Raw genomic sequence first — 57,671 nt, 5'->3', positions numbered from 1 at the left:
GCGGTAATGGTATGGGCACTGAGATTCAAAGTGAGTTTACTGCTCTTGAGATTGGTAAAGGCCGTATCGTTCGTGAAAGCTCAAAAGCAAAAGATGGCGCTAAGGTTGCTATCCTAAGCTTTGGTACCTTCTTAAAAAATGCACTTCAAGCAGCTGATGCAATGGATGCCACCGTTGCAGACATGCGCTTTGTGAAACCGCTAGATGAAGCTCTAATCAAACAACTTGCCGCTGACCACGATGTACTGGTGACTATCGAAGAGAATGCGATTGCCGGTGGTGCAGGTGCAGGTGTAATTGAGTTCTTGATGCAAGAGAAACTGCTAATGCCAGTACTGAACCTTGGCTTACCAGACAAGTTTATAGCTCAAGGTACGCAAGGCGAGCTGCATGAAGAGCTTGGCTTAGACGCGAAAGGTATTGAGAAGTCTATCTCTGACTATCTTGCTAAGTAGCCTTAATACGTAAGCTCGTAAGCTCGTAAGCTCGTAAGCTCCGCAAACAAAAAAAGGTTGGCCCTAGGGTCAACCTTTTTAGTATCCGTTAATTAGTTTGGTGTATCGCCAACTAAACCTTAATCCTTCAGTTAACTCACACTAACCAACCAGCGAAATGTGCCACGGCATACAACGAAATAGCCGCCATAATACCCGCTACAATATCGTCAATCATGATACCTAAGCCGCCGTGAATTCGTGCATCTAACCAACCAATCGGCCATGGTTTTACCATATCAAAAAAGCGGAAAAGCACAAAACCAGTCAGAAGCCATTTCCAGTCATCAGCAGGGATATTCAATAAAGGCACTAGGCCCATGGTGATCCAAAAGCCCGCAAACTCATCCCATACAATAGAGCCATGGTCGTGTACACCCATATCATCAGAGGTCACCTGGCAGATCTTGATACCAATAATGCAGCTTACCACTACGATGGCAACATAAGCTGGGAAAGGTAATTGAACCAACAATAAGTACAATGGAATAGACGCAAGCGTGCCCATTGTTCCGGGAATTATCGGCGATAAGCCACTGCCAAAACCCGTTGCCAATAAGTGCCAAGGATTTTTAAGAGAAATAAGAGAAAGTGGATTTGTCATCAATTAACCTTAAAGTGATCGTAACCAGTTAAGTTCCAGCTTAGTGGTTCACCATTATTGTGTAATTCAAAATATTCTACAGGTCTTATCTGGCCAATGCAGGTGACTTTTGTGCCAGTGTGTGACAAAGCACTTTCCAATGAACCTTTATTTTCTTCCGGCACGGTAAAGCAGAGTTCGTACTCTTCACCACTGGTGAGCGCATACTGCTGTGCAGAAGCGATATCAGAAGAGAATTGACGTAATTCAGCGGAGATAGGCAGCGTGCTCACATCAATGCTTGCACCGACCTGAGAACGCTTAAGGATGTGTTTTAAATCAGCAATAACACCATCAGAGATATCAATGGCAGACGAAGCAAGGTTCACCAGTGCCTGACCAGCCAAAACTCGTGGAGTGCTCAGGTAGTGTCTCTCTTCAAGCTCTCGCGCATAAGGCTTAGCTTTGTTCTGCTCTGGGTTAAGTAACACCTCTAGGCCAGCTTTACTGTCACCTAGGTTACCCGTCACGTAAATCCAGTCACCCACTTTCGCGCCATCTCTGCGTAGTGCTCGACCCTCAGGTACAAAGCCCTGCACAGTAAGTGTTAAACTCAGCGGCCCTTTGGTCGTATCACCACCGATTAGTTGAATACCAAAATAGTCTGCAAGTTTGAAAAAAGAATCACAAAATGGGGCAAGCCACGCTTCATCGACTTCAGGCATGGTTAAGGCAAATGAAACCCAAGCAGGTGTCGCGCCCATAGCAGCAAGATCACTGATGTTGGAAGCCAAGGCTTTGTGTGCCACCCAAGCTGGGTTTGCTTCCGCTAAGAAGTGAGTGCCTGCCACTAAGGTGTCCGTACTGATAGCAATCTGAACATTACTTGGTGCTTTGACCAAAGCACAGTCATCGCCCGCTGCCAGATGTACGTCTTTACGTTGTGGTTGTCGATTTACAAAATATTTTTCAATCAGGTTAAATTCGCCAGACATCACATGCCCTATTTTTAGTATTACAAAAATTTAGTTACAAAAAAGGCCAGCATAAAAGCTGACCTTTAGATTCAATATACGAACGTCTTATTTCTTACGAACGTGCGGTGCAGCTTTATCAAGCACACCGTTAACAAACTTATGGCTGTCTTCTGCTGCAAATACTTTTGCAAGCTCGATAGCTTCGTTGATAACCACTTTGTATGGTACATCTTCGCGACGAGTCATCTCGTACATAGCTAAACGTAGAAGCGCTAGTTCCATCAAATCCAGATCTTGCATAGGGCGAGATACGAATGGACGAAGCTTGCTATCAAGTTCCATGTGACTAAGAGCAACACCAGTTAGTAGGTCGCGGAAGTATGCAACGTCTGTTTCTGGCATAGCTAGAGCAGGTTCTGCGGCATGATGCTCTTCTTCATCATACTTACCACCAGATAAGAACTGTTCTTCAACGGTAGCAATATTTTCTTTAGTAATTTGCCAAGAATAAATTGCTTGTAGAGCAAATTGACGTGCGTTACGACGTGCGGCTGGTTTCACACTGGCCCCCATTAGGAATCGATTTCAGAAAGAACGTTGATCATCTCAAGTGCGCTAAGTGCTGCTTCTGCACCCTTATTACCAGCCTTGGTTCCTGCGCGTTCAATAGCTTGATCGATCGTATCAACAGTAAGAACACCAAACGCTACTGGAAGAGAGTATTCCAGAGACACTTGTGCCAAACCTTTATTACATTCACTACAAACATAGTCAAAGTGAGGTGTACCGCCACGAATTACTGTACCAAGAGATACAATCGCATCGAACTTGCCTGTTTTTGCAACGCGCTGCGCTACAAGTGGAAGTTCAACTGCACCAGGGCAACGAACAACAGTGATGTTGTCTTCGCTTACTTGTCCATGACGCTTTAAAGTATCGATTGCACCAGAAAGTAAACTTTCGTTAATAAAACTGTTGAAACGAGCAATAACGATAGCAATTTTTGCATTTGGCGCTGGGAAGCCACCCTCGATCACTTTCATAAGCCTTCCTTTAACTATTTTCATCAAGTGAGAATCGCCGGATTCTAGCACAAAACTGTGAGCAATATCTAATGGTAATTTAGAAGAACAGACACCGGCAATGTAAAGATGATAATGCAGCGCTGATCCCAAGCATATAGGAACAGCGAGGAGCCAAGTTTGTGTATTGAACACGTTTTGAGTCGAACTTGGCTACTTTGCCCTTTTGGCAAAACTTATCACCAAAAGAGCCACTGAAATCATCGGTATATTATGTCGCTACAAACGGAGAAACGTCTGCTCGTTGACACATGATTTATTCGCAAACGTACTCAACAACGTTAAGACCAAAACCGCCCAATGCGTGGTAACGCTTAGTGCTCGAAGAAAGCAGACGCATATCGTGCACGCCTAGGTCTTGAAGAATCTGAGAGCCTACACCAACACGACGCGAGGTACCCTGCTTCTTAGCCATGGTTGGCTGCTCGTTTTTATCTTGCGCTTCGAATGTCTTCACTTTGTGGATCAAAGAATCAGACGACTCTTCGTTGCCAAGAATAACCAGCACACCGCCTTCGTCGCCAATACGCTTCATCGCTTTATCTAGCGACCAGCTGCGCTCAGTGCCGCGGTCTGAGTGAAGCAGATCCGTAAACGTATCATGCAGGTGAACACGGACCAAAGGAGCACCTTCGGTTAAACTGCCTTTTTGCATTGCGTAGTGGATCTGGTTATCAATTGTATCGCGGTAAGTCACAAGCTCGAAATCACCAAACTCTGTTGGTAAATGACATTGTGCAACACGCTCAATCGTTGTTTCTGTGTTGTTACGGTATTCGATCAAGTCAGCAATAGTGCCTAGCTTGATGTCATGCTTTTCTGCGAACACTTCAAGATCAGGGCGACGAGCCATGGTGCCGTCGTCGTTTAGGATCTCAACGATAACCGAAGCTGGTTCACAGCCCGCTAATCGAGCTAAATCACACCCCGCTTCAGTGTGGCCAGCACGCGTTAATACGCCGCCTTCTTGAGCTGTCAGTGGGAAGATATGACCAGGTTGAACTAAGTCAGCCGCTTTTGCGTCTTTCGCTACTGCTGCTTGAACCGTCACTGCACGATCGGATGCTGAAATACCGGTTGTTACACCCTCTGCCGCTTCAATCGAAACCGTAAAGTTAGTGGTGTACTGTGCATTGTTGTCTTGAACCATAGGTGCTAAACCCATACGGTTTGAACGCTCTTTAGTCAGCGTTAGACAGATCAAACCGCGGCCGTACATTGCCATGAAGTTAATCGCTTCTGGCGTAACATGTTCTGCTGCCATGATCAGATCGCCTTCATTTTCGCGATCTTCATCATCCATCAGGATAACCATTTTTCCTAGGCGAATGTCTTCAATAATTTCTTGAGGAGTACTAATTGGCATTGTTCTATATCCTTTGAAATGGTTCTGCTTCCTAGAACCGACACTATTTAAACCTGATGATATTGCTTCGCTTTACAAAGTCTCGCTTAAATACTTTGTATCAACGGTTAGGCAAAACCATTCTGCTGTAAAAATTCCATTGTTAATCGAGATTCAGGCTCAGATTCTTGTTGCTGACCTTGCAGTAAACGCTCCATGTAACGCGCTAATACATCGACTTCTAGATTCACTTTACGACCGACATTGAATTGATCGATGGTGGTTTCTGAAGAAGTGTGAGGAACGATAGTCAGCTTGAATGCGTTCTTACGTAAATCGTTCACAGTCAGGCTGATACCATCGACCGTTACTGAGCCTTTTTGAGCCACGTATTTTGAAATTTCTGCTGGCATTTCTACCCAGAACTCAATCGCACGACCGACTTGGTTACGTTCAACAATCTCACCCACGCCATCAACGTGACCCGATACGATATGACCACCGAAACGCGTGGTCGGCAGCATTGCTTTCTCAAGATTTACCTTATCGCCCGCTTGGTAATCCACAAAACCCGTTTTTTTCAGGGTCTCAAGCGAAAGGTCTGCACTGTAGCTGTGGTCGTTAAATTCAACGACCGTCAAACACACACCATTGGTTGCAATACTGTCGCCTAACTGAACGTCAGCCATATCAAGCTTGCCAACGTTAACCGTTACGGTGATGTCTTCTCCGCGGGGAGTGATTGCACTCAATGTACCTACGGCTTCTACAATTCCTGTAAACATTTTAAAACTCTTTTTATTGTCAACGACACGTATGTAGTTGGAGTGACTATTTCGAGATTGGTTTAGCCGCTATTGGTTTCGCCACGATGCGAATATCCACACCAACCTGTCGAACATCTTTAATTTCTAGGTCAATCACATCAGACATTGAAGTGAGCCCTAATGCGCCCATCAAACCTCGTCCGTCACTGCCCATTAGTTTAGGTGCTAAATAGAGAATTAGCTCATCCACTAGCTGCGCTTCAATCAAGCTTTTTGCTAACGTGGCACCCGCTTCAACCCAAATATGGTCAATATGATTCGCAGGTAACTGACGCATCAAATCGTGTAAGTCCAGCTGACCTGCATCCGTTGTTCCGACTGTAATATCGGCAGAGGCTTCAGCGACTCTCAATACCGATGTTGGGGTCTGGTATAACTTGAGCTCAGGGCGCAGTTGATTTTGGCGATCAAGAATCACGCGAATCGGCTGACGTAGCTCGTCTTCAGCGTAATGAGCTTGAGCGCTGCTTGGTAATTCAGCCCAGCGAACATTCAACGAGGCGTTATCTTCAATCACCGTCTGGCTAGTTGATAACACCGCGCCTGATTTTGCTCGGTAGTTCTGAACATCACTGACGCGCTTCTGACGATGTTATCCACTGGCTTTGGCCATTTTCCAATGCCGTTTGCCCATCGAGGCTAGCGGCCATCTTTAACTGAACGAATGGCATGCCTGTCTGCATACGCTTGACAAATGCAGGGTTCAAGTTGAGAGCGTCTTGTTCTAACAAACCGATTTCCACCTCAATACCCGCATCACGCAGCATGTTGATACCACGACCGGCTACTTTTGGGTTTGGGTCCTGCATCGCACAAATCACTTTAGCTACTTGAGCCTTAATCAACCCTTCAGCACAAGGCGGCGTTCGACCGTAATGAGAACAAGGTTCTAGGGTGACATAAGCCGTCGCACCTTTTGCTTTGTCGCCCGCCATTCGCATGGCATGCACTTCGGCATGAGGTTCACCCGCTTTAGCGTGAAAACCTTCACCAACGATCTGGCCATCAGTTTGTACAATCACACAACCGACATTTGGGTTTGGCGCAGTGGTGTAAATACCGCGCTTCGCTAAATGGATAGCACGCGACATCATTTGAAAATCCAGGGGAGTAAAGTTTGACATGATTGAGGAGTTAATCCTCTAATTTAGCGATTTCTTCGCCAAACTCTCGGATATCTTCAAAGCTGCGGTAAACAGACGCAAAACGAATGTACGCCACTTTATCCAATTCTTTCAATTGGCCCATCACAAGATTACCAATCATCTCGCTTGGTACTTCACGCTCACCAGTTGCACGGAGTTGTGACTTAATCGTACTGATCGCAAGTTCAATCGCATCAGCACTCACTGGGCGTTTTTCTAGGGCACGCTGTACACCACCCACCATTTTATCTTCATTAAATGGTTCGCGGTTTCCATTCGACTTTATGACTTTAGGCATCACAAGTTCTGCCGACTCGAACGTAGTAAAACGTTCACTACATGCAAGGCATTGACGGCGGCGACGAACCTGATGGCCATCGGCTACCAGTCTTGAATCGATTACTTTAGTGTCGTTCTCTGAACAAAAAGGACAATGCATATCACCTCCAAATAATTGAATATCAGTGTAACGGAATTGCCAAACGTTAGGAAAGAAAAAGGGCCAATTAAGGCCCTTTTGTGTGGTGATTCATTGATTATTGCTACTCGATCGCCATTTCAAAAATGAGCTGAGGAGTAAAATTAACGACCAGCGTTAACCGCGAACTAAATAGTTCGCTTTACCTACCCATTTGTAGCTTGTCAGCTCTTCTAAGCCCATTGGGCCGCGAGCATGCAATTTCTGAGTAGACACTGCGACTTCAGCGCCCAAACCAAACTGTGCGCCATCAGTGAAACGTGTTGATGCATTCACATAAACCGCCGCAGAACCGACCGAGTTAATAAAGCGCTCTGAGCTCTCTAGGCTATTAGTCATGATTGCATCAGAGTGACTCGCGTTGTGTACACGCATGTGATCAATCGCTTCTGCCACATCCGCAACGATTTTCACGCCTAGCGTGTAGCTTAGCCATTCAGTGTCAAAGTCACCTTCAACCGCATCACGTTGGTCTTCAAAACCCGCTAGCAGCGATTTTGCACTAGCATCGGCAACCAAGGTTACCTTGCCCGCTAAACGCTGTTTCAGCTGAGCTAAGAAAGCTTCAGCAACGGCTTCATGCACCAACAATGTATCTAAAGAGTTGCATGCTGATGGACGTTGAACTTTAGAGTTTTCGACAACATCGACTGATTTTTCAAGGTCTGCACTTTCATCAACAAAGATGTGGCTGATACCGAAACCACCGATGATAACTGGAATAGTACTGTTCTCTTTACACATCTTGTGCAGGCCAGCGCCACCACGAGGAATGATCATATCCACGTAGTCGTCCAGTTTAAGCAATTGAGAAACTAGTTCACGATCAGGTTTCTCGATGTACTGAACAGAAGCTGCAGGAAGTTCCGCTTTCTCTAGTGCAGACTGGATAACTTTTACCAGCTCCATGTTCGAGAAGAAGGTCTCTTTACCACCACGCAAAATGCTTGCGTTGCCTGTTTTCAGACACAGTGCCGCAATATCTATCGTTACGTTCGGGCGTGCTTCGTAGATAACACCAACAACACCAAGCGGTACACGACGACGAGACAATGACATATCGTTTTCCAGTACCTTGCTGTCGATTTCGCTGCCCACAGGGTCGTTTAGGCTAATGACATTACGAACGTCGTTAGCGATGCCCGTTAAGCGTTCTTCATTCAGAAGTAGACGGTCAAGCAGTGCGTCCGTTAGACCCGCTTCGCGACCCAGTTCGATGTCTTTCGCATTCGCTTCTAAAATCGTTGCTGCGTTTGCTTCTAGCTCATCAGCGATGATCGCCAATGCTTTATTCTTTTGCGCCGTAGATGCGGTCGCTAGGTGGAAAGCAGCCTCTTTTGCTGCGATACCCATGTTAGTTAAATCCACGTTTAACTCTCCCTAAATTCTGTCTGTCTTTGGATGCAAAAAGGCGATTCGCCTTCTTATCACGAGCTATTCTTGGATTACAACAAGGTCGTCACGGTGAATGACTTCTGACCCGTAATCGTAACCAAGAATGTCGCCAATATCTTTACTGTGCTTGCCTGCTATTTTTGCTAGGTCTTGGCTTGAGTAGCTAGCGATACCACGCGCCACTACCTTGCCTTTACTGTCTGTGACTTGGGTGACTTCACCACGAGAAAACTCGCCTTGAACTCGAATGACCCCTTTTGCCAACAAGCTACTGCCTTTGGTGTTAACAGCGTTTACTGCGCCATCGTCTACCACGATGTCACCTGCAGAAGCAGGGCCCGCTAAAATCCAACGCTTACGGTTTTCAAGCGCTTCAGGCAAAGGCAAGAAACGTGTGCCTTGTGGATTGTCACTCAATGAGTCAAACACCACATTTTCAGCACTGCCCGCTGCAATAATAACTTCGATGCCTGCGCGACGAGCAATATCAGCCGCCTGCAGTTTTGTCGCCATGCCGCCAGTACCCAACGTAGTACCACTGCCGCCTGCGATCTTACGCAGTGTGTCATCAATCGTTTTCACTTCTTTGATGAGCTCAGCATTTGGATCTTTACGAGGGTCAGCCGTAAACAGGCCTTTTTGGTCGGTTAGCAGCAAAAGCTTATCAGCACCGCATAAAATACCAACCAGTGCCGACAAGTTATCGTTGTCGCCCACTTTAATTTCGTTGGTCGCAACTGCGTCATTTTCATTAACGACAGGAATAATGTCGTGTTCAACGAGTGCATTGATCGTGTCACGGGCATTCAGAAAACGCTCGCGATCATCAAGATCAGCACGAGTCAGCAGCATCTGGCCAATTTTAAGGCCATAGATAGCAAACAAAGACTCCCAAACTTGAATCAACTGACTTTGCCCAACTGCCGCAAGCAACTGTTTGCTCGCCATTGAGTTGGGAAGTGCGGGGTAACCAAGGTGTTCACGTCCTGCTGCAATTGCACCAGACGAAACCATAACCACAGAGTGGCCTTGTTTTTTTAATTCAGCACATTGACGAACCAGCTCAACCATATGAGCACGGTCTAATGCCAATGTTCCACCAGTTAAGACACTGGTACCCAGTTTAACAACGACAGTTTTACGCTGCGCTGTTGTCCCGCTTTGATGATTTGTTGTCATGAAGTCTTTTATGAATAAAACAAATAAGAGGTGATGTTTTAGCAATCAAAAAGGGAATTCACAAGCAGAAAAGGTGCGAAATCGCACCTTTTTGCTTTATATAGAAGAGTAACCTTTAAAATCAGACGAATTCGACAGACTCTTCGTCTAACTGAACGCTGATTTCAAATTTCTTTTGAAGTTCATCAACCAGTTTTTGGTGAAAGGCTTCCTGAGTTCGAGAGACCTCAGCCACCGCTTTTTTCGGTAATGGCAAAGGATCCCAGTTGCCATCGATATTGTATTTACCCGTGTTGTATTTCGCCGAAAATCCGTCTTCCGACTTATCCAACTCCAACCACCATCCCCAGAATTCACGCTCTTCTGGTGACTTTTTATCGTTCACACACACAGACAAGCAATCAAAAATGTAGTGGCCTTCTTCTGATTGCGGCTCCCTCAAGTAAGGCCCGATAGCCTTTAAAACATTCAACAAGCGGTAATGCGTAGGTTGTTGTGTCACTTCTGACATATTGAATCTCCATTTTCAATGTTAAGAATGACGTTACTCAGATTGTTATACGTAAAAACCACGCAATTAGGTTTTATAAATTATCTCTGAGTATCAGGTACTTAGTTTGTACACTTTTCATGCTTAACTAATTTTGGAGAAATGTCATCTAAATAATTCATCCTCAAGCCACTTTATCGCCAATTCGAGGGATTGCTCATAACCTTGTGTAATTGACTTAGCTTTGATTTTCTTCGCTTTTCCGTAATCACTGTAAATAGCAACCAGTTGATTATCCATTGGTGGTGAAACAGGGTCGCCTTCCAAAGCCATTGCCAAAATGGGAACACTGGTTTTACTGTTTGACAGTAAACCTTGTACCTTGAGTGACCACGCCATCAACTGCCCAGAAAGGCTATTGATATCGACCGCCCCTTTACCCAGGCGAGAAGCCAACACATCTAAATGCATCTTAGGCATTTGCTTAAGTTTGTCGGCATGAACAAAGATATCGTGAATTGGAGCACCTAGAGAGATACACGCTTTAAGCTTATGCTGCTCAAGGAAAGATAATCTTACCATCGCATTACCACCAAAACGGAAACCAAACAAGCCAACCTTATGATGATCGACCCAAGGGATATTAGGCAGTTCATTCAGTACGGCTTGGTGCAGGCAAGACGAGTCTTCCGTTAAAGGCCAGTGCGCACTGTGCCCTATCGATGGCATGTCGACTGTTAACATAGCAATGTTCTTTGGTGCTAAGTAATCCCTAAACAAGCGCCACATATCGGTCTGCAAACTGTCTAGGCCAGCACTGACAATCACAACCGGTTGTGGTTTGTCTGTTTTGGTTAGATGTAAGTTCGCTTTAATTTTCTTGTTTTTGTATGGCACTTCAATCTGTTTAACGATCAGCTTGGTGTGCTTAATTGCTTCGGAATAGGCTGCATTTGCTAACACTTGAGCCTGAGCTGCCAAGTTATCGTTTTTAAGATGTGGGTAGCCCGCGATACTGAAACACAACGAAGCTGAAAACAGCTCTTCAGCCATTTCTTCTCCGTTCTTTTCATTAGAACGGTTTTGGTGCTGCATACCCAACTTAGTCCATTCGTATGCCCAGTTACCACTTCGGTAACCCATGACCGTATCAAGCCACTCATCGGTTGTACGAGAGTTATCTGATGATGCGATACGAGCCAATACCGCTTCTTGCTCAATTGGGTTAACGCCTTGCCACACCCACTGAAGACGTCTTAGATTTCGGTACCATGATGAGTTTTGCTGTTCACGCTTCTCATCCAATAACGCTTCAGAGCTTGGCATGTATTGTGTCAACATTGAGGTCTCTTTCGCCTGCTTGTGCTTTACAAACAAGGTTTCCGAAAGGTTCGAGCTCGTTTCTTCTGATTCAGACATTGGGATACTTAATAAGAAATGGTTGTCACTAATAATATAAAAAAAATGACCCTATAAAGGGTCATTTCTCAAAAAACTAAGTTTACGCTTATTTTGACTTGCGATTTACTGGCTCAACGTAGCTTAGGCTAGTATCCCAAGGTTGCTCAATCCATGTGTCTTGAGCGATATCAACGATGTACTCGTCTAGCAAATCAGCACCAGATGGCTTTGCACATACAGCGATCAGTTTCGCTTTAGGGTACATCTCGCGAAGTTTGCGTGCAGTGTCACCACTATCAACAAGGTCTTCAACGATTAGGAAGCCTTCGCCGTCACCTTCAGGTGCTTTAACTACTGTCATATCACGTTGGTGATCGTGGTCGTAGCTAGAAATACAAATCGTATCTACGTGACGAATACCTAGCTCACGAGCCAAGATTGCACCAGGAACCAAACCACCACGGCTTACTGCCCAGATGCCTTTCCACTGCTCTGCTGGCATTTGCTTTTCGGCTAGTTGACGGCAGTAAGTCTGCATGTTGTCCCAAGTGATAACGAATTTGTTGCTCATAGTATAAAACCTAATAATTTTGTCATGTTATTAGAGGCTATCTCAAACATAGCCTCTTCAGCGATTAAGCAGAAATCTAGACGATTAAGCGAAAATGTATTTAAGAATAAAGATAACCGACATTACCCACACAGCAGGTGAAACGTCGCGACCTTTACCACTTAGCAGCTTAATTGCAGCGTAAGCGATGAAACCTAGTGAGATACCCTCAGCGATAGAGTACGTCAGCGGCATAAGCAGACATGTTACCACGACTGGTGCTGCTTCCGTAAGATCACGCCAATCAATGCCAACTAGGCCAGACATCATCAGAATTGCTACATAGAAAAGTGCACCTGATGTTGCGTAAGCCGGAATCATACCTGCAAGTGGCGAGAAGAAAAGAGCCAGTAGGAATAAGATACCAACAACAACCGCAGTTAGACCGGTACGACCGCCCTCAGCGACACCCGCAACACTCTCAACGTAAGAAGTTGTGTTTGATGTACCTAGCAATGCACCAATAGACGTTGCTGTAGAGTCAGCAAGCAGTGCTTTGTTTAGACGAGGAAGTTTGCCGTCTTCTTTGATTAGGTTTGCTTTTGTTGCAACACCCACCAAAGTACCTGCTGTATCGAATAAATCGACGAACAAGAATGCGAATACCACTGAAATCATACCGATTTCAAATACCGCAGAGAAATCAAGCTGCATGAATGTAGGTGCAAGGCTTGGTGGTGTAGACATGATGCCGCCGTATTGAACGTCACCAATAACAATACCAAGAGCTGTGATAGCTAGAATCGCAATCATTACTGCGCCTTTCACGCCACGGTGAACAAGAGCAATCGTTAAGAAGAAACCAAGTGCACCTAGAATAGGAGCAATCGCGGTAATGTCGCCCAGAGAGACTTTAGTTGCTGGGTTAGAAACCACGATGCCAGCATTGCTCAGTGCAATAAACGCTAGGAAAAGACCGATACCCGCAGAGATACCAACACGCAGAGACATAGGAATCGAGTTGATAATCCATTCACGGATCTTAAAGATACTTAAGAAAATGAAGATTACGCCTGATACGAAAACCGCTGCCAGAGCAACTTGCCACGTATAACCCATACCCATAACCACTGCGTAGGTAAAGAATGCGTTCAAACCCATACCTGGTGCTTGAGCGATTGGGTAGTTAGCAACAAAGCCCATGATGAAACAGCCGATAGCAGCCGCTAAACAGGTTGCTACAAATACAGCGCCATGGTCCATACCAGCATCAGCTAGAATCATTGGGTTTACAAAAATGATGTAAGCCATTGTTAGGAAGGTTGTTAGACCTGCGATGATTTCAGTGCGCACATTGGTGCCGTTTTCACTGAGTTTGAATAGCTTTTCGAACATTATCGAATCCTATAAGGGTAAAAAGTAAACGGTTGCGTAATCGATTGGCTGTGGATTATAAAGTTATCAAATAACAAATTCCAGATAGAATTAAGGCTCTAATCGATATTTATCAGAATTCCGTATGAAACAAAGCGATTAAAAGCGAAGTATTTCCCAAGAAATAACCATAATAAACAGACAATTAAGAGCAATAGTCACAATGAAAAATCTTGGTTACTTTTTCGACCATCGGTTATTTTGATAGAGAGTCTAGCCATTAAATTCTGAATTCAAACCCACAAGAGTTGTGTATTTTTCAACAGGATCAGTAATAAGGCGCAAATTGATATTTTGGCGTTTAAAAAAACAACCACACAGAAATGTAGGGAAAGTGACAAGATAAAGCGGTTTGGAAAAGTAGCAGGCAAAAAAAACGCCACTCAAAACTGAGTGGCGGTAGAATCTGTCAACCAAAAGGGCTGTAAAAGAATTCCAATATATAGGGGTGAACAAAACTGTTCGAGTTACATGCTTACGGTATTAGTAACCGAAGCTTGTAGGGTATGCAAAGTTGCTAGTGTAAACAGAGCTGTTAAGCCAGAACATTGCAGATGGTAAACCTTTCATAACTATCACCTTAATAAATCAATAAAAAACGAATTTGATTTCTCGGTTCCTTGGAGGCGATAAAACGGACTCATCCTTTGAGCATTTACTCTTCACTTCAGAAGTTGGTTATTAATATACCTCAAAGAAAAAAGATTACAAGTATTTTTTGCTATAGGTCACACTTTTTACCAATTATGGTTATTTTGCAAACTCAATTTCGTAATTAAATTACAAAAAAAGACTTAAACAAACGTTTGCTTGCACCATTTATAAGCATCAATACACTTATTCAAGATCAAATGAACAAGATGGCGTTCAAAATTTGAGGCATTTCAGGTTTAGAAGCGCTACTCGTCAAAACGCTCTAGTGGTATGCTGTTGCCATCAAAACAGACCCATATTTTAGATTTTTGTTCTAAGTTTTTACCTATAGAAATCCTAAATATATGGTTATCAAATAAAAAAGGAGTCATCCGTGTCTGAATTCCATTCTGAGATCAGTAAATTATCCCCTGCCCCTATTTGGCAGTTCTTCGATAAGATTTGCTCAATCCCACACCCTTCTAAGCATGAAGAAGAGCTTGCTCAATACATTATTGCTTGGGCAACAGAACAAGGCCTAGATGTACGTCGTGACCCAACGGGCAACGTATTCATCAAAAAGCCTGCAACGGCGGGTATGGAAAACAAAAAAGGTGTGGTGCTACAAGCTCACATCGATATGGTTCCACAAAAGAACGAAGACACAGTTCATGACTTCGCTAAAGATCCAATCCAACCATACATTGATGGTGAGTGGGTTACAGCTAAAGGTACAACGCTTGGCGCTGATAACGGCATGGGCATGGCTTCTTGCCTAGCGGTTCTTGCTTCAAACGAAATCCAGCATGGCCCTATCGAAGTTCTACTAACAGTAGATGAAGAAGCAGGCATGACTGGTGCTTTCGGTCTTGAAGCAGGTTGGTTAGAAGGCGATATCCTTCTTAACACCGATTCAGAGCAAGAAGGTGAAGTGTACATGGGTTGTGCTGGCGGTATCGACGGCGCAATGACATTTGAAATTGCACGTAACGCGATTCCAGCTGACTTCGTAACACGTAAGCTAACGCTAAAAGGCCTAAAAGGCGGTCACTCTGGTTGTGACATCCACACAGGTCGTGCAAACGCGAACAAACTGCTTGCTCGTTTCCTAGCGGGTCACGCAAAAGAGCTAGACCTACGCATCGTCGAATTCAAAGGCGGTAGCCTGCGTAACGCGATTCCTCGTGAAGGCTTCGTAACGGTTGCTGTTCCTGCAGCAAACCAAGAAAAACTGGCTTCACTATACAACTACTACACTGAGCTGCTTTCAACAGAGCTAGGTAAAGTAGAAGACAGCATCGTGACTTTCAATGAAGAAGCTTCTGTAGAAATGGGCGCATTTGCGTCAGCAGACCAAGCTCGCTTCATCGCAGCACTTAACGCGGCACCAAACGGTGTGATCCGCATGAGTGATGAGATCGAAGGCGTTGTTGAAACATCTCTAAACGTGGGGGTTATCACAACTGAAGAAAACTCAATCACAGTGCTTTGCCTGATCCGCTCTCTTATCGATTCTGGCCGTAGCCAAGTGGAAAGCATGCTGAACTCTGTTGCTGAGCTAGCAGGCGCGAACATCGAATTCTCTGGCGCTTACCCAGGTTGGAAGCCAGACGCAGATTCAGAAATCATGCACATCTTCCGCGACATGTACGAAGGTATCTACGGTCACAAGCCAAACATCATGGTTATCCATGCTGGTCTTGAGTGTGGTCTATTCAAAGAACCTTACCCGAACATGGACATGGTTTCTTTCGGCCCTACTATCAAGTTCCCTCACTCTCCAGACGAGAAAGTGAAGATTGATACGGTTGAACTATTCTGGAACCAAATGGTTGCGCTATTAGAAGCAATCCCAGAAAAAGCATAGTTCGAGCCATTATGTTTTCGATAGATAGGATTTCGCGGTAAACACTATCCATCGACACAAAATAAAACAGGTACTCAATGAGTACCTGTTTTTGTATCTAATTTTTGTCATCGACTATTTGTAACTAAAGAAGCAATTAAACGCGTGAAGCCGCGTAGCTTTCTAGCTCATCAATTGAAGTTTGTGCAACCACTTCGCCATCGATGAAGTACGTCACCACCTCGCCATCGCGAACACCGATTAGCGTCGCACGCTCACCAGACTGGTAAGTAATGTCCATTTGGATCGTGTTTTCATCAATCTGCTGCATTTGACCTTTCTCGATCACATCAGCACTTGTGATAGGACCAACAGGTGCTTCCGTTAGAGACGGATCAAGTTGGTGGTTGATATCAAGGTACGTATCAGTCTTAGTATCAAAGATGTGTGGAGCGCCTGTTAGTGGGTTGCTACCTGTCCAGAACTCTAGTGAGTTGAATACTAGGTAATCAGCCGCAACCGTTAGACCGTATGCAGGTGCAAGTAGCATGTTCAAACCACCACGAGCGTAACGGTTATCAACAGCTTTGATGTTGAACTTCATTAGGTAACCCGTTACTGCGTTGCTACCAACACAGCCAGATAAAGCAACAGATACCACTGCAAGTGCTACAACTTTTGAAATTGTTTTTTTCATTTTGATCTCGATATTTTAATTTGGCCGCCAAAAAATGGCGATGGATAATACCAACCAATCGAATGATAAATATCAGCGTTAAATCAATGTTTTGTCAGAGAATTTACAATTTGAAACACCCTTCAATAAGCCAAATAAAAAACTGAAACCAATTCAGAACCCCCTTAATAAAAAACTTTTGTCGTCACCGTAAAGCGATTGATTCGTACTAAAAATCAACGATTGCTACATTCCGTGTTAACGAATTATCACCATGTTGAGAACAACCTAAATGGCAAGACTAAAACCTAATCAACCATTCGAATTACTTGGTTATACTGTTCAGCCAGGACAGCGAATGGAGATTGAACTGCAAGCAGCTCAGCTTTACACGCACTCTCCACTTTCGATCCCGATTGAAATTATTCACGGTCGCCAAGCAGGCCCAACACTGATGGTAAATGCGGCTATCCACGGCGATGAGCTAAACGGTGTTGAGATTGCAAGACAACTGACAAATGCGATTGATCCAAAGAAACTGAAAGGGACATTAATTGTTGTTCCTATCGTTAACGTGTTTGGCTTTATCCATAAATCTCGTTACCTACCAGACCGTCGTGACCTAAACCGCTGCTTCCCTGGCAGTGAGAAAGGCTCGTTAACATCACGCATCGCTTACACCTTCTTTGAGAACGTGGCAAAGCACTGTGATTACATTCTGGATCTACACACGGGCGCGATTCACCGTACTAATCTGCCACAGATTCGTGCGAACCTATCAAACCCTGAAACACTGCGCATCGCAAAAGCGTTTGCAACACCCGTGATCATTGATTCTCCACTGCGTGACGGTTCACTGCGTAGCGAAGCAGAAAAACTTGGTATTCCTGTATTAACTTACGAAGGTGGTGAAGCGCTGCGTTTCGATCACTTAGCGATTCGTGCGGGTTACCTTGGCGTGCATCAAGTGATGAAAGAAATCGGCATGCTGCGCCCTAACCGTAAAAAGTTACCAGAGCCAGTATTGAGTAAATCCACCAGCTGGATCCGCGCTGAATCAGACGGTATTTTGCGTAACATGGTAAGACTTGGCGAACAAGTTGAAGCAGGACAAACCCTTGCTTACATCAGCTCTCCATTGGGTCACCAAGAAGGCCAAGTGATCACAACCAAAGGCGGTATCGTGATTGGTCAGCAAACTCTACCTTTGGTAAACGAAGGTGATGCTGTGTTCCACATCGCTTACTTCAAGCAAGACGATGAAGAAGTCGGACAATCAGTAGAAAGCTACATTGAAGAAGTGGCAGAAGACGATTGGCTAACTGCGTTAAACAACTGATTAAAGCTTAAGAGAACGACGTTAAAAGCGACAAGCTAAAAACGTCGGTCTTAGGCAAAATAGAAACGAACTCCACAAACGAAAAAGCCCCAATATAGGTGACTATATTGGGGCTTTTTTTATAAGTCCCTTATCTTAAAATTAAGGGATCTATAAATTAATCATGCACTGAATTACTCAGCGTCTTCTTGCTCTTCTGCACGAGCTTTAGCGCGCGCTTCACGTGCTTGCTCAGCTTTAAGCTCTTTAGTGTGACGTAGTTCGTCACGCTCTTTACGCTGTTCTGATTTACGCTCGTTACGTTCAGCTTGGTTTGCGATGAAAGATGCTAGCTCTTTCTCTGCCCACTCTTGTGCTAGAGCTTCAGTTTCGAAACCAGACTCACGCTTAGATACTGTAGTGCTGCGAGACGTTACTTGACGAGTAATCTCTGCACACCAACCGTTGCGTTTTTCTGTAAGGCGGATATCAAATTTTTTGTTCTTAGACATGTTCTATTTTTCCTAAGGGAGATCATTAAGGGATCGGTCAACTTTGATAACTCCATCTAAGTGAGCATCTTTTAACACCATCCCTTGGTAAGCGCGGTATTAGAGCACAAATCAATGAATATTGCTGCAAATATTTGCAGCGGATCACACTCCTATGCTGCAAATCGTTTGCGGCTCATTTCAATTCCTTGGTAAGCCTCTATTCACCACCAATTTCGGCACTGTTTTATCGACCACAATGAAATGAACTATGCTCAAACAGAGATAAATGAAAGAGATACCTGCTTACTCAGGTTTATAGACTCTAGTATCTCACCTACTCCGCCCATAATTAAAATAGCTAAGGAGTTGCTATGGATAGCTTCATCAAAAATTTACCTAAGGTTGAGCTGCACTTACATATAGAAGGCACATTAGAGCCAGAGTTGATGTTCCAACTCGCCAAACGTAATAACGTATCGATTCCCTTTGAGAACCCTGACCAAGTACGAGACGCCTATCAATTCCACAATCTTCAGTCCTTTCTCGACATCTATTACCAAGGCGCAAACGTGCTGATCCACGAACAGGATTTTTACGACCTCACTTGGGCTTATCTACTAAGGTGCCAACAAGACAATGTGGTTCACACTGAGATTTTCTTCGACCCGCAAACCCATACCGAGCGAGGAGTCGCTTTCGACACAATTATCACTGGCATTACTCAAGCACTCGACCAAGCTACACATGAGCTTAGGATAAGCAGTCAACTGATCATGTGCTTTTTACGTCATCTCGATGAAGACAGCGCTTTTGAAACACTCAAACAAGCCCTCCCCTATAAAGATAAGATCATTGCCGTTGGGCTAGATTCATCAGAACAGGGGAATCCGCCAGATAAGTTTAAGCATGTCTTTCAAGAAGCGCTCAACCAAGGGTTCCTAACTGTCGCACACGCAGGAGAAGAAGGCCCCGCACAAAATATTATCGATGCACTGAGCTTATTAGGCATTACCCGAATTGATCATGGTGTTCGCTGTGTTGAAGATGAAGAGCTGATGGAACAGTTAATCGCTAAACGCACACCACTGACGGTCTGCCCGTTGTCGAACACCAAGCTCAAGGTATTTGATACCATGCAAGAGCACAACATCGTCGAGTTGCTGAGAAAAGGACTCTGTGTCACCATCAATTCCGATGATCCCGCTTACTTCGGTGGCTACATGAATAATAACTTCCTAGCGGTTGCCAACGCTCATCCTGTCACTCATCAAGAATTAGCCCAGTTCAGTATTAATGCCATCGAAGCCAGTTTCATCTCCCCTCATGCCAAAGAAGACCTCATTACACAGGTACGCCAATACTTGGTAGCGAATACTCAATAAGTTCATAACAGTTTATTTCGATCAAAAAAGGGAAGCTCAACGCTTCCCTTTATTAATCAATAGGCTGAGATTAAATTAGCCCGGATAGCCATCTACTCGTGGTGTTAACAGCATCATGCCGAATTTCCAGATAAACAGACCAAACGCCAATGTCCATAAACCCGCGCTGATGTTAACCATCTCAAACAAGTAAGCAGGGAAGAAAATCACACCTAAGCTACGAACCAGCGCGGCAATAAATATCGCTGAGAAGGCTAGCGCCATGCTTGGTCCTTTGTAAATCGCACGACCAGTGTGTCCCATTGTCACGCGCGTAATCATCGCCAGAATCAAACCGCTCAAGCCACCAATCGCAAACAGGTGCAACATGTTATGACTAGCAAATGGGTTATCTAACAAACCACGTAACAACAAGCTTAAAGGGATACACAAGTAAGCCGCGTGCAGTGACCACACCAAAGGCTCAGATAACGTCGTCCAAGGCTTCCAACGGATAAAGCGAACTAACTGAGTCACGCCAGCAAACACCATTAGCTCATTACCTACCTGAGCAAAGGTGAGTGGGAAGAAGCTCAAAACAAACAGCCCAACCAAAGGCAAGTTTGCCAACCATTCCAACCAGACCAATGGCTGCGCTTTCTCAAAGTCGAAGCGACGAGCGCTAAAGAATGGAATCACTCGTCCGCCCATTACAGACAGCAATAACGTAAACCACCACAACATCGCTTGCCATACCGCTGATGAAGGAAATGGAGGCATACCTTTAATGGTCGCGTAGCTCGCAAAGTTCGCCACGATAGCCAATATAAACAGCGGTACGAAGAATAGGTTCTTCCAACCTTTCGACTTCACGACACGGAAACCGATCTCGTAAGCCGCGAAGATTAAGAACAGCGCTTCAATCGAAGAGATTAGCCATAACGGTGCGGGTGTCCAAAACAGAATGCGAGGTGCTAGCCATAAGCCAACAAGGGCCGCCAAGCGATAGTGCTTGGTGCCATTGACCCCCGTCCAAGTTTGCACGGCAGTGAGCACAAAACCGACAACAATCGCCATCGAAAAACCAAACAGCATCTCATGCACGTGCCACCACAATGCGGGAACATTTAAAACCTCAGGCTGACCGTTTTGGAACATGATGACCCAAGCTACAATCGCAATCACGGCATAGAGACTGCCTAAAAAGAAGAAAGGTCGAAAGCCTAAACGCAGGTAGGCTGGAATCGCGTCTTCTACACTTTTATCTGTGATATTTAACAAACTCGCTCCTAATTCTCAGATAAGCGGCCAAGGTATTACCTAAACCAAATTTTGTGTGCATCAAATCCGATGCCATATGCAGATCACATTGCATGAAACGCGCCAATTAGATAAAACCAGTAAAAACAGCGACTCACGAGATTCAATAGCCAATAAACAAGTCAAAAAAACACAACCAAAAGAGTCATAAAGACATATAGATGTATAAATAGAAACTTACTGACTTTTGGTATCTCGCCACATATAGTAAGACTAGACTTAAATGGAACAACTCAGACAAGGAATGCGATGTATATTTTTGGTTATGGCAGTTTAATCAACTCATCTTCACGCCAGCTTACCGGTCAGACAGGGCAAGCGATCCCTGCGATTGTTCATGGCTTAATTCGCCATTGGAGCAAGATCGATGACAGCTATGTGTTATCACCTTTGATCGTCAATCTCGGCGAGGGACAAGTGAATGGTGTGTTGCTTGAGGTGGATGATATTGCACTGGCTGAGTTTGATCGCCGTGAGCGTGGTTATCACCGAATCGAATTACAGGCCTCTCAGATAAAAAGCCAAGATGGGTTCAAACAGGATCAATCGATCTGGGTTTACATCAAAGACGAGATTGAAGCTCCTTGCGAAAACAGCCCTATCGTTCAAACCTATGTCGATACGGTATTGGCAGGATGTTTAGAGGTGTCTGAAAGCTTTGCGGCGCACTTCGTTAAACACACACAAGGTTGGCATCACCCATTAGAAAATGATCGCCACCAGCCTAAATATGGCAACCTTGCTGGGGTTTCCGATCACCATCACAGTGTGATTGATGGCTTGATACTAACTGTACGCAGCTAGTTGATTTAGGTTGGTGAACACATAGGCTCACCAACCTAAAGCGAGCTTAAACGACACGAATACCTGCTGGCATCGCACGTTCAGGGGTTAGCAATACACTTTCAGATTCATCTTCCGTTTCTGCACATAGCAACATGCACTCAGAAGTGTGGCCTCTCATCTTCGCCTTCGCTAGATTGCACAAAACAACAACTTGCTTACCCATCAACTCCTCTTCTGTGTAGTAAGGAACTAGGCTGGTCACCGTTTGTAGCGTCTTGTCACCAACATCCACTTGCACGATGTACAGCTTGTCGGCGTTTTCATGACGAACAACCTCAATGATCTTACCCACACGCATTTCTAACTTAGCAAAGTCACCATAAGAGACAGTATCCATTTCTCACTTCCTATATTGATTTGTTTTCACTCATTAAATCATTTACTAAAATTAAGTAAAATGTAAATGTTTACACTAGCATTAAGCCTAATAATTACAAGCGGTAAAGATCTCATTACTGGAAGTAAAATGAGAGTTTCGTTGCCTTACTATCATTGTCGGTGTTAAATAGATGCAGCAATGTATAGAGGTTAAAAATGGCAACAATTAAAGATGTAGCAAAGGAAGCTGGTGTTTCTGTTGCAACCGTATCTCGAGTGATCAACAAGTCTCCCAAGGCGAGTACAAGCTCGGTAGAGTCTGTAACTAAAGCGATGTCTAAACTCGGCTATCGCCCGAATGCCAATGCTCGAGCGCTGGTAAGCCAAAGCACGAACACTGTTGGTGTATTGGTCGGTGACATCTCCGATCCCTTTTTTGGCACGCTGGTTAAGGCTGTCGATAATGTCGCTCGTGAGAACGGAAAACATATCCTTGTCGGTAATGGCTCACACGATCGTGAAGAAGAGAGACAAGCGATTGAGTTGCTGATTAACAGCCGTTGCGACGCCCTGGTGATCCACTCGAAAGGCCTGACCGACGAAGAACTGATTGCCTATGCGAAAGAAGTCAAAGGCTTAGTGCTGATCAACCGTTATATTGCTGAGATTGCCAACCGTTGTATTTTCTTGGACAACAAGAAAGGCGCGTATCTTGCGACGGAATATCTGATCCGCCATGGCCATCAGAACATTGCCTGTATCGCCTCATCGCATAGCATTGAAGATGCCGATGAGCGTATCCAAGGTTACTTAGCGGCACTCTCAGATTACAAAATAGCGCTCTCTGACAGCTATATTGAATACTCAGCGCCCACCAGTGACGGTGGCGAATACGCCATGACTAACCTTCTGACTAAATCACTGCCAATCACAGGTATTGTGGCGTACAACGATTACATGGCAGCAGGTGCTTTGTCTGTCCTTGATGAAAACGGTATTCAAGCGCCAGACAAAATGTCGATCATCGGCTTCGATGATGGCTTGATTGCCCGCTATGTTCATCCAAAGCTCACCACTATTCGCTACCCGATTCAGATGATGGCAGAGAAAGCGACACGACTCGCGTTGCACTTAGCTAAAGGTGAAAACACCTCTACTGAACCAATGATGTTCTCTCCAACTCTGGTACGCCGCAATTCGGTAGAGAAAGTCTAAGTTCTGGTCGACTCATCAAGCAATAAACAAAAAAAAGTCCTAACAGAATCGCTTCTGGTAGGGCTTTCCTACCTTACTCAGATACTCAACAATCGCGCTTAATAAACCGCACTCTTGTTGAGCGCCACTTTTGCTCATCCCCCAAGAACAACGCGATAATTCACATCGTCCTATTCACAAGCAAAAGACATTGGCGTAACCGCTTTGAGCTAGAGCGTACTAGTTTGAAGAATCCCCCGAAAATTCAAACTGGTAACAGGTACTGTAGTTATATTCTTGTTCAGGCTTGAGAATACAACTGTCCTGCTTCCACTCTGGGTGGTTAGGAGAGTCAGGTAAGAACTGGGTTTCTAGCGCCAAACCAGCGTAATCTTCATAGCTGCCACCACTTCGGTTTGGTGTGCCACCAAGCCAGTTTCCGGTGTATAGCTGCATTGCAGGTTTGGTTGAAAATACTTTTAGTGTGACGAGCGCATCTGGTGAGGTTACGGTCGCGGCACATTGAGTGCGTTTGCAGCCATCAGCCAATAAGAAAGAGTGGTCGTAACCCTTTGCTGCTTTCTGCTGTTCATCGCCCAACAAACGCTCTGAGATCATCATAGGCTGATTGAAGTCAAAGCTGGTCGATTTCACCGATTTAAGGTTACCTAACGGAATACCCACCGAATTAGTCGGTAAGAACTGATTAGCATTGATACTGACAATGTGTGACAAACAGTCGTGTCCAGCTTCAGCGCCAAGTAGATTGAAGTACGCATGATTCGTTAGGTTGACCACAGTTGGCTTGTCTGTAGATGCAGAATAATTAATAGAAACTCGATTATCTTCGGTGATGTCATAACGCACCGACACATTCAAATTACCCGGAAATCCTTGGTCGCCATCAGCAGACTCTAAATTAAACACCACTGACGTTTCGCTTTGCTCGGCAATATTCCAACGGCGTTTATCAAAACCATTCGGACCACCATGCAAGGTATTGCCCGCTTGGTTGGTTTCCAGTTTGTAGTTCTGGCCATCAATTTTGAAACGACCATTAGCAATGCGGTTAGCATAACGGCCAACGGTTGTGCCCATATAACTGGCTTGCTTCTCGAAGTTATCCATTGAATCGACACCCAATAGCACTTCTCGTCTGTTTCCTTTTACTGGCAAGATACAGCTCAACCACGTTGCGCCAATATCCATGAATGTCACTTCCATGCCGTGTGCATTCGACAGCGTGACAAGCTGAGCAGGTTGGCCATCATAGGCTGCAGTTTCTGTCATGGATTGATGCAGGTTCTGCGCTTGTGTCATTCTAAATTCCTTCTACTGCCAGTAAAAAGCCTCTACGTTGAGGTAAAGGCTTTAGTATTTGGCCTACCATGATCTTTTTACTTGGTAAGCGCTATCTTAAGTCTCGAAGCCGTTAGATTACTTCAATTAGGCCGGCGCCGTCTTTCGCTTGGCACACATAAATTGATTCTTTTAGACCCGTCGCTGCTTGATATTTTTGCTCTACCGTTGTTTTAATTTCATCAACTAAAGCTGGCGGAACCAATGCCACGATACAACCACCAAAGCCACCGCCCGTCATACGCACGCCGCCTTGATCGCCAATCACTTCTTTAACCATATCCACTAGCGTATCGATCTCTTTAACTGTGATTTCAAAATCATCACGCATTGATGCATGTGATTCTGCCATCAACTCGCCCATGCGCTTCATGTCATGAGTACGCAGAGCTTGAGCCGCTTCAACTGTACGGTCATTTTCGGTAATCACGTGGCGAGCGCGCTTAGCAACCATCTCATCCAATTCAGACTCTTTCGCTTTGAATTGCTCAATCGTTACATCACGCAATGCAGGAACACCGAACAAGCGAGCCGCTTCTTCACATTGTTCACGACGCGTGTTGTATTCACTGTCGACTAAGCCACGTTTCTTGTTTGAATTGATGATCACCACCGCCATGTCTTCTGGCATTGAAACCGCTTGAGTTTCTAGGCTACGGCAATCCAAAAGCATCGCGTGGTTCGCAAGGCCTTCTGCCGAGATCATTTGATCCATGATGCCGCAGTTACAGCCCACAAATTCGTTCTCTGCTTGCTGACCATTCAATGCGACTTCCGCTTGCGTGATCTCTAGGTTGTAAAGCACCTTGAATGTCTGACCAATTACCACCTCTAGTGCCGCCGATGAACTCAAACCCGCACCTTGAGGTACATTGCCTGATACAGAAATATCCGCACCTTTAAACTCGTAGCCACGACCAATTAAACACTTCACCACACCACGAATGTAGTTCGCCCACATCTTGTCTTGTTGGAAGGTAATCTCTTGCGTGATATCGAATTCGTCTACCGCATTATCGTAGTCAACAGACACCACACGCACCATGTTGTCATCGCGCTTTGCTGCCGCAACAACGGTTTGGTAGTTAATAGCACACGGTAGAACAAACCCGTCATTGTAGTCAGTGTGCTCACCAATCAGGTTCACACGACCTGGCGCTTGAACGATGTGAGTCGCTTGGTAACCAAGGACTTGCTCAAAAGATGCTTTCACGTTTTGGATTAGATCAGACATAAGTAAACTCTCTGCTTAAACTCTTTGTTCAATTGTGGCCCCTTCATGGCACCACTTTAATTCTTTGAGATTCCCTATCCTGTTCGTCGATCTCGGTAGGAAATGACAGCATCAGCTTCTAAACTCCTAGGTATTTAAGCTTCTAGGCTTCTCAGCTGTCGTTATTCCAGAATCGAGGGACGAGATATCAGGAATCTCGCTTACTATTTACGAAGAAGCGTATTACTGTTCTTTGTAGTGAACGTCACTCAAATCGCGAAGACGTTGCGCCGCTTGTTCTGCGGTCAAATCGCGTTGTGATTCCGCCAACATTTCGTAACCCACCATGAACTTACGAACCGATGCGCTGCGTAGTAGCGGCGGGTAGAAAAGCGCGTGCAGTTGCCAATGGTCGATATCAGTGCCTTCTTCAAAGAACGGCGCATAGTGCCAGCCCATCGAGTATGGGAATGAACATTGGAACAAGTTGTCGTAGCGGCTGGTCAGCTTCTTGATCGCAAGTGCCAGATCATCACGTTGTTCGTCAGTCAGTTCACTCATACGGCGAATGTGCGTTTTTGGCAGCAACATAGTTTCGAATGGCCATGCAGCCCAGTAAGGCACTACAGCAATCCAATGTTCGGTTTCAACCACAGTGCGTGAGCCGTCTTTCATTTCAGCTTCAACGTAATCCACTAATAGGTTTGAACCTTGTTGTTCGAAGTATTCTTTTAGCAGCTTTTCTTTACATTCAATCTCGTTTGGCAGAAAGCTGTTCGCCCAAATTTGACCGTGTGGATGAGGCTGAGAACAGCCCATGGTCTCGCCTTTGTTTTCAAACGCTTGAACCCATAGGTAGTCTTTACCAAGCTCTTCAATCTGTTCATTCCAGGTATCGATCACGCCGCGGATTTTATTCACCGGCAACTCTGGCAGCGTTTTGCTGTGGTCTGGAGAGAAACAGATAACGCGGCTCAACCCACGAACACCTTGAGTCTTAAATAGAGGGTTGTCAGACTCTGGAGCGTCAGGCGAATCAGGCATCAACGCCGCGAAATCATTACTGAATACATAAGTACCTTCGTAATCTGGGTTTTCGTCACCCGAAATACGTGTGTTGGTTGGGCACAAGAAACACTCTTTCTCGTACTCAGGAAGTTGTTCAGTCGATGGCTTCTCGTCTTGACCGCTCCACGGGCGTTTAGCACGGTGCGGTGATACTAAAATCCACTGACCTGTTAATGGGTTATAACGACGGTGTGGATGGTCTACTGGGTTAAATTCAACTTTTGACATGCTTAGATTGCTCTCAAATTTTGTGTCTTGGTCAATTCACCAAGATGAATAATTCTTCTACAAGGAGATTCCCTTTCACGCTCGCTCCTCGCTGTAGGGAATGACGTTCAGAAATCGTAGTTTTAAAATTCGTCATTCCAGAATCGAGGGACGAGATATCTGGAATCTCTCTTAACCTGCCTTCCCCAAAGAAATTGGAGTTGCAGCTTTCAATTACATAAAGTTAGTAACCATTGGGATTATTCGACTGCCAATTCCAGGTATCCGCCGTCATTTCCATCACGCTACGCGTCGCCTTCCAGCCAAGTTCGCGCTCCGCTTTTTCTGTGCTTGCCCAACATTCGGCAATGTCACCAGCGCGACGTGGGCAAAGTTCATAAGGAACAGGCTTACCCGATGCTTGTGCGAAGGCTTCAACCATCTCAAGTACACTTGAGCCTTTACCCGTACCTAAGTTGTAAATGTGTAGGCCAGCCTTCTCGCCCACCGCTTTTAACGCGGCGACGTGACCGTCAGCTAAATCCATCACGTGGATGTAGTCACGAACGCCTGTGCCATCGACTGTTGGGTAATCGTTTCCAAAAACAGCCAGTTTTTCACGGCGACCAACGGCTACTTGAGCAATAAACGGCATTAAATTATTTGGGATACCTTGTGGGTCTTCACCCATAGTGCCCGATGGATGTGCACCTACTGGGTTGAAGTAACGTAATAAAGTCACGCTCCAATCGTTCTCCGCGTTGAATAGATCGCTTAAGCACTCTTCCACCATATACTTGCTGCGACCATAAGGGTTGGTGGTCGCGCCAGTTGGTGAAGTTTCAGTAATTGGCACTACTTCTGGATCACCATAAACAGTAGCCGAAGAGCTAAATACGATGCTTTTCACACCCGCTTTCTTCATGCATCGAGCTAACACTAGTGAACCATTGACGTTGTTATCGTAGTACTCCAAAGGCTTAGCGACTGACTCACCGACTGCTTTTAGGCCAGCGAAATGAATGACGGCTTGGATATCATTTTCTGAAAACACGCTATCTAGAAAAGATTGGTCACGAATGTCGCCAAGATAAAACGTTGGCCGCTTGCCAGTTAACGATTCGATTCGTTCCAGCACTAGCTCTTTGCTGTTGCAAAGGTTATCAACAATGATCGGATCCATACCTGCTTGTATCATTTGAATGCATGTATGACTTCCGATGTAACCCATGCCGCCCGTAACCAGTACTTTCACAATCAACCTCTCTTTGTCGTCATTCGTGGGCTAACTCGAACTGATATTCAGCTCAGTAGCACCGTATGCCAGAAATAGTAGCAGCCATTTTGATTATAATTCTGTGATCAAAACCACGAAGTGTAAACGTTTACACTAGCTTTCATCATTAGTGCTGATCATGACATAGATGAAATGTATAACCACCAACCTCTAATTCATTGAATTTTAATAAGATAATTATAGATAGTTAGATTTGAGACATCACAGAGGAGTTGAGCATTTATTTTACTAAAAGTTAATGCAATGACTTCCAGTTTGATTACAATAGGTCTGTAGAATAAAGAGGTGCATTGCTTTTTTACTAAATACCAATTTCAAAGCAGCGCAATGTTCCAATAACAGGAAGTGAGTATGGCAACGTTAAAAGATATCGCGACTGAAGCGAATGTATCATTGGCTACAGTTTCAAGGGTTCTCAATGAAGATCCAACATTAAGCGTCAAGGAAGAGACCAAAAGGCGTATCTTTGAAATTGCAGAGAAGTTGGAATACAAAACCAGCAGCTCACGAAAAACCGTTAGCAGTAAGAAGCAGAACCATCACTTCCTTGCATTATATAACTACAAGCAAGAAGCGGAAGTTAACGACCCTTACTATCTATCGATTCGCCACGGGATTGAAACCCAATGTGAAAAGATGGAGGTTAAGCTAACTAACTGTTATGAAAGCAAAATACAAATAAACTCAGCGCCAATTACAGGTGTTTTGTTGGTAGGAAGAATGACACCAGAGGTTATCGAACAAGCCAAAAAGCTGAGCGATAATATCTGTTATGTCGATTTTACCGATCACTCAGAACCTTATGACTCTGTCGATATCGACCTGGCTTTGATCAGCAAAGAGATCACCAACTTCTTTATCAACCAAGGCTATGAGCGCATCGGCTTTATCGGTGGACAAGACGACGTCGACACCCCTGATATTCGTGAAGTGGCCTTTGCTGAATATGGCAGCCTCAAGAACGTTGTAAGTGAGCAAGACATCTACCGTGGTGACTTCTCTAGCTCTTCAGGTTACAAGCTTGCAAAACAGATGCTCGCGACTGGCGACTACCCTAAAGCCATGTTTATTGCGTCAGATTCCATCGCAATTGGCGTTTTACGAGCAGTTCATGAGCACGGATTAAACATTCCTGAAGATATTGCGCTGATTAGTGTAAACGACATCCCAACAGCTAAATTTACCTTCCCATCTTTATCGACTGTTCGTATTCACTCTGAACTCATGGGAATTCAAGGCGTTAACCTGCTGATCGAGAAAGTACGCGACGGTCGCACTATCCCATTACGCGTCTATGTACCAAGCAAACTCAAGCTGCGCGATACAACAAAATAGTCAGTAATATCAAACAAATACATTAAGGCCATCTTTACTAAAGGTGGCTTTTTTGTGCCTATCAGATACATCAATGAACACATATTCCCCAGTTTAACCTGCTTCATAAATCAGCTAATAGCATTCTTTTAAGTGGATCACACAGCACCGTAAAAAGACCTTAAAAAACGTGATGGAGTTAAAGTAAAACGTTTTCACTAATTTCATTTAGTAAAAGTTTTACTAATAATTACCTCAGTCCAAAAATACTCGTATTCACTACGACCCAATTACGCATAAGAACGTCGGTCAGCAAACTGCATTCAGACCGAGAGAGAGGCAACGTGAACAACTGGGAAAACTTCCTGAACTTACATGAGAACCGTATGGCACCGCGTGCATACTTCTTCTCGTACGCATCAGAAAAAAATGCAAAAACGTTTCAGCGTGAACTTAGCAGCCATTTCCAACTATTGAGTGGCCAATGGAGTTTCAGCTATTTCACCAACCCGCTATTGGTTCCTGAAGAGTTTTATTCTCAGGAAATGAGCGACTGGGGCAACATCACGGTTCCAAACATGTGGCAAATGGAAGGCCACGGCGATCTTCAATACACAGATGAAGGTTTCCCATTCCCAATTGATGTACCTTTCGTACCATCAGACAACCCAACAGGCGCTTACCAACGCTCTTTCTTCCTTGGCGAAAGCTGGGACGAGAAACAAACCATCATCAAATTTGATGGCGTTGAAACTTACTTCGAAGTTTACGTAAACGGCGAATATGTTGGCTTCAGCAAAGGCAGTCGCCTAACGGCTGAATTCGATATCTCTAGCCACGTAAAAGCAGGCAACAACCTACTGTCTATCCGCGTGATGCAGTGGGCCGATTCCACTTACATTGAAGACCAAGACATGTGGTGGACAGGCGGTATCTTCCGTGATGTTTACCTTGTCGGTAAAGAGCAACTGCACGTTCAAGACCTAACGGTTCGCACTGACTTCGATGATGCTTACCAAAGCGCTACCCTATCGTGCAACGTTGTATTAGAAAACCTAGCCGCAGCGGCGAACGCAAACCTTGAGTACGCATTGCTTGATGGCAGCCAAGTTATCTCGCAAGGCTCAGTAGATAACCTAACTGTTCCTAACCAACAGACTGGCGGCAATGCGAATACTCAATTCTCTATCGATGTAGTGAACCCTGTTCAATGGAACGCTGAAACCCCATACCTTTACCAACTATTGCTGACGCTAAAAGACGCCGATGGCAAAGTGCTAGAAGTGATTCCACAACGTGTTGGTTTCCGTGATATTAAAGTTCGCGATGGTCTGTTTTACATCAACAACAAATACGTGATGCTGCATGGCGTAAACCGTCACGATAACGATCATCTAAAAGGCCGTGCGGTTGGCATGGATCGCGTTGAGAAAGACTTAGTGTTGATGAAACAACACAACATCAACTCAGTACGCACTGCGCACTACCCGAACGACCCGCGCTTCTACGAGTTATGTGATATCTACGGTCTATTCGTGATGGGCGAAACCGATGTCGAAACACACGGCTTTGCTAACGTTGGCGACCTAAGCCGCATCACTAACGATGCGGCATGGGAAGCGGTGTTTGTTGAACGTATCGAACGTCATATCCACGCTCAAAAGAACCACCCTTCTATCATCATGTGGTCTTTAGGTAACGAATCTGGCTACGGTTGCAACATCCGTGCTATGTACGATGCAGCTAAAGCGATTGATGACACACGTCTGGTTCACTATGAAGAAGACCGTGATGCTGAGGTGGTAGACATCATTTCAACCATGTACTCACGTGCTCAATTGATGAATGCCTTCGGTGAATTCCCACACGAAAAGCCACGCATCATCTGTGAATACGCACACGCAATGGGTAACGGCCCGGGCGGTTTAACCGAGTACCAGAACGTGTTCTACAAGCACGATTCGATTCAAGGTCACTATGTTTGGGAATGGTGTGACCACGGCATTCTCGCACGTGATGAAGCAGGTACAGAGTTCTACAAGTACGGTGGTGACTACGGTGACTACCCGAACAACTACAACTTCTGCATGGACGGTTTGATCTACCCAGACCAAACACCTGGCCCAGGTTTGAAAGAGTACAAGCAAGTGATTGCCCCAGTGAAGCTTCGCGATTTCGATGCGAAAACTGGCACCTTCACCGTTGATAACAAACTGTGGTTCTCAAACATTGATGACTACACCATCACTGCAGAAATTCGCGCTGAAGGTGAAACCATTGCTGTGCAACACATCAAGGTTGAAGAGCTTGCAGAAAACTCTAGCCGTGAACTAACACTTAACTTGCCACAGCTTGATGAGCGCGAAGTGTTTGTGAACTTTACTGTTCGCAAGGATTCTCGCACGCCCTACAGCGAAGCGAACCACGATATCGCGGTTTACCAATTCCAAGTAAAAGAGAACACGGCGCAACTAGAAGCCTTCACCAACAACAATGCAACGGCACTGAATGTTGAAGAGTCTCGCCTCGCTTACCTAATCAAAGGCCACAACTTTGCACTGAACTTCTCGAAAGTGAACGGCAAGCTGACGTCATGGTTAGTGAATGGCGAAGAGCTGATTAAGTCAGAACCACGAATCAACTTCTTCAAGCCAATGATCGATAACCATAAGCAAGAGCACGATGGTTACTGGGAGCCAGCACACCTACAGATCATGCAGGAGCACTTCCGCACACTTAACGTTGAACAGGTCAATGGCAAGGTAGAGGTCACCACCACTAGCATCATTGCTCCACCAGTATTTGATTTCGGCATGCGTTGTGAATATCGCTACCAAATCAGCGCTGAAGGCCAACTGAACGTTGAATTAAGCGGTGAACGTTACGGTGATTACCCACACGTGATTCCAGTGATTGGTTTCGATATGGGCATTAATGGCGACTTTGACCAAGTTCAATACTACGGCCGCGGCCCTGAAGAGAACTACCAAGACAGCAAGCAAGCCAACATGATTGATGTGTACCAATCAACGGTTGCAGACATGTTCGAGAACTATCCGTTCCCGCAAAACAACGGCAACCGCCAACATGTTCGTTGGGCTGCGCTTTCAAGCCGCGCGGGTAATGGTATTGCGGTAAAACCACAGCAAGAAATCAACTTCAGCGCATGGTTCTACACCAATCAAAACCTGCACCAAGCACAACATACCATTGAGCTAGAGAAGAGCGGTTACATCACGCTAAATCTAGACCACCAAGTGATGGGCTTAGGCTCAAACTCTTGGGGAAGCGAAGTGTTGGATTCTTACCGCGTGTACATGGATGAGTTCCGCTACGGACTAACTCTGATTCCATTCCAAGCAGGCGATTGCGACGCACAACACCTAATCAATCACAACTTTGGTGACCAGTTCTTCACGGCGAATACGCCAGCAACTCAACCACAACAGAACGAGGCATAAACGATGATCGTTTTAGACAACCTAGAGCAATTTAAAGTCGTTTACCGCGACGGTCGTAAATGGCAACGCTGTGTAGAAGCGATTGAAAACATCGGCAACATCAAAGATGGCGTGATGTATTCGATTGGTGACTCACTGGCTTACATGATTGAAGACGGTGTGGCTCGTAACACAGAAAACTTCACCGGAAACCGACGTTATTTCGATGTTCATTACTACTTGGAAGGTCGTGAAACCGTTGAGTTTGCAGCTAAGTCTCAACTTGAACAAACCCAAGCTTACAGCGATGAAACCGACCGTGAACACCTACTGGGTAACGGTGAGACTCGCGAATTGGTTGAAGGTCAAGTTGCGATCTTTGATAACAGCAAAGCTTACCGCTTTCACGGTGATAACCGAGTTCGCAAAGTAGTGCTGAAAGTGACCATTGAAGACGGTTACTTCCTTAATAAGTAAGTAGCCGAAAACAAGCTACCGAAGCCAAACAGCTGAAAGTAGCAACAACAAGATCTATTCACAGTGTGACCGAGGCTTGCCGTTCAAGACTCAGTCACACTGCAAACGCCTTTATGCTTCTTCCCTACAAGGAAGCTTAAAGATATAACGACTATAATTACGTGACCCTTGGAGGACACTATGTCTGAATCTGTACGCGGTAAGTTAGGCAAATTTGCCCTACTCTCCATGACATTTGCAGCGGTATTTAACGTTCGCAACATTGTAAACAACAACATCGAATTGGGATTGAGTTCAGCCCCTATCTTTTTGCTCGCTACCCTTATTTACTTTATTCCATTCGTGTTCATCATTGCTGAATTCGTATCCGCAAATAAAAACTCTGAGTCAGGCATGTATGACTGGCTTAAAAAACCGTTAGGCTCAAAAGCAGCCTACCTAGGTTCGTTCCTATACTGGTTCGTAAACCTTTTCTGGTTTGTATCACTGCTACCAAACGTAATCGCTTATGCGTCTTACGCGATGTTAGGCTATGAATACGCCTTCTCGCCAGTCGTCACATCGGCCATCTCGATTGCTCTGTTTGCAGCAGCGACACACATCTCAACCAAAGGCGCGAGCTGGTTAGGTAAGATTGCAGAGATCGTGGCATACGGCGTATTCGCTCTATTCGCAATCTACGTTATCGGTGCACTGATGGCGCTAGGCGGTAACCATGAACCAGTAGAACCAATCACACTAGAAGCGATGACACCAACCATCAACTGGGCGACACTAGGTATCATGTGTTGGATCTTCCAAGCAGCCGGTGGTGCAGAAACCGCAGCCGCTTATCTAAATGATGTTAAGGGCGGTCACAAATCTTTCATCAAGGTCATCATTGGTGCGGGCATCGCAATCGGCGCTATGTACGCAGTTGGCTCTCTATTGGTAAACGTATTCGTTGCTCGTGACGAACTGACCTACGCTGGCGGTATGGTTGAAATCTTCACTGGTATGGCGAACTACTTCGACATTTCACAATCTCTAACGGGTCGCTTCGTCGGTATTATCCTATTCGTTGCCATGTTCGGCTCAATGATGATGTGGACAGCGGCTCCAGTAAAAATTCACTTCTCAGAAATCCCTAAAGGTGTTTACGGTGAGAAGACAACAGAGCTTAACGAACACGGTGTGCCAGTGCGTGCAGCTTGGTGGCAATTCGCATTTGTATTCGTGATGCTTGTGGTTAACGGTTTTGGCTCTGAATCAGTACAAGACATGATGAACACAGCAATCAACCTAACGGCTGGTACAGCAATGCTTCCGCCTATCTTCATCATGGTGGCGTACTTTGTATTCCGCTTGAAGCATGACGATACACCGCGTGATTTCCGCATGGGTACTCGCGTTCAAGGCATGGCTGTTGTATCGGTACTTATTGGTATCTTCGTTGTGAGCATGACGGCATCGGCATTCCCAACAGGTGTTGACCTAATGCAAGCCTTCTTCGTCAACGTATTCATGACAGCGGTATTCTCTGGTATTGCATGGTGGTGGATCTCTCGCTTTGAAAAGAAGCAAGCAGGTAAAGACGCAAAGCTAGCAACGGCTAAGCAGTCGTAACACTCAGCATGAGCCCCAACTTAAAAAGCGCCTATCAAGGCGCTTTTTTTGTTTTAAATCAGATAATTAAATAACAAACCAAGAAAATAAAAACGGCATTCTGTCAAGGTTTCAGTTCACGAAAAACACCAATGAATAGGTAATAAAACTCGAATAAAAACCAAGGTAAAATATTAACTAAATTTATTTACCCGAGGTCACATATTTGATCAATTTCGATTAACTTCCCGCCGCTTAATCTTTAATCTTCTTGCTGAAGAGACAAACTAATTCATATAAAAAAAGCGACACAAAGCCCCTATAAGCCTTATAAATCGTCGCTTATGAAACAAGCAATCTCTTCAATGAACGTCTTAATCTTTAACTCTTTGTTTTGGTAATAACTTTACTGAAATACCAGAGAGAAAAAGCCCAAAGAAGTCCGATCGTAAATCTATAAAAACAACAATGAGCCAACCCTGACAAAACAAAGCGGGTGTTTGCCAAACCAACATAACAATAAAAGTGCGGCCTAGAGCTTCCCTCTCTAGGACCAAGTTATAACGATCATCAACGTGATTCACCGGAGAACATCATGTCCGAAAATAAACGCAGTACGATAGGCAAATTTGCCCTACTGTCTATGACCTTCGCGGCGGTATACAGCTTCAATAACATCATTAATAACAACATCGAGATCGGCCTTTCTTCGGCTCCGATGTTCTTTCTAGCAACCATCTTTTACTTTGTGCCTTTTTGTTTGATCGTTGCAGAGTTTGTGTCACTGAATAAAGACTCTGAAGCGGGTGTTTATTCTTGGGTTAAAAGCTCGCTAGGCGGTCGCTGGGCGTTTATATCAGCTTACACATACTGGTTTGTTAACCTGTTCTTCTTCACCTCTCTGCTACCTAGAATCATCGCTTATGCGTCGTATGCGTTCTTAGGTTTTGAATACATCTTCACGCCAATGACCACCGCAATTCTAAGTACCATTTTGTTTGCGGTCGCGACTCATATTTCTAACAACGGCGCGAAATTACTGGGCCCTATAACGTCACTAACATCATCACTGATGCTGCTACTAACGATGTCTTACATCTTGCTATCTGGTGGTGCTTTGGTAGGCGGTATCGAGCCAGCAGACCCAATCACCATCGAAGCCATGACACCAAGTTTTAACTGGGCGTTCCTTGGTGTAATCACTTGGATCTTCATGGCGGCAGGCGGTGCAGAATCGGTCGCGGTTTACGTTAACGACATCAAAGGCGGTCACAAATCTTTTGTTAAAGTGATCATCATCGCGGGTATCTTCATTGGTGCGCTTTACTCGGTAGGGTCTGTGTTGGCGAACGTATTTGTTGCTCGTGAAGAACTTAAATTTACTGGCGGCTCAGTTCAAGTTTTTGAAGGTCTAGCAAGACACTTTGGACTGTCTGAAATCTTGATGAACCGTTTCGTTGGTGTGGTTTCATTCACAGCTATGCTGGGTTCTCTACTGATGTGGACAGCGACACCAGTTAAGATCTTCTTCTCTGAAATCCCTAAAGGCATCTTTGGCGAGAAGACTGTCGCGCTTAACAAACAAGGTGTACCAGAGCGTGCGGCTTGGGTTCAGTTCTTCATCGTAATTCCACTGATGTTCATCCCAACACTGGCGTCGGACACAGTACAAGACTTAATGAGCACCATCATCAATATGACAGCCGCAGCCTCTATGTTGCCACCACTGTTCATCATGATTGCTTACCTTCATCTACGTGTAAAACTTGACCATCTACCTCGTGACTTCCGCATGGGTTCTCGCCGAGTAGGTATCACCGCAGTGTCGATTCTTATCGCTATCTTTACGGTTGGTTTCTTTGCATCAACCTTCCCAACGGGCGCAGACATCATGACCATCATCTTCTACAACGTGGGCGGGATTGTGATCTTCCTTGGCTACGCATGGTGGAAGTACGGTCAATACGAGAAAAGCTTATCTCCAGAAGAGAAGAAACTAGAAGCAAAACCTGAAGCGGCGAATGCTTAGTTTGACTCCACATTCTGATTGAAAACTTAAGGCACTCCCATTTGGCGAGTGCCTTTTTATTTGTGGGTACATTTCCACTCAATCCCCCGTTTTCACCAAAGCCATTCAAGAAAGAAGATATTCGAGTCAGCAATCTAACTACCTACAAAATAATTCACAACCTGAATACCTGCAACCCCAACCATGCCTCTGCAAATTCAACTTAAAGTCAAAATAAAAACAAGGTAAACATTTACTAAAAATAGATCACACTTTTGACCCTAATTAATTTTAAACATCAAAATTATCATTAATATCGGTTTTGCGATCGTAAGTAACCTGACCAATACGCCTTAAGAACACCCCCTATTAGAAGTCAAGACTGCCTACGAGCCTTCATTTATTAACCCGACATAGAAGTGAATAAAATGAAATTTAGTTTTACTAAAACCACTCTTATTACAAGTTGCATTCTTGCTGCCTTAACTGCTAATGCAAACGCTGAAGAATCAGCGGCAAATCATAGTGACACTCAGCCCCCTGAAGCTGCCTCACAAACTCTATTTAACTTTTATGGTGAGCTTGGTCTAGGTGGTCACGTTGCATTAGAAGGTGATGACAAGGGTCGCTACGCTGATGGTACATACATCGAAGCAGGTCTCGCTATCGAGCATGGCAACTGGTTTGGTCTTGCATATATGGAAGGTTGGACAGTACAAGCCGACGATGAAGGCAATGCATGGGCAACTGGTCATGGTTGGGGTGGCTTTGAAGGTGGTTTTAACCGCTTCTACGCTGGCTACCGCACAGATAACAAAACAGAGTTTATTGTTGGTCGTATGGACTCTTCACTGGATGACGTTCAATGGTGGGGCGATGCAACCGTCGAATACGGCTACGCAATATCTAACACTCGCGATGTAAACGTAGGGGTAAAAATTCAAAACTTAGAAGGCAAGCTTCGCTACAGCGTTTCTTTCGCTCCTGAGTCTGACTTCTCTGAAGATGACGCTCTTATCCATTTCGGTAAATACGATAGCTTTGCAGACCAATGGAAAGACAAGAACGCCATGGTCAATGGTTACTTACAATATGACCTCACTGATGACCTAACATTAATGGGAGGCGGTGAAGTCCGTAATAACGATGGCGGAGAGCTATTCCTATTGGGTGCTGAATACAAAAATGTTGCTGCACGTGTTTGGCACGATACAGACAAGGGTAACCAAGAGTCTTTCGGTAGTGAGTCTGGCATTCAAACCAGTGCATGGTACGAAGCAGCACAAGGCGTATACCTATCAGCAGCCTACAACTACGCAAACTTCGACGGCGACAATGGTGAAAAAGAAATCACCTCTTACATCAATGCTGGCGTTTGGTACGAATACGGCAACGGCGCATTTGCGACTGCCTTCGATAGCCGCTTTGGCGTAGGCAGCGATACTGAAATCGGCGACGCGCAAGTGTTCGCAATGCAATACTTCTACTGGTAATAACAGGAACTCATCATGAAACTGAATAAATCATTCGCAGCTCTCGCTATCGGTGCAGCACTTGTTGTTACTGGTTGTGCATCAAACTCTGGCTCAGAACAACTGCAAGCTAACGAATTTAAGAATGTTATCGACCGCACTGGCTCACCAGAATATATGCGTGACTACGACTTCGATGACCACCAACGTTTTAACCCATTCTTCGACCTTGGCGCATGGCACGGTCACCTACTGCCAGATACTGCTGAAGGTATGGGTGGCTTCCCAGGAGCGGCACTACTTACTGAAGAATACATCAACTTCATGGCTGATAACTTTGACCGCCTAAGCGTGTTCAAAGATGGTAAAAAAGTCGCATTTACCATGGAAGCTTACAGCCTGCCAGGTGCATTAGTTCAGACACTAAAATCTGACGATGTAACGGTAGAAATGACGATGCGTTTTGCTTCTAACCGTACCTCTCTGCTAGAAACGAAAATCACCACTGACTCGCCAGTTGAGTTAGTGTGGGACGGTGAACTGCTTGAAAAAACACACGCTAAAGAAGGCGTAGCGCAAACCGACAAAACCATTGCCGAGACTTACCCTGACTACAACCGCCAAATCGTCGCAACCGACGATGGCTTAAAAGTGACTTTCGGTAAGGTGCGTTCAACGTGGGATCTATTGACCTCTGGCGAATCTGAATACCAAGTTCATAAGTCGATTCCAACGAAAACGACTGTTGACGGCCTAGCGTTTACTTCAACCGCAAACATTGAAGAATCAACCACTGTTTACACGACTTACTCGCATGTTCTTACTACTGAAGAAGCACAAGCCGAGCAGCCAGAAATCAAAAAGATCATGGCAAACCCTACCGACTTTTTAGCTGCATCTGCAGAACGTTGGGAAGGCTACCTAGAGATGGGGTTAACCAACCCGAACGCAACGCCTGAACAAGAGCGTGTTGCGGTAAAAGCGATGGAAACCCTAAACGGTAACTGGCGTGGTGCTGCAGGTGCAATGGAGTTTGACTCGGTTACACCATCAGTAACAGCACGTTGGTTCTCGGGCAATCAAACTTGGCCATGGGACACATGGAAACAAGCCTATGCAATGGCTCACTTTAATCCAGACGTGGCGAAAGACAACATCCGCGCGATGTTCGCTTACCAGATTCAGGCTGACGATGCCGTTCGCCCATGGGATGAAGGCTACGTGCCAGATCTATTGGCTTACAACCTAAGCCCAGAACGCGGCGGCGACGGTGGTAACTGGAACGAACGTAATACCAAACCAAGCTTAGCGGCATGGGCAGTAATAGAGGTCTACAAGACCACCAGAGACGAAGCTTGGCTTGAAGAGATGTATCCAAAGCTAGTGGCATACCATGATTGGTGGCTACGCAACCGTGATAACAACGGCAACGGTGTTCCAGAATATGGCGCAGCGCGCGACAAAGCACACAACACACCTGAAGGCGAAATGTACTTCACCGTGGTTCGTGGCGACAAACATGAAACCGTCGTAGGCCAAGCAGCACTAGATAAAGTCGTGGCTGAAGGTAACTACGATTACATCGAAAGCCCAGCTCAAACGGCAGCGTCTTGGGAATCAGGTCGTGATGATGCCGCCGCTTTTGGTTTCATCGATAAAGATCAGCTAGACGCATACGTTGCTAACGGCGGCAAGCGCAGTGACTGGGATGTTGAGTTCGCACAAAACCGCGCTGAAGACGGCACACTACTAGGCTACTCACTGCTACAAGAGTCAGTTGACCAAGCAAGCTACATGTACAGCGATAACAAGTACCTAGCAGAAATGGCTGACATTCTGGGCAAAGATACTGAAGCGAAAGAGTTCCGTGAAAAAGCCGAACACCTATCAAACTACATCAACACTTGTATGTTCGATGAGGGCACAAACTTCTTCTACGACATTCGCATTGAAGACAAACCATTGGCGAACGGCTGTGCGGGTAAACCAATTGTAGAGCGCGGCAAAGGCCCTGAAGGTTGGTCACCACTGTTCAACGGTGCAGCGACTCAAGATCACGCTGATGCGGTTGTCTCTGTGATGAAAGATACCTCTGAGTTCAACACCTACGTTCCATTGGGTACTGCAGCACTATCGAGCCCAGCATTTGGCCCAGATATTTACTGGCGTGGACGTGTATGGGTAGATCAGTTCTACTTCGGCCTAAAAGGCATGGACAGCTACGGCTACCGTGACGATGCTATCGAAATGGCAGGTGCATTCTTCGACCATGCTGATGGTTTGGTACAAGACGGGCCAATTCGTGAGAACTACAACCCATTGAACGGTGAACAACAAGGCGCACCAAACTTCTCTTGGAGTGCGGCTCACCTATACATGCTGTACAACGATTTCTTTACCGACGCAGAGTAAACCAAATCTATACCTGTCTTCTGAAATTCAATGAAAAGATAACATCATAAATTTCAGGCTTTGGCACTCAGTATCTCGCTGAGTGCCTTTTTTACACCTGAAGCCAAATAATCGAACAAACAAGTTCTTAAACTATTTGGCCTACTATGATCCTTTTACTCTGTTCACTGTACTCCGCAAGCACAGACAAGCTTTTATTCACTAAAAACAAAGAGTAATCTTGCTATAAAACTCCGCTCAAAAATTTCATCACTCACACAGAAACATTGGGCTCTGAAGACTTATTCGAATTTTATTTATCCTTATTAGTCTTCCGGACATTAATTTGATATGCGTTTACTAAATAATCGCTAAACTATAGTGTCGCCTACCCCTTTTTTGAGAAAACCTAAATGCCTAATGCTGGTTCCACCCTAAATAAACGTATGGGAATCGTTGCGCTCACCTGGCCAATTTTTATCGAAGTTCTTCTAAGAACTGCACTCAACACCAGTGATGTCTTCATGTTATCGGGATACTCAGACAAAGCAGTGTCTGCCGTTGGTGTTATTTCTCAGATATCCTTTTTTCTGATCATTGTCTCGACCATGGTCAGCAGTGGTACGGGGATTTTAATCGCGCAATACAACGGTGCCTCTCGCACTCAAGAGAGCGCTCACGTGGGTGTAGCGAGCATCATTCTGGCCATTATTGCCGGTGTGCTACTGAGTGTTATTGCAGTTCTTGTTGCTGAATATTTTATCCCGCTCTATCAACTCGAGCCTCAAGTCGAACAGTACGCGCAAGAATACCTGTTCATCAGTGGCGCTCTCACTTTCAATGTAACCATAGGTGTGGTTCTCACCACAATTCTAAGAAGTCATGGCTATTCAAAGTCACCGATGGTGATCAACATGATTGCAGGTGTCATCAATGTAATCGGTAACTACTGTGCCCTATATCAACCTTTTGGTTTGCCTGTATACGGCGTACAAGGGGTTGCGACCGCGACCGTAATTAGCCAAGTGATCGGGATGTTGATCTTGATTGGTGTGGTTAGAAGCAAAGGCATTGACCTACCAGTGAAGCAGTTTAAATCTGTGCCTAAAGCCATCTATCAAAAAATCATTAAGATCGGCTCGATGAACGCAGGAGAAGTGCTCTCTTATAACATGGCTCAGATCAGCATTACCTTCTTTGTCGTGCAGATGGGTACGTCTTCACTGGCTGCGTTTACTTACGCACAAAACATCGCTCGCCTCTCTTTTGCATTTGCACTGGCAATTGGTCAAGGTAGCCAAATCCAAACTGGTTATTACATTGGTAAGGGTTGGATCGACGAGATTACCAACCGCGTGCAACGTTACTTTGTGGTTGGTTTTATCGCTTCAACGACGATTACCAGCATTGTTTATGTGTTCCGTTTCGACATTCTCGATCTGTTCACGCAAGATCCAGAGATCATTGCGCTGGCTGCCGCACTGATTGCGGGCTCCATCATTCTTGAGGCTGGCCGAGTATTTAACCTGATCTTTATCTCTTGTCTAAAGGCAGCTGGCGACATTAAATTCCCGATCAAAATGGGCATTCTCAGCATGTGGGGCATTGGGGTTACCATGAGCTATTTACTTGGTGTGCATTGGGGGTATGGGGTATTTGGCGCTTGGATGGCAATCGCGATGGACGAGTGGTTCCGTGGAATCATCATGGCTTATCGCTGGCGAGCGAAGAAATGGACTCGATTCTCTTTTTAGGTTGTTGTTGATACGTCTAAATTTATCTCGACCAAAAGAAAAAAGCGCTAGGGGGAGCTAGCGCTTTTAAGACCAACTAAGTCCGTTTAGCTTGGCAGTTTTTTAAGCCGCATCATAAGGATATAACCAATCTTTTCACTTAGGTAAATCAAAAGTCTATTCTTTACGACTGCTTTGAATCGTAAATTAAGTATAGTCGGGTTCTTATAATAAGCCGGATTTTTCTAAAATTAATTCAGATAAAATTGGCGACCAACCTGCAAAGTAAACTACCCGGAAATCACAGATGAGATCGCATTAGTAATCAATTTTCTAAGTAGTTTATTTTTATCATCTAATTGCTTTGTCTTTCTATAAACAAGCTGGATATCAAAATCTGGAACATCAATCGGTGGTTTCACAGCCAACAAGGTTTCTTCACTATCAATATCCTTACGCGCGACAAGCTTGGGAACAATACAAAGTAATTCTCTACCACGAATGAGCCGTTTTACTGTTAAAAAGTTACTGGAAGCTACAGCCACTTTCCGGCTAAGTCCTAATTCAGCCAAACGAATATCAACTCCCGTTTTTAAAGCTCCGGCTGGAGAAACGAGTGCGTGCTCGACAGCAACAAATTGTTCTAGCGACATCGGGTCCTCAATAGATAGAACCGATTGATCAAGTAAACAAACATGCTGCTCCGTATACAAATGCTTTGTTCGATATTGCTTTGGTACCTCACCAAAGCTGCCTATCGTCATATCAAGCTTGGCATCTTCAAAGACTTGCTGGTAGTTACTCCGGTTTACATTGAACAACGCTACTTGGGAGTAAGGAGAGGATTGCTTAATAAGATCAAACAATATTGGAGCGAACATCTGCTCGGCATAATCAGTGAGACCTATCTTCCAAGTCCCTTTATAAGTCTCTGCATCAAACGATTTAGACAGCAGTACCTCTGACTGGATGGTATTTAGTAGTGCTTCGACGGTACTGGATAATTCGATGGCTCGGTCGGTCGCCTCCATCTTGCTACCCACACGCTCAAACAAAGGGTCATCAAACAACTTCCGGAGCCTTTGTAAGCTATGACTCATCGCGGATTGGCTGATATAACAGCGTTCAGCGGCCTTGCTAACGCTGTTGGTTTTATACAACGCCTGCAGTGCAATCAACAAGTTAAGGTCAATCCCTTTCCAGTTAAAATCAGCCATAAAACAAAACCCATATCATTCATAATTATAATTAAAACAATTAATTTGAATCATAGTTCAACTCCACCTAAATTACGCTAAACATTTATCTGGAATCGATCATGCTTTCAATTTTTAAAACCTTTTTCTGGCTTGGCTGGATTAGCTTCGGTGGACCTGCAGCACACATTGGCTACTTCCGTAAGACATTTGTTGAGAAACTGAATTGGTTGTCCGACGAAGAGTACGGGCAAATTGTCGCCCTTAGTCAATTTCTTCCGGGCCCAGGCTCAAGTCAAGTTGGCTTCGCTGTCGGATACAAAAAAGGTGGCTTAACTGGTGCGATTGCAGCATTTGTGGGGTTCACTTCTCCATCTGTCATTCTAATGCTGATATTGGCTCTAGTGAGTAACCAGTTGTTGGAAGCTCCGCTGTTCATCTCAATCATTCACGGGCTTAAATTACTTGCCGTTGTGGTTGTTGCTGATGCCACTTTCGGTATGTACAAAAACTTTTGCCAATCGAAAATCGCAACCGCGCTGTGTGTCATTACCGCCATTATTTTGCTTTTGATTCCAGGGATCTGGCCTCAAGTGTTGGTTCTAATATTTGCAGCTATGGTTGGCAGTAAGTTCTTAACCTCACAAGAGCTAAAAACGATACCTTCAACACAAAAAATATCGGTAACGCCTCTCGTGATTTTTGTTGCTTTACTGGTTGGCGTGCCTCTATTCAGTGCTTACTCTCAAGGCATTGAAGTGTTTGGCCTGTTCTATCAAGCAGGCAGCCTAGTATTTGGTGGCGGCCATGTGGTACTTCCGCTGCTACAAAATGGTATTGGCGACCAACTGTCTCAAGATGCCTTCCTAACAGGTTATGCAGCGGCGCAAGCAGTACCAGGCCCGATGTTTACGTTAGCCACTTATCTAGGTTATGTGTTGATGCCATCAGCACCGATCACCGGCGCCCTACTCGCAACGATTGCTGTGTTCTTACCGGGCTTCTTATTGCTACTGGGTGTACTGAAGAACTGGCAGGCGATTGCAAGCAAACCTTTAGTGGCCGGGGCACTTACAGGTGTGAATGCGGCGGTTGTAGGTTTGTTATTGGCAGCGCTATATCAACCCATCTTCACAAGTGCAGTGAGTAGTGGCTTAGATTTCGCTCTGATCATTGTAGGTGTGTGGTTATTGAAAACCGTGAAGCTACCTATTGTTGGATTGGTAGGGTTGTTCATGGTCTTTGGCGCAATGACAGAACTGGCGGTCTAATAGGTTTAAGGTAAGAAGTAAGCGAATCGCTTGCTTCTTACTTTCGTCTTTCATAATTTAATCTACCTAGCACCCGCTATATAATTAGTAATTCCATCTCAAAGCTCATGCTATCGAGTATTGATCTCTTAGCCAAATATCTCAGCTAAGTCATTCATCGTTCTTAAATCTTAAAATAGAGAGTATTCTCATCTCTCGCCTACCTCGTGATACGTTATCGAGTATCAAACCGCAGAAAAAAGACATCACCGCGATCAAAGCTATTGAGCTAGACAAAACAGCTGTAGGTAGCCTTTCAACCAACCCAGTATCAACAAAATCAACAATGACGGGGATACCCAAGATCAATGAAATAAGACCAAGCAATATCGAGAGTACTCCAAAGAAAAACATCGGCTTTACATCTCTCAATAAGAACAAAATAAAGTTAAGAATTTTGATGCCATCGCTCAAGGTGTTCAGTTTGCTGGTAGTCCCTTCAGGTCTAGATTGGTATTGAGTCGAGACTTCTTTGATTGACATATTATGGTGTAACGCATGCACGGTAAGTTCTGTTTCTATCTGGAAACCATCGCTGAAGATAGGTGCGGTTTTGACAAATCTATGGCTCATAATTCGATAGCCAGAAAACACATCATTCAATTGCGCATTGAATGCCAAGTTAATCAGAGATGAAAACATCTTATTGCCAAGGATATGTCCTTTAGGGTAAGCCATTGAAGTTCGCTCGCGACTGCCAATGATCATATCGAGCTTTTCATTATTTAGTTGGTCGATCAACGCTGGACATACTGACGCGTCATAAGTGTCATCACCATCAGCCATCACATAGATATCAGCGTCGATATCAGAGAACATCCGCCTCACGACCTCTCCTTTACCTTGGCGCGGCTCATGTCGCACAATCGCCCCAGCTTGTAACGCCTCGTTGACCGTGTTGTCAGTTGAATTGTTGTCGTAAACATAAATAGATGCATCAGGTAAGGCTTGTTGAAAAGACGTAACCGTTTCGCCAATGGCTCCGGCTTCGTTATAACATGGGAGTAATATCGCGACTTTCTGTTTATTCATGCTCACTCCTTACTTTAAAAACTCGATAACCATCCTCAATTCCATCATATGTAACGTCTAACCAAGCCGGAATATTATCCCCATGAAGTCTTCTAACTAAAGAGTCTTCGCTTCCAGAATCCTTTAGGAGAGTTAAATGAGGGTCATTACCGATCAATATATAATCAACCTTTTTATCGACTATTTTGTTTCTTGCTAGAAGCATGTCCTCTTCTAACATCACTTCGATTAAAAATCGGTTACCCACAATATTTCTATGATAAGGCGCGGCGATTATACTGTTGTTCGTTTTAGCCAATACAGGTGCGCCCGTTTCTATTCCTGAAAGAATTGTATGAGAGTTGATACCGTTATCTTTTAGCACCTTAAAGATGACCGATAACTTATCGGTCTCATCAAGTTTGGTAGTCACTTCCTCTTCTGGAGACAAAGCGAGAATGACAAACGCTAATGCCAATGGAGCACCTGAGATAATAACCAGCACTTTCAGTAGTGAATACCTAACGTATTCAGACACCTTAATAACAAAATATGCTTGGAAAGGTGCCGCTAAAACAAAACACAACCTCATTACCCTAATCTGCCAAAACATCGCAAGGGCTAAATTAAACATAAAAATGAGGTACAAGATTGCACAGTGCGGGTTTTTATTTCGAAAGAATGGATACAACATTGCGGGAACTAATAGCAACAAATAATTATCCACTGAAAAAAAACCATTCATTGCTATGTATGTTGCGACAGATTTAGCTTCTGCAACTTGATCAAGCCAATACAATTTTAGTATCGGTGGGTAATCAATAAACAAAGCACTAGTCAGTGAGGGGTAAAGAATAACAACCGGAAATAAACACAACAAACCAAGAAAAATAAACAATGAAAATCTTTGAGTTAAATTTTTTCTATTATTAGCCAATCGATTGTAAGCATTGACAAACACCCAACCACTAAAAAAAGAAGGATGATAATAAATGAGACCTCATCATATTTAAAAGAAAAGAACTCATCATAAGGCCTATTTAATAAAACAGCAAAAGTTCCAAAAATCGAACAAGTTACATATAGCTTAGAGACATAACTAAACCACTCGTCACGAACGAAGCAGTAATACACAGTATAAATAATTAAGAAAATCATAAACAACAAAACATTATCCATCCCAGTCCATAGAGATAGAGACAGGAAAACGGCCTGAGCATACACTCGCCATGATTGTCTTAGGTTGTTGATAGAAGTCGGGGTTACTGATAAGAAGAGCGTGGCCAAAATAAGTTGAATATTATGATGGTCAATAGAACCAGGTAAGAAGTGTATTATTGCAGGAGAAAAAATAGCAAACATCGTGCTGATAAAGCGGTACTTAGCGCCTAAGAAACGTTCGCATAAGTAAAAGCACGATAATGCGAAGAACAATAAATAAAGCAAAGGGACAATAGAAATCGAGATAGCATAAGCAAGGCTATCACCAACCATAAATATCAATGGGAAAGCGACCAAAGAGAGCATTAGATCAGGAAATCGAGACCAATGAATAATAACACCGTCATCGGCATTAAAGTTACTCATTGGCTCTAGGTACCAATGGCCATTCCTCATCCACTCCTGAAACTGAACAAAACGCATATAATCGTCATTGTCATTCAGGTTGAGTATTGAAATGCTTTCCCACTTATAAATAAATATCAAAATGGCACATACGAACCAAATTACAGAAATAGCTATGATGTCTTTGTTAAAATTATCACTTTTAGGCAATATGAATATCCTTTTCATTAAGCCAAATTCAAATCACTATTGTTCCATCTCTCTCACTTCCGCTAGTGCTCTGTTTAAGTTTTCATTTGCTACTTTGTAGTAAGATGATTTTTTATCGATAGCTTGTTGTAAATATGGAACCGCCTGATCAGGTTTTCCTTGTAAGATCAGGAAGTAGCCAACGTTATTCAACGCTTCTGGGGCGTCCATGTGCCTCATGAACACGTTGGTGGCCTTTTTTATATCCCCAGAGGCTAAATAAATAAGTGCTAGATTATTCTGAGCTTTTTCATTATTCGGTTCTAACTCTAAGGCTGAACGCGTGTATTGATACGCTTCCTTGTAGTTACCATACATGTAGTGGGAGTAGCCCATATTCAACAAAGCTTTGACTGAGCTTTTATCTATCGTTAGTGACTTTTTGAAGTACTCTTGTGCGATCTGATGCTTTCCGTCAACATCTTCCAATACACCAATCCCCATATAAGCTAATGCTGGAGACATGCTGTCTACCTTCAAACTGGCCACTTCACTTTGGCTCAACGCTTGGTAATTTTGGATTGTTTCACTACTTTTCAAACGAACTTGGTCTGAATTTATCGCTTTAAAGAAATAGCTTCGACCTTCATCTGTACGGCGTTGCTTTGTATACAAAACACCTAACTGCTCCAATACTTCGGTGTGGGCTGGGTTAAAGTCTAGCGCAGCTAGGTAAGCTTTCTCGGCCAACGCATAATTACCGCGAGACGAATGTATTTGGCCAATAGTGAACAAGGTTTTATCGTGAAACTCTTTTTCAGGGAAGGACAAGGAACGTATATATTCATATAAGGCCAAGTCTATATTGTTGTCTCGCAGAGCAATGTCACCGCGCATAATTGCTTCTTTTTCATTTAGCGGTGGATCATCACTAGTCAAAGAATCGATTGGTTTACCAGAGTACAATTCTGCATCAAATTGATTAGTCGGTTCATCCGAAGAAGCACAACCAAGAAGCAAAATTGGCAATAGTAGTAGAAGAAACTTATTGTATAACATCATAAACTTGCTCCCGGCGCAGTTAATGCGTCCATTACGATCAATAGTCCTGGGCCAAGTGCGACAATGAAAAAGCAAGGCCAAATAAATATCAACATTGGGAATAACATTTTGGTCGGTATTTTCGCCGCAATTTCTTCAGCGGCTTGCTGACGTTTATCTCTAAAGTCTTCAGTATAATCACGGAGTGTTTGCGCTAAACTCCCCCCATTCTCGATGCATGAGAAAGCAAAGAAACCAAACCTTCCAACTCGACTAAACCAGTTCGTTCGATAAGCTGCCTAAGCGCATCAGGCATAGTGACGCCCGCTTGAATTTTAGCAAATACAGTCTCTAGTTCATCCGCAAGTTCAGGTTGAGAGACATAGAGCTCAGACGCTACGCGCCCAAGAGCGGCATTAAAACCAAGCCCAGATTCGGTACACACAACAAGAAGATCAAGCGCATCAGGAACACCGTTTCTTATTTTTTTCTGACGCTCTTTTTGTAACTTACTCAGAACAATATTTGGCGTAAATGTTCCGAGAAAAACACAGGTCATGATGAGTAAGTTATTGTAGTCTCCACCCAACGATATGTAATAGACCATAAAAGCAGCGACGATACCTATTAAGCTAGATAAAACCTTCAACGCATAGAAAACTGATAATGAACTCTTCTCATGGAACCCAGCATGCATCAGCTTTTCTGAGTAAGTTTCATTATCTTTTTTATTACCTTTACTTATAAAAGGGCTTAATGATTCAAGCGTATTTGAGAAATTATAGGGCTTTCTTCCATCAGCCCTCCCTTCTTCAGATATTTGTCTTAGCTTCTTGTCTAAAGGAGATCGAGCACCTAAAAACAGAAATCCAACAGTCAATGTTAACAAGACAGTAGTAAGCAAAATCATCGCATAAATAACCACCTGAGAGCTGATCCCAAACTCTTCTAACATCTGCTTCCAGACTTCAATATTGAGTAGTTCCATAAGTTAAATCTCTATGCTAATGATCTTTTTAATCCACAAGGCCCCGATGGCCAAAAGAACAATACCGACACTGACCATCGATAAACCGCGCGGATCTTTATAAAGTGGCTCGATATATTCGGGACTAGCCACCCGTAATGCGAAAAACAAACCAAAAGGGGATAACGTTAAGATCCATGCTGATAAGCGACTTTCAGCAGAGAGTGTTTTTACCTTCCTTTCCAGTTTAAAACGCGCTCTAAGTACTTCAGATACCTTTTGCAGGTTCTCAGATAAGTTACCCCCAGTCTCTTTTTGCAACATTACGGCACTGGAAAAAGCCAGCATTGATACGGTGGGGACTCGTTCTGTCATCTGTAAAATCGCTAGACGTAAATCATAACCATAATTAAGTAAATTATAGGTGTTCTTAAATTCAGTACCTATTGGGTCAGGAAGCTCTTCGCCAACCTCATTAAATGATTGAACGAGCGGTTGTCCTGCTTGTAAGGCACGTCGAATAATATCCAACGCCTCAGGAAGTTGCTCTTCAAATCGAGCCATTCGGTAAGTCACTCGGTTTTGCACAAACAAGTAAGCAATGACCCAAACGAAAATGAATGCCGCTACACTTATGAACCACACTTGGTTAGTCATTATCGATATCAATGAGAGCAATACAGCACAAAGAGAAATAATCAGTAAGAATCGGCTTAAAGCCACTTTCATACCTGCGAGTTCCAACATTTTTTTCAAGCCCGCGAAAAAAGAGATAACGATGAGCTTACGGTCCAGCGGGGAGAGTTCTTTGTTATAGTGCTCTTTGAGTAATGACAAACTCTCTGCATCGATATTACGTTGCGTCTCTTTTAAGCGACGAGACAACTCTTTATGCTTCGCTTTCTTACCAGCAGCAGGTAACAACAACGCTTGGGAAATAAAAAGCACTGCGATAAACAATAGGCCTAATGAAACGCTTACATTGTCCATAATCTCTCCTTAACCTTTGGTCTCACTAAAGAGCTCGAAAGGCAGATCGAGTCCCCGTTTGACTAACTGGTCATGGTATTGAGGCACAACTCCCGTTGCCGTGAAATAACCGATAATATTGCCATCTTCATCAATACCTTTACGCTGAAAACGGAAAATTTCCGACATAGTAATGACCTCACCTTCCATGCCGTTGATCTCTTGGATACTCACCATACGACGCTTACCATCTTCTTGGCGCTCCATTTGAACAACAAGGTGGATAGCCGAAGCTATTTGCGCTCGTAAGTTTTTGGTTGATATGTTCCACCCAGCCATCGAAAACATGTTTTCGACACGACTCAAGGCATCACGGGGGGTATTTGCGTGAATGGTGGCAAGTGAACCATCATGACCCGTGTTCATCGCCGCTAGCATGTCAACGGCTTCGCTACCACGTACCTCCCCGACCACGATTCGATCAGGTCGCATACGTAAGGTATTTTTAACCAATTCGCGCTGGCTAATTTCTCCCTTCCCTTCAAGGTTGGCAGGGCGGGTTTCTAAGCGAATTACATGAGGTTGTTGAAGTTGTAATTCCGCCGAGTCTTCTATGGTAATAATTCGTTGATCTCGAGGAATAAAGCCAGAAAAAATATTCAGTGTTGTCGTTTTACCAGAGCCAGTCCCTCCGGAAATTAAGATATTTAATTCACCTTTAACCGCAGCTTCGACAAACTTAGCCATCTGAGGAGACACTGAGTCATAGTCAATCAAGTTATCCATAGTCAAACGGTCAACAGCAAAGCGACGGATAGAAACGGAAGGACCATCAAGTGCGAGAGGCGGGATAATTGCGTTAACACGTGAACCGTCAACTAAGCGCGCATCGACCATAGGTGACGCTTCATCTATGCGACGCCCTACTTGGCTTACGATGCGGTCGATAATGTTTCTCAGATGGCGGTCATCAAGAAAAGTATAGGGCGTTTTTTCGAGTTTACCTCTTCGCTCAACGTAAACACTTTTAGGGCCGTTGACCAGTATATCTGACACGGTTTGATCAGCTAATAAAGGCTCTAGCGGACCAAGGCCAAAAACCTCATCTTCTATCTGCTTGATAACCCGCTTGCGCCCTTCCGCACTCAATGCATGGCTACCATCTTCAGCCATTAACTGTACGATGGCTTCGTGTAAATCGAGCTTAGCGCGCTCTTTCTCCAAGCTAGAAAGTAACCCTAAATCTAGGGTCTCCAGCAGCTGCTTATGAAAGAAGTGTTTGATTGATAGCTCCTGCTCTAAAATCTTTCGAGCCTCATCAATCGCCTTCTCCTTTTCAACGCTCGCTTCCGTATTTCGAGACTGACTAGACGCCTCAACATTGGATAAACGGTCAACAGGATTGGCATCTTCTGAATCATGCGAAATCTGTTCTACTTTTTTCAAACTCTGGATTTACATTTTTTCGTTTAAAGAACATCACAATCCCTCGTGTTTACTTTTCATCAACCCATTATGAAAACAACTTTTTCAACCATCCTTTCTCTTCCTGTTCTGGTGGTGAGAGAACATGAGATAAATCTATGATAGAGCGAGTAATAGAGCTTTTCTTTCTCGACTGAACTAACGGCTGCCCCAAGTTGGCACTCTCCAGCGCAACTTTAAAATCGTTAGGCATAAGATGGATATTGTGATTACCCACCGCCTGCTCTACATCTTTTAACTTAATTGAATGTCGCTTTTCATAACGGTTGAGAATGACCTCTATTGAGTCACTTTGTAAGCCATACTCAAACTTCAGAGACTTAATTAGTCGACTTGTGTTTTTTACTGACACTAGGCTCTGTTGTAAAACCAAAAGTACTTTCGTCGCAGGTGAGATTGCTGATGCAAACACGTGATCCAAGCCTCTAGACAGGTCAATGATCACATAAGGGTAAAAACGACGCAGAATTGGAAGTAATCTGCCAATTTTCTGAGCCTGTTCGAAATCATCTGCGTTATTTTCATGCTTAAAGCTTAGAACATGCAAACCCGATTCATGTTTGTTTACCAATGACCCCAAAGACATTTCATCCAAATCATTAGAACTGTTGATCGCATCCGAAACACTATAAGTGGGAGTTATGTTCAAATAATCAGGTATCACGCCAAATTGAAGATCGATATCGAGCAAAAGTACTTCATTAGGATGTTGCGTGGCCATCTCAATGGCAGTATTTAACGCTAAGGTGGTTGCTCCCATCCCTCCTTTAGTGTTCAAAAACAAGATAAACTCTCCGTAACTGGAGTTCTCAAGCTTTTCAGAGGCCGTTTTCTTCAAGAGTGGTAGTAGGTCCGATAGGGTCACATTGTGAGACAAAAAATCTGAAGCACCTAAACGCAGTGCGATTTTTAGTGACCCATTATCACTTTCATCACCGAGCACAACTAAAGACAAGTCCTTGTCTTCTAAAGACAAATCATACCCTTGCAACTCAACCATTTTTTGCGCCCAATTCCCGTGAGCTTCAACGAAAATAAGCTCTGGAACATCCGCACTTTTTAAGTATTCCTCACTCATTGCCGCAAGAGAAAACGACGTCACATGAACATTTCGGCATTTTTTTAGCTCTTGAGTCATATGCGAATGAAAGGCGTCAGTGCTGTAGACTAACCAAACCTTTAGATTCGTTCTTAAACGCGTTATATCCTTATCGTTTTCATTAGGCGTTATTTTGATCGCTTCCCCCATATATTCATCTCCTTTTAAATAACCGCTTATGGGCACCGATTTTTGATGTCTGTGCCAGCTTCAGCCCTTACCACCCCTAAGCTTTCTGCCGGCAGTATTGTTTCAAACGCAGGGGCTGCAAGAAATCCATTATTTCCTAGAAAGCTTAGGTTACTGATTAACTGAATGCCATAACCCGTAGCTCTAGCACGCACAAATTTAATGGTGCCAAATCCGGGATTAGTCTCGTAACCAGACGTAATTTCACTGCCGCTCGCGTCTAAGTAAGCTACTTCTAAATTCGCATTAGTAAACCCAACAAGAGGAATATCATTCACCACCATTCCCGCAATATTATCTCTATCAAGGACGTAACAGACTGTCGCTAACCTAGCGGCCTTCCTAGTCGCCTCACTGACCATTTGCAGCGAAAATATATAGGCACCCAACGCTAAAATGAGAAAGAGTAGTAGAAAAATTAACGATGAGACTAAAGTGAATTCAATGATGGCAAGCCCTTTGACACGTCCTTTAAACCTTTTCATCACAGTACCCTCATCACCGAAGTGACACTTAACGGAATAGAAAAACTTGTGGCGGATAAAGGAATAGACAAAAACAACGGCACATAGTCATATGTCACGCTGACTCGTACATAGCTGTCAATAGAGGGTGGTGTTACCGTTACATCTGATGTCGTCAATGTAGATAACACAGCCGTCCCTACGCTGCTCTGGCCATAAACCACCACATTTTGAATCTCCAACGTTGGGGCAATAGTGCCACCTTTGGTATCGTAAACCTCACTAACAGCATATCGTGCGCCATTTTGTACAGATTTAGAGATAACATTGTAGTGAATCAAAATATTGCCAAGCTCGATCACCAACCCCAAAAAAAACAGTAACACAGGGGTCGCAATGACCATCTCAACAGCAGAAAAACCACGTTGATGTTTATTAGATAGTGTCATAATTACGACTCCCCGCTATCAGGGTCCTTATACAAAACAATCCTGTAAGCCCCTTCGGTTGTCGACTGATTACTACTAGAGCCACCAGTAACACTGCAAGAATGTATAAACTCACCAAAAACGGCGGGTGTACCTGAGTTGTTAGTTGGTGCTTTTTGCAACAAGAAAAAGCAGCCAATTTTATTCACTGTAAAGTCGGTAGAGCCGCCACTTTTACCCGAGCAGTCCACCATAGGTATAGGTAAAATACGACGCCAAGCAACACCATTAGATGCGCACCCAGAACCGCCACTTGCTATACAGGCATTGGTATCTAACTTATATTGAGCGTAATCGTAGCTATCATCGAAAGTGATCTCTCCAGTATTGGCATCAATCGTTATTTCATTGGTAGGTTCTGTGGTCACATAATCTGAAGGGTAATCAGATGCCGATAATCCACCGCCATAATCACCAAAACGAGTATTTAAACCATCACCTGTCGGACCAACCGTGCCGCCAGGTTTGGTTGTGATATCTTCACCAATTTTAACTGGCTGATCATAACTACCACCTAAGCCTTCTTTGATAGTGTTACCACCAGAACCAAAGTCCAGCAGGTGATAATTACCATTACCCATTTCAGATAGACTACTGTCTCCAACCTTTAAAGCGTGAACGGTTCCAACTTCATAACCGAACACATTGGTTATCTCTTCACCGGTTTCGTCATGATAACCATCTTCATTAACATCATTATCAGAAGTACCATCACCAATACACACTCCAATGGGTACAACATTATTATAAGCGAGGCCTGAACTCGGTCCTGCGACAGCACTTGCCGATACCACTTTTTCAAGACCAAACAGTTGAATAAAGAATTCGTCCATTTCTAGTGCATCTACGCGAACACGCACATAAACATCATCATTTGCACCAAAAGTTGCGCTGCCAGTAAAGTCCTGTGGATCATTGGAATAATCAATACCTATAGAAGCGGTAGAGAAATCAATTTCTTGGTTCCCGGTTGAAGCCGCCATAGCATTAAGTGCCTTACCCACTTCTGCGTCTACAGCGTCTTTATCTTTACTATTGTCTAATATGGTTGCGGCAGCCAACGCTGCAGAATCGACTGCATTTTGTAAGCGCGTTTTATTCACGACCATATGGTTTATGTCTACAGCTAGCGCTGAGACAGCTAGAAAAACCAACAAGGCAGCAGTAATCATCACCGCAACTAAGCCTTGTTGTTTTTTCGGGCTTTGTGATACTCGATACAACATGTGAGTACCTCCAGATTTAGTTAAAATCTTCTAAGATCTGGCTACTACTTCCGGACAGATCATTTTCACCTCTGCCTACATATCTGTCGTAACCAGTCTGCATCCGCTCCCCTGTACCATCAGGTACTTCGAGTAAATTCTCTTGGGTCGCATTAGGGTTATACGTTTGCTCTGTTTTCACTAGTGCTACCGAGTGCCCTAGACGAGCATCATTTGCACAGCCAACCAACACCATCACGAGAAAGACCATCATTATTCTAATCATATCTATCTCCTTATAAATCATGCCCAAATGAACCTTCACTACCACCATCGGTCGGTGATATATCCTGTGACGCTTGAGACTGTTCTGAATCAGATTCAGACGGTTCAGCTATATAAGCGCTTCGACCCAATAAGTAATATTCCAAGTCATTAGGATCAACAAAAGCATCGGTTGGTAACGTCACTTTCGTTCGATCAATAGGTTTAGCGAGTCGAGGAGTTACAAGAATAACGAGCTCTGTTTCACCAGATACATACTCTTGGCTATTGAAAAGCTGACCTAAAATCGGCACATCGCCAAAGCCTGGCATCTTGTTACTGATGTCCCTAACATTCTCACTCAGCAACCCCGCAATACCGATAGTTTGACCGTCGGCTAACTCAAGCGTCGATGACGCACTTCTTCGTGTAATCGGAGGGATAAAGTAAGTCGCATTGGTAGTACCAGGATCAATCGTTAACGAGCTACTATTGGCAATTTCACTAACATCAACCGCTAAGTTTAGGTTGATTTTTTTGTCACTGAGTACCGTTGGGATGAACTTTAAACCTACACCATACTCTTTGTACTCAATCGTAATACCATCCTCATCAGGCACTGGAATTGGAAATTCCCCACCAGCTAAAAACTCAGCCTTAGAACCACTTAATGCGGTTAAATTCGGTTCAGCCAATACCTTAGCGACCCCGTTTTGTTTTGCTACGTCCAGTGCGAAAGTAAACAATGTATTACTATCAATGAATGACCCTAATATGCCGTAGTCCGTCGACGTAGGAATATTAAAGATAGGCGTTGCTCCTAATACTCCTGCAGGTACGGAAGACGCCCCCCAAGAAAAGTCAGACCCACTGGTTTGGAAGAAGTGGAAGTTTGCATCAAACTTTCTTACCAAGCTTCTTTGAACCTCGGCAACGGTTACCTCTAACATGACTTGTTGGGCCCCGCCAATGGACATCAAATTGATAACACCGGTAGCAGCGGCTTGCTCGCTACCACTTTCATTTGATTTGTCAGCGGTTTGCCCAGATGAATACGTTTCTGCAATTCGCATCGCGACATTCATTTGTTGTTGATTACTCACCTGACCGCTCAATAATAGACGGTTCTGCGCACTGTGCACTTCGATAGTTTCATCTGGAAGGAACTCATATAATTTAGCTTTGAGGCTATTAAGATCATGAGTAACCTCAATGTTAATAGACTCAATTAACCGACCTCGAGAGTCCCAAGCCATTAGGTTTGTCGCACCTAATTTTT

The 57,671-nt window shown here is 44.3% G+C and carries 46 protein-coding genes and 4 pseudogenes (2 of these 50 only partly in view); 15 read left to right on the top strand and 35 right to left on the bottom strand.

Going from position 1 to position 57,671, the window contains the following annotated elements; translation table 11 throughout:
- Positions 1–455: the 3' portion of a 1-deoxy-D-xylulose-5-phosphate synthase gene (gene dxs / locus AB8613_RS12225; RefSeq protein WP_372383878.1), read on the top strand. It extends 1,429 nt beyond the left edge of the window; the window shows 455 of its 1,884 coding nt (coding positions 1,430–1,884); the start codon falls outside the window, past its left edge; it ends in the stop codon at positions 453–455.
- Positions 456–591: 136 nt separating this feature from the next.
- Here dxs and pgpA read toward each other — a convergent pair whose 3' ends face one another.
- The 14 genes and pseudogenes from pgpA to AB8613_RS12155 form a co-directional block, all read right to left on the bottom strand.
- Positions 592–1,098 (bottom strand): phosphatidylglycerophosphatase A, encoded by a 507-nt coding sequence (gene pgpA, locus AB8613_RS12220; protein ID WP_146492068.1) that lies wholly within the window; start codon positions 1,096–1,098, stop codon positions 592–594.
- On the bottom strand, positions 1,098–2,072 hold the full coding sequence (thiL, locus tag AB8613_RS12215; RefSeq protein WP_371713107.1) for a thiamine-phosphate kinase: 975 nt from the start codon (positions 2,070–2,072) through the stop codon (positions 1,098–1,100). Before thiL ends, pgpA begins: the two co-directional genes overlap by 1 nt.
- Before the next feature lie 87 nt (positions 2,073–2,159).
- Complete coding sequence (gene nusB, locus AB8613_RS12210; protein WP_004734399.1) at positions 2,160–2,627, bottom strand: transcription antitermination factor NusB; 468 nt, start codon at positions 2,625–2,627, stop codon at positions 2,160–2,162.
- Positions 2,627–3,097: a 6,7-dimethyl-8-ribityllumazine synthase gene (ribE, locus tag AB8613_RS12205; RefSeq protein ID WP_004741508.1), complete on the bottom strand. Its 471-nt coding sequence runs from the start codon at positions 3,095–3,097 to the stop codon at positions 2,627–2,629. Before ribE ends, nusB begins: the two co-directional genes overlap by 1 nt.
- A gap of 295 nt (positions 3,098–3,392) precedes the next feature.
- Positions 3,393–4,502, bottom strand: coding sequence for a bifunctional 3,4-dihydroxy-2-butanone-4-phosphate synthase/GTP cyclohydrolase II (ribBA, locus tag AB8613_RS12200; protein WP_017096788.1), 1,110 nt, complete (start codon positions 4,500–4,502; stop codon positions 3,393–3,395).
- Positions 4,503–4,609: 107 nt separating this feature from the next.
- Positions 4,610–5,266 (bottom strand): riboflavin synthase, encoded by a 657-nt coding sequence (locus AB8613_RS12195; RefSeq protein WP_048612249.1) that lies wholly within the window; start codon positions 5,264–5,266, stop codon positions 4,610–4,612.
- A 46-nt stretch (positions 5,267–5,312) separates the two neighbouring features.
- Positions 5,313–6,402 (bottom strand): annotated as a pseudogene (gene ribD, locus AB8613_RS12190) (bifunctional diaminohydroxyphosphoribosylaminopyrimidine deaminase/5-amino-6-(5-phosphoribosylamino)uracil reductase RibD).
- 40 nt (positions 6,403–6,442) lie between these two features.
- Positions 6,443–6,892 carry a transcriptional regulator NrdR gene (gene nrdR, locus AB8613_RS12185; RefSeq protein WP_004734394.1) on the bottom strand — a complete coding sequence of 150 codons (450 nt, stop codon included), beginning with the start codon at positions 6,890–6,892 and terminating at the stop codon, positions 6,443–6,445.
- 156 nt (positions 6,893–7,048) lie between these two features.
- The gene (locus AB8613_RS12180; RefSeq protein ID WP_372383877.1) at positions 7,049–8,299 is read right to left on the bottom strand and encodes a glutamate-5-semialdehyde dehydrogenase; all 1,251 of its coding nucleotides are present in this window, start codon (positions 8,297–8,299) and stop codon (positions 7,049–7,051) included.
- A gap of 66 nt (positions 8,300–8,365) precedes the next feature.
- A complete protein-coding gene (gene proB / locus AB8613_RS12175; protein WP_372383876.1) occupies positions 8,366–9,550 on the bottom strand; it encodes a glutamate 5-kinase in 1,185 nt (394 codons plus the stop codon).
- 76 nt (positions 9,551–9,626) lie between these two features.
- A complete protein-coding gene (gene crl, locus AB8613_RS12170; RefSeq protein WP_086715272.1) occupies positions 9,627–10,016 on the bottom strand; it encodes a sigma factor-binding protein Crl in 390 nt (129 codons plus the stop codon).
- Between the two features lie 144 nt (positions 10,017–10,160).
- Entirely contained in the window at positions 10,161–11,414 is a 1,254-nt protein-coding gene (gene frsA / locus AB8613_RS12165; RefSeq protein WP_146492063.1) for an esterase FrsA, read from the bottom strand.
- A gap of 88 nt (positions 11,415–11,502) precedes the next feature.
- Positions 11,503–11,967 (bottom strand): oxytetracycline resistance phosphoribosyltransferase domain-containing protein Tet(34), encoded by a 465-nt coding sequence (gene tet(34), locus AB8613_RS12160; RefSeq protein ID WP_009847475.1) that lies wholly within the window; start codon positions 11,965–11,967, stop codon positions 11,503–11,505.
- Positions 11,968–12,051: 84 nt separating this feature from the next.
- Positions 12,052–13,341 (bottom strand): NCS2 family permease, encoded by a 1,290-nt coding sequence (locus AB8613_RS12155; protein ID WP_146492062.1) that lies wholly within the window; start codon positions 13,339–13,341, stop codon positions 12,052–12,054.
- Between the two features lie 1,066 nt (positions 13,342–14,407).
- Between AB8613_RS12155 and AB8613_RS12150 the strand changes: the two genes are divergently transcribed.
- Positions 14,408–15,880, top strand: a complete 1,473-nt coding sequence (locus AB8613_RS12150) for an aminoacyl-histidine dipeptidase (RefSeq protein ID WP_372383875.1) — start codon at positions 14,408–14,410, stop codon at positions 15,878–15,880.
- A gap of 136 nt (positions 15,881–16,016) precedes the next feature.
- On the opposite strand, the gene AB8613_RS12145 is transcribed toward AB8613_RS12150, so the two are convergent.
- Positions 16,017–16,556, bottom strand: a complete 540-nt coding sequence (locus AB8613_RS12145; RefSeq protein ID WP_285954290.1) for a DUF3332 family protein — start codon at positions 16,554–16,556, stop codon at positions 16,017–16,019.
- A gap of 271 nt (positions 16,557–16,827) precedes the next feature.
- Between AB8613_RS12145 and AB8613_RS12140 the strand changes: the two genes are divergently transcribed.
- On the top strand, positions 16,828–17,874 hold the full coding sequence (locus tag AB8613_RS12140) for a succinylglutamate desuccinylase/aspartoacylase family protein (RefSeq protein ID WP_017060792.1): 1,047 nt from the start codon (positions 16,828–16,830) through the stop codon (positions 17,872–17,874).
- A gap of 173 nt (positions 17,875–18,047) precedes the next feature.
- Here AB8613_RS12140 and AB8613_RS12135 read toward each other — a convergent pair whose 3' ends face one another.
- Positions 18,048–18,365, bottom strand: a complete 318-nt coding sequence (locus tag AB8613_RS12135; protein ID WP_017056240.1) for a DUF3622 domain-containing protein — start codon at positions 18,363–18,365, stop codon at positions 18,048–18,050.
- A 353-nt stretch (positions 18,366–18,718) separates the two neighbouring features.
- Between AB8613_RS12135 and AB8613_RS12130 the strand changes: the two genes are divergently transcribed.
- Positions 18,719–19,729: an adenosine deaminase gene (locus AB8613_RS12130; RefSeq protein WP_372383874.1), complete on the top strand. Its 1,011-nt coding sequence runs from the start codon at positions 18,719–18,721 to the stop codon at positions 19,727–19,729.
- Positions 19,730–19,804: 75 nt separating this feature from the next.
- Here AB8613_RS12130 and AB8613_RS12125 read toward each other — a convergent pair whose 3' ends face one another.
- Positions 19,805–20,989: an NnrS family protein gene (locus tag AB8613_RS12125; RefSeq protein WP_372383873.1), complete on the bottom strand. Its 1,185-nt coding sequence runs from the start codon at positions 20,987–20,989 to the stop codon at positions 19,805–19,807.
- Positions 20,990–21,277: 288 nt separating this feature from the next.
- On the opposite strand from AB8613_RS12125, the gene AB8613_RS12120 reads away from it, so the two are divergent.
- Entirely contained in the window at positions 21,278–21,832 is a 555-nt protein-coding gene (locus tag AB8613_RS12120) for a gamma-glutamylcyclotransferase family protein (RefSeq protein ID WP_372383872.1), read from the top strand.
- Positions 21,833–21,878: 46 nt separating this feature from the next.
- Here the strand turns inward: AB8613_RS12120 and AB8613_RS12115 are convergent, their stop codons facing one another.
- Entirely contained in the window at positions 21,879–22,211 is a 333-nt protein-coding gene (locus AB8613_RS12115; protein ID WP_017060796.1) for a tRNA-binding protein, read from the bottom strand.
- A 197-nt stretch (positions 22,212–22,408) separates the two neighbouring features.
- Between AB8613_RS12115 and AB8613_RS12110 the strand changes: the two genes are divergently transcribed.
- Positions 22,409–23,407, top strand: coding sequence for a substrate-binding domain-containing protein (locus tag AB8613_RS12110; RefSeq protein ID WP_372383871.1), 999 nt, complete (start codon positions 22,409–22,411; stop codon positions 23,405–23,407).
- 219 nt (positions 23,408–23,626) lie between these two features.
- Here AB8613_RS12110 and galM read toward each other — a convergent pair whose 3' ends face one another.
- The 4 genes from galM to galE form a co-directional block, all read right to left on the bottom strand.
- Positions 23,627–24,706 (bottom strand): galactose-1-epimerase, encoded by a 1,080-nt coding sequence (gene galM, locus AB8613_RS12105; protein ID WP_372383870.1) that lies wholly within the window; start codon positions 24,704–24,706, stop codon positions 23,627–23,629.
- A 112-nt stretch (positions 24,707–24,818) separates the two neighbouring features.
- Complete coding sequence (galK, locus tag AB8613_RS12100; protein WP_372383869.1) at positions 24,819–25,979, bottom strand: galactokinase; 1,161 nt, start codon at positions 25,977–25,979, stop codon at positions 24,819–24,821.
- Positions 25,980–26,201: 222 nt separating this feature from the next.
- Positions 26,202–27,254, bottom strand: coding sequence for a UDP-glucose--hexose-1-phosphate uridylyltransferase (locus tag AB8613_RS12095; RefSeq protein WP_372383868.1), 1,053 nt, complete (start codon positions 27,252–27,254; stop codon positions 26,202–26,204).
- 223 nt (positions 27,255–27,477) lie between these two features.
- Entirely contained in the window at positions 27,478–28,488 is a 1,011-nt protein-coding gene (gene galE, locus AB8613_RS12090; protein ID WP_239716510.1) for a UDP-glucose 4-epimerase GalE, read from the bottom strand.
- Positions 28,489–28,881: 393 nt separating this feature from the next.
- On the opposite strand from galE, the gene ebgR reads away from it, so the two are divergent.
- The 8 genes from ebgR (at position 28,882) to AB8613_RS12050 (ending at position 42,970) form a co-directional block, all read left to right on the top strand.
- The gene (ebgR, locus tag AB8613_RS12085) at positions 28,882–29,865 is read left to right on the top strand and encodes a transcriptional regulator EbgR (RefSeq protein WP_060982580.1); all 984 of its coding nucleotides are present in this window, start codon (positions 28,882–28,884) and stop codon (positions 29,863–29,865) included.
- 323 nt (positions 29,866–30,188) lie between these two features.
- Entirely contained in the window at positions 30,189–33,305 is a 3,117-nt protein-coding gene (ebgA, locus tag AB8613_RS12080; protein ID WP_372383867.1) for a beta-galactosidase subunit alpha, read from the top strand.
- Positions 33,306–33,308: 3 nt separating this feature from the next.
- Entirely contained in the window at positions 33,309–33,761 is a 453-nt protein-coding gene (locus AB8613_RS12075; protein ID WP_215404298.1) for a beta-galactosidase subunit beta, read from the top strand.
- Between the two features lie 180 nt (positions 33,762–33,941).
- Positions 33,942–35,366 carry an amino acid permease gene (locus AB8613_RS12070; RefSeq protein WP_285954280.1) on the top strand — a complete coding sequence of 475 codons (1,425 nt, stop codon included), beginning with the start codon at positions 33,942–33,944 and terminating at the stop codon, positions 35,364–35,366.
- 574 nt (positions 35,367–35,940) lie between these two features.
- Positions 35,941–37,374, top strand: coding sequence for an amino acid permease (locus AB8613_RS12065; protein ID WP_086715307.1), 1,434 nt, complete (start codon positions 35,941–35,943; stop codon positions 37,372–37,374).
- Positions 37,375–37,781: 407 nt separating this feature from the next.
- On the top strand, positions 37,782–38,846 hold the full coding sequence (ygjJ, locus tag AB8613_RS12060) for a protein YgjJ (RefSeq protein WP_086715310.1): 1,065 nt from the start codon (positions 37,782–37,784) through the stop codon (positions 38,844–38,846).
- Positions 38,847–38,861: 15 nt separating this feature from the next.
- Positions 38,862–41,237, top strand: coding sequence for an alpha-glucosidase (ygjK, locus tag AB8613_RS12055; RefSeq protein ID WP_372383866.1), 2,376 nt, complete (start codon positions 38,862–38,864; stop codon positions 41,235–41,237).
- Between the two features lie 392 nt (positions 41,238–41,629).
- Positions 41,630–42,970, top strand: coding sequence for an MATE family efflux transporter (locus tag AB8613_RS12050; protein WP_372383865.1), 1,341 nt, complete (start codon positions 41,630–41,632; stop codon positions 42,968–42,970).
- Between the two features lie 269 nt (positions 42,971–43,239).
- Here the strand turns inward: AB8613_RS12050 and AB8613_RS12045 are convergent, their stop codons facing one another.
- Positions 43,240–44,166: a LysR family transcriptional regulator gene (locus AB8613_RS12045; RefSeq protein WP_372383864.1), complete on the bottom strand. Its 927-nt coding sequence runs from the start codon at positions 44,164–44,166 to the stop codon at positions 43,240–43,242.
- A gap of 101 nt (positions 44,167–44,267) precedes the next feature.
- Between AB8613_RS12045 and chrA the strand changes: the two genes are divergently transcribed.
- Positions 44,268–45,416, top strand: coding sequence for a chromate efflux transporter (gene chrA / locus AB8613_RS12040; protein WP_146492044.1), 1,149 nt, complete (start codon positions 44,268–44,270; stop codon positions 45,414–45,416).
- Between the two features lie 150 nt (positions 45,417–45,566).
- On the opposite strand, the gene AB8613_RS12035 is transcribed toward chrA, so the two are convergent.
- The 12 genes and pseudogenes from AB8613_RS12035 to AB8613_RS11980 all read right to left on the bottom strand — a co-directional run.
- Entirely contained in the window at positions 45,567–46,487 is a 921-nt protein-coding gene (locus AB8613_RS12035; RefSeq protein ID WP_372383863.1) for a glycosyltransferase family 2 protein, read from the bottom strand.
- Positions 46,480–48,260: pseudogene (locus AB8613_RS12030) on the bottom strand (hypothetical protein). Before AB8613_RS12030 ends, AB8613_RS12035 begins: the two are co-directional and overlap by 8 nt.
- Before the next feature lie 18 nt (positions 48,261–48,278).
- Positions 48,279–49,283: a lipopolysaccharide assembly protein LapB gene (locus AB8613_RS12025; RefSeq protein WP_019824863.1), complete on the bottom strand. Its 1,005-nt coding sequence runs from the start codon at positions 49,281–49,283 to the stop codon at positions 48,279–48,281.
- A pseudogene (locus AB8613_RS12020) lies at positions 49,280–50,250 on the bottom strand (type II secretion system F family protein). Before AB8613_RS12020 ends, AB8613_RS12025 begins: the two are co-directional and overlap by 4 nt.
- Positions 50,251–50,253: 3 nt before the next feature.
- Entirely contained in the window at positions 50,254–51,219 is a 966-nt protein-coding gene (locus tag AB8613_RS12015) for a type II secretion system F family protein (RefSeq protein ID WP_048615562.1), read from the bottom strand.
- A 9-nt stretch (positions 51,220–51,228) separates the two neighbouring features.
- Positions 51,229–52,678 (bottom strand): annotated as a pseudogene (locus tag AB8613_RS12010) (CpaF family protein).
- 33 nt (positions 52,679–52,711) lie between these two features.
- Positions 52,712–53,932, bottom strand: coding sequence for an AAA family ATPase (locus AB8613_RS12005; RefSeq protein ID WP_285954272.1), 1,221 nt, complete (start codon positions 53,930–53,932; stop codon positions 52,712–52,714).
- Positions 53,933–53,958: 26 nt separating this feature from the next.
- Complete coding sequence (locus tag AB8613_RS12000) at positions 53,959–54,456, bottom strand: TadE/TadG family type IV pilus assembly protein (protein ID WP_029405623.1); 498 nt, start codon at positions 54,454–54,456, stop codon at positions 53,959–53,961.
- Positions 54,456–54,884: a TadE/TadG family type IV pilus assembly protein gene (locus tag AB8613_RS11995; RefSeq protein WP_372383862.1), complete on the bottom strand. Its 429-nt coding sequence runs from the start codon at positions 54,882–54,884 to the stop codon at positions 54,456–54,458. The genes AB8613_RS12000 and AB8613_RS11995 overlap by 1 nt, the downstream gene beginning before the upstream one ends.
- A 2-nt stretch (positions 54,885–54,886) precedes the next feature.
- On the bottom strand, positions 54,887–56,149 hold the full coding sequence (locus AB8613_RS11990) for a pilus assembly protein TadG-related protein (protein WP_372383861.1): 1,263 nt from the start codon (positions 56,147–56,149) through the stop codon (positions 54,887–54,889).
- Positions 56,150–56,165: 16 nt separating this feature from the next.
- Entirely contained in the window at positions 56,166–56,435 is a 270-nt protein-coding gene (locus tag AB8613_RS11985; protein WP_029405622.1) for a hypothetical protein, read from the bottom strand.
- On the bottom strand, positions 56,425–57,671 hold the 3' portion of the coding sequence (locus tag AB8613_RS11980) for a type II and III secretion system protein family protein (RefSeq protein ID WP_146492034.1). The gene runs 208 nt beyond the window's last position; 1,247 of the gene's 1,455 nt are visible here — the last part of the coding sequence; its start codon lies off the right edge, out of view — the gene reads right to left on this strand; it ends in the stop codon at positions 56,425–56,427. Before AB8613_RS11980 ends, AB8613_RS11985 begins: the two co-directional genes overlap by 11 nt.

This window comes from Vibrio sp. BS-M-Sm-2 (assembly GCF_041504345.1).
Classification (GTDB): Bacteria; Pseudomonadota; Gammaproteobacteria; order Enterobacterales; family Vibrionaceae; genus Vibrio; species Vibrio satsumensis.
Note: the sequence above shows the minus strand (reverse complement) of the source record. Positions and strands in the feature narration are given on the sequence as shown.

Excerpts from the sequence above, each read along its gene's own strand:
- ribE (WP_004741508.1), bottom strand. The coding sequence starts at position 3,097 with ATGAAAGTGATCGAGGGTGGCTTCCCAGCGCCAAATGCAAAAATTGCT.
- AB8613_RS12195 (WP_048612249.1), bottom strand. The coding sequence starts at position 5,266 with ATGTTTACAGGAATTGTAGAAGCCGTAGGTACATTGAGTGCAATCACT.
- chrA (WP_146492044.1), top strand. The coding sequence starts at position 44,268 with ATGCTTTCAATTTTTAAAACCTTTTTCTGGCTTGGCTGGATTAGCTTC.
- AB8613_RS12135 (WP_017056240.1), bottom strand. The coding sequence starts at position 18,365 with ATGTCTAAGAACAAAAAATTTGATATCCGCCTTACAGAAAAACGCAAC.
- crl (WP_086715272.1), bottom strand. The coding sequence starts at position 10,016 with ATGTCAGAAGTGACACAACAACCTACGCATTACCGCTTGTTGAATGTT.
- AB8613_RS12025 (WP_019824863.1), bottom strand. The coding sequence starts at position 49,283 with ATGATGTTATACAATAAGTTTCTTCTACTACTATTGCCAATTTTGCTT.
- AB8613_RS12075 (WP_215404298.1), top strand. The coding sequence starts at position 33,309 with ATGATCGTTTTAGACAACCTAGAGCAATTTAAAGTCGTTTACCGCGAC.
- AB8613_RS11995 (WP_372383862.1), bottom strand. The coding sequence starts at position 54,884 with ATGACACTATCTAATAAACATCAACGTGGTTTTTCTGCTGTTGAGATG.
- AB8613_RS12130 (WP_372383874.1), top strand. The coding sequence starts at position 18,719 with ATGGATAGCTTCATCAAAAATTTACCTAAGGTTGAGCTGCACTTACAT.
- AB8613_RS11990 (WP_372383861.1), bottom strand. The coding sequence starts at position 56,149 with ATGTTGTATCGAGTATCACAAAGCCCGAAAAAACAACAAGGCTTAGTT.
- AB8613_RS12145 (WP_285954290.1), bottom strand. The coding sequence starts at position 16,556 with ATGAAAAAAACAATTTCAAAAGTTGTAGCACTTGCAGTGGTATCTGTT.
- AB8613_RS12140 (WP_017060792.1), top strand. The coding sequence starts at position 16,828 with ATGGCAAGACTAAAACCTAATCAACCATTCGAATTACTTGGTTATACT.
- ygjK (WP_372383866.1), top strand. The coding sequence starts at position 38,862 with ATGAAACTGAATAAATCATTCGCAGCTCTCGCTATCGGTGCAGCACTT.
- galK (WP_372383869.1), bottom strand. The coding sequence starts at position 25,979 with ATGTCTGATCTAATCCAAAACGTGAAAGCATCTTTTGAGCAAGTCCTT.
- AB8613_RS12095 (WP_372383868.1), bottom strand. The coding sequence starts at position 27,254 with ATGTCAAAAGTTGAATTTAACCCAGTAGACCATCCACACCGTCGTTAT.
- AB8613_RS12050 (WP_372383865.1), top strand. The coding sequence starts at position 41,630 with ATGCCTAATGCTGGTTCCACCCTAAATAAACGTATGGGAATCGTTGCG.
- AB8613_RS12155 (WP_146492062.1), bottom strand. The coding sequence starts at position 13,341 with ATGTTCGAAAAGCTATTCAAACTCAGTGAAAACGGCACCAATGTGCGC.
- AB8613_RS12035 (WP_372383863.1), bottom strand. The coding sequence starts at position 46,487 with ATGAATAAACAGAAAGTCGCGATATTACTCCCATGTTATAACGAAGCC.
- AB8613_RS12115 (WP_017060796.1), bottom strand. The coding sequence starts at position 22,211 with ATGGATACTGTCTCTTATGGTGACTTTGCTAAGTTAGAAATGCGTGTG.
- AB8613_RS12110 (WP_372383871.1), top strand. The coding sequence starts at position 22,409 with ATGGCAACAATTAAAGATGTAGCAAAGGAAGCTGGTGTTTCTGTTGCA.
- AB8613_RS12045 (WP_372383864.1), bottom strand. The coding sequence starts at position 44,166 with ATGGCTGATTTTAACTGGAAAGGGATTGACCTTAACTTGTTGATTGCA.
- AB8613_RS12120 (WP_372383872.1), top strand. The coding sequence starts at position 21,278 with ATGTATATTTTTGGTTATGGCAGTTTAATCAACTCATCTTCACGCCAG.
- ebgR (WP_060982580.1), top strand. The coding sequence starts at position 28,882 with ATGGCAACGTTAAAAGATATCGCGACTGAAGCGAATGTATCATTGGCT.
- pgpA (WP_146492068.1), bottom strand. The coding sequence starts at position 1,098 with ATGACAAATCCACTTTCTCTTATTTCTCTTAAAAATCCTTGGCACTTA.
- AB8613_RS12065 (WP_086715307.1), top strand. The coding sequence starts at position 35,941 with ATGTCCGAAAATAAACGCAGTACGATAGGCAAATTTGCCCTACTGTCT.
- frsA (WP_146492063.1), bottom strand. The coding sequence starts at position 11,414 with ATGTCTGAATCAGAAGAAACGAGCTCGAACCTTTCGGAAACCTTGTTT.
- AB8613_RS12070 (WP_285954280.1), top strand. The coding sequence starts at position 33,942 with ATGTCTGAATCTGTACGCGGTAAGTTAGGCAAATTTGCCCTACTCTCC.
- ygjJ (WP_086715310.1), top strand. The coding sequence starts at position 37,782 with ATGAAATTTAGTTTTACTAAAACCACTCTTATTACAAGTTGCATTCTT.
- nusB (WP_004734399.1), bottom strand. The coding sequence starts at position 2,627 with ATGGGGGCCAGTGTGAAACCAGCCGCACGTCGTAACGCACGTCAATTT.
- AB8613_RS12015 (WP_048615562.1), bottom strand. The coding sequence starts at position 51,219 with ATGGACAATGTAAGCGTTTCATTAGGCCTATTGTTTATCGCAGTGCTT.
- thiL (WP_371713107.1), bottom strand. The coding sequence starts at position 2,072 with ATGTCTGGCGAATTTAACCTGATTGAAAAATATTTTGTAAATCGACAA.
- AB8613_RS11985 (WP_029405622.1), bottom strand. The coding sequence starts at position 56,435 with ATGATTTATAAGGAGATAGATATGATTAGAATAATGATGGTCTTTCTC.
- galM (WP_372383870.1), bottom strand. The coding sequence starts at position 24,706 with ATGACACAAGCGCAGAACCTGCATCAATCCATGACAGAAACTGCAGCC.
- nrdR (WP_004734394.1), bottom strand. The coding sequence starts at position 6,892 with ATGCATTGTCCTTTTTGTTCAGAGAACGACACTAAAGTAATCGATTCA.
- ribBA (WP_017096788.1), bottom strand. The coding sequence starts at position 4,502 with ATGCCAATTAGTACTCCTCAAGAAATTATTGAAGACATTCGCCTAGGA.
- AB8613_RS12000 (WP_029405623.1), bottom strand. The coding sequence starts at position 54,456 with ATGAAAAGGTTTAAAGGACGTGTCAAAGGGCTTGCCATCATTGAATTC.
- AB8613_RS12005 (WP_285954272.1), bottom strand. The coding sequence starts at position 53,932 with ATGGGGGAAGCGATCAAAATAACGCCTAATGAAAACGATAAGGATATA.